Source organism: Acidovorax sp. SUPP3434, from assembly GCF_030159015.1.
GTDB lineage: Bacteria > Pseudomonadota > Gammaproteobacteria > Burkholderiales > Burkholderiaceae_C > Paracidovorax.
Map to the genome: position 1 here is coordinate 339011 of NZ_BQXL01000001.1, position 57671 is coordinate 396681.

At 67.3% G+C, this 57671-nt stretch carries 48 protein-coding genes and 1 other RNA gene (2 of these 49 running past the window's edge); 27 read left to right on the forward strand and 22 right to left on the reverse strand.

Going from position 1 to position 57671, the window contains the following annotated elements:
* From ftsH to glmM, 3 genes are all read left to right on the forward strand, one after another.
* Window positions 1-32: the 3' portion of an ATP-dependent zinc metalloprotease FtsH gene (gene ftsH, locus AVKW3434_RS01520; RefSeq protein WP_272568943.1), read on the forward strand. It extends 1888 nt beyond the left edge of the window; 32 of the gene's 1920 nt are visible here — the last part of the coding sequence; its start codon lies off the left edge, out of view; it ends in the stop codon at window positions 30-32.
* Between the two features lie 84 nt (window positions 33-116).
* Window positions 117-956, forward strand: a complete 840-nt coding sequence (gene folP, locus AVKW3434_RS01525) for a dihydropteroate synthase (protein WP_284404577.1) — start codon at window positions 117-119, stop codon at window positions 954-956.
* Between the two features lie 34 nt (window positions 957-990).
* On the forward strand, window positions 991-2325 hold the full coding sequence (gene glmM / locus AVKW3434_RS01530) for a phosphoglucosamine mutase (RefSeq protein WP_284403793.1): 1335 nt from the start codon (window positions 991-993) through the stop codon (window positions 2323-2325).
* Window positions 2326-2377: 52 nt separating this feature from the next.
* Here glmM and AVKW3434_RS01535 read toward each other — a convergent pair whose 3' ends face one another.
* Entirely contained in the window at window positions 2378-4597 is a 2220-nt protein-coding gene (locus tag AVKW3434_RS01535) for a sensor domain-containing protein (RefSeq protein WP_284403795.1), read from the reverse strand.
* Between the two features lie 259 nt (window positions 4598-4856).
* On the opposite strand from AVKW3434_RS01535, the gene AVKW3434_RS01540 reads away from it, so the two are divergent.
* The 3 genes from AVKW3434_RS01540 to AVKW3434_RS01550 all read left to right on the forward strand — a co-directional run bounded on the left by AVKW3434_RS01540 (window position 4857) and on the right by AVKW3434_RS01550 (window position 8459).
* Entirely contained in the window at window positions 4857-5693 is an 837-nt protein-coding gene (locus AVKW3434_RS01540; RefSeq protein WP_284400997.1) for a GNAT family N-acetyltransferase, read from the forward strand.
* 118 nt (window positions 5694-5811) lie between these two features.
* Entirely contained in the window at window positions 5812-7998 is a 2187-nt protein-coding gene (ppk1, locus tag AVKW3434_RS01545) for a polyphosphate kinase 1 (protein WP_502869027.1), read from the forward strand.
* On the forward strand, window positions 7995-8459 hold the full coding sequence (locus tag AVKW3434_RS01550; RefSeq protein WP_272568952.1) for a SixA phosphatase family protein: 465 nt from the start codon (window positions 7995-7997) through the stop codon (window positions 8457-8459). Before ppk1 ends, AVKW3434_RS01550 begins: the two co-directional genes overlap by 4 nt.
* A gap of 51 nt (window positions 8460-8510) precedes the next feature.
* On the opposite strand, the gene AVKW3434_RS01555 is transcribed toward AVKW3434_RS01550, so the two are convergent.
* The 3 genes from AVKW3434_RS01555 to AVKW3434_RS01565 all read right to left on the reverse strand — a co-directional run bounded on the left by AVKW3434_RS01555 (window position 8511) and on the right by AVKW3434_RS01565 (window position 11143).
* Complete coding sequence (locus AVKW3434_RS01555; RefSeq protein ID WP_284403797.1) at window positions 8511-8984, reverse strand: hypothetical protein; 474 nt, start codon at window positions 8982-8984, stop codon at window positions 8511-8513.
* 60 nt (window positions 8985-9044) lie between these two features.
* Window positions 9045-10523: a Ppx/GppA phosphatase family protein gene (locus tag AVKW3434_RS01560; RefSeq protein ID WP_284404581.1), complete on the reverse strand. Its 1479-nt coding sequence runs from the start codon at window positions 10521-10523 to the stop codon at window positions 9045-9047.
* A gap of 125 nt (window positions 10524-10648) precedes the next feature.
* The gene (locus tag AVKW3434_RS01565) at window positions 10649-11143 is read right to left on the reverse strand and encodes a fasciclin domain-containing protein (RefSeq protein WP_284403799.1); all 495 of its coding nucleotides are present in this window, start codon (window positions 11141-11143) and stop codon (window positions 10649-10651) included.
* A 192-nt stretch (window positions 11144-11335) separates the two neighbouring features.
* On the opposite strand from AVKW3434_RS01565, the gene pstS reads away from it, so the two are divergent.
* From pstS to phoR, 7 genes are all read left to right on the forward strand, one after another.
* Window positions 11336-12376, forward strand: a complete 1041-nt coding sequence (pstS, locus tag AVKW3434_RS01570) for a phosphate ABC transporter substrate-binding protein PstS (RefSeq protein ID WP_272568958.1) — start codon at window positions 11336-11338, stop codon at window positions 12374-12376.
* Window positions 12377-12448: 72 nt separating this feature from the next.
* Entirely contained in the window at window positions 12449-13462 is a 1014-nt protein-coding gene (gene pstC / locus AVKW3434_RS01575) for a phosphate ABC transporter permease PstC (protein ID WP_272569680.1), read from the forward strand.
* Complete coding sequence (pstA, locus tag AVKW3434_RS01580) at window positions 13459-14340, forward strand: phosphate ABC transporter permease PstA (protein WP_272568960.1); 882 nt, start codon at window positions 13459-13461, stop codon at window positions 14338-14340. The genes pstC and pstA overlap by 4 nt, the downstream gene beginning before the upstream one ends.
* A gap of 19 nt (window positions 14341-14359) precedes the next feature.
* The gene (pstB, locus tag AVKW3434_RS01585; RefSeq protein WP_272547864.1) at window positions 14360-15142 is read left to right on the forward strand and encodes a phosphate ABC transporter ATP-binding protein PstB; all 783 of its coding nucleotides are present in this window, start codon (window positions 14360-14362) and stop codon (window positions 15140-15142) included.
* Window positions 15143-15153: 11 nt separating this feature from the next.
* Window positions 15154-15855: a phosphate signaling complex protein PhoU gene (gene phoU / locus AVKW3434_RS01590; protein ID WP_272547863.1), complete on the forward strand. Its 702-nt coding sequence runs from the start codon at window positions 15154-15156 to the stop codon at window positions 15853-15855.
* 16 nt (window positions 15856-15871) lie between these two features.
* A complete protein-coding gene (phoB, locus tag AVKW3434_RS01595; RefSeq protein WP_272568962.1) occupies window positions 15872-16579 on the forward strand; it encodes a phosphate regulon transcriptional regulator PhoB in 708 nt (235 codons plus the stop codon).
* 53 nt (window positions 16580-16632) lie between these two features.
* On the forward strand, window positions 16633-18006 hold the full coding sequence (gene phoR / locus AVKW3434_RS01600; protein ID WP_284403800.1) for a phosphate regulon sensor histidine kinase PhoR: 1374 nt from the start codon (window positions 16633-16635) through the stop codon (window positions 18004-18006).
* On the opposite strand, the gene AVKW3434_RS01605 is transcribed toward phoR, so the two are convergent.
* From AVKW3434_RS01605 to AVKW3434_RS01615, 3 genes are all read right to left on the reverse strand, one after another.
* On the reverse strand, window positions 17969-19327 hold the full coding sequence (locus AVKW3434_RS01605) for an MATE family efflux transporter (protein WP_284403803.1): 1359 nt from the start codon (window positions 19325-19327) through the stop codon (window positions 17969-17971). The two genes, phoR and AVKW3434_RS01605, sit on opposite strands and share 38 nt — an antisense overlap.
* Complete coding sequence (locus AVKW3434_RS01610) at window positions 19327-21042, reverse strand: hypothetical protein (protein WP_284403805.1); 1716 nt, start codon at window positions 21040-21042, stop codon at window positions 19327-19329. The genes AVKW3434_RS01605 and AVKW3434_RS01610 overlap by 1 nt, the downstream gene beginning before the upstream one ends.
* A gap of 176 nt (window positions 21043-21218) precedes the next feature.
* Entirely contained in the window at window positions 21219-21479 is a 261-nt protein-coding gene (locus AVKW3434_RS01615; RefSeq protein WP_272568968.1) for a type B 50S ribosomal protein L31, read from the reverse strand.
* A 142-nt stretch (window positions 21480-21621) separates the two neighbouring features.
* Here AVKW3434_RS01615 and sbcD point away from each other — a divergent pair, with 142 nt between their 5' ends.
* A complete protein-coding gene (gene sbcD / locus AVKW3434_RS01620) occupies window positions 21622-22842 on the forward strand; it encodes an exonuclease subunit SbcD (RefSeq protein ID WP_284403807.1) in 1221 nt (406 codons plus the stop codon).
* Window positions 22839-26300: an AAA family ATPase gene (locus AVKW3434_RS01625; RefSeq protein ID WP_284403809.1), complete on the forward strand. Its 3462-nt coding sequence runs from the start codon at window positions 22839-22841 to the stop codon at window positions 26298-26300. Before sbcD ends, AVKW3434_RS01625 begins: the two co-directional genes overlap by 4 nt.
* Here the strand turns inward: AVKW3434_RS01625 and AVKW3434_RS01630 are convergent.
* On the reverse strand, window positions 26264-27478 hold the full coding sequence (locus tag AVKW3434_RS01630) for a citrate synthase family protein (protein WP_284404583.1): 1215 nt from the start codon (window positions 27476-27478) through the stop codon (window positions 26264-26266). The genes AVKW3434_RS01625 and AVKW3434_RS01630 overlap by 37 nt on opposite strands.
* 99 nt (window positions 27479-27577) lie before the next feature.
* Here AVKW3434_RS01630 and AVKW3434_RS01635 point away from each other — a divergent pair, with 99 nt between their 5' ends.
* Window positions 27578-28987, forward strand: a complete 1410-nt coding sequence (locus tag AVKW3434_RS01635; RefSeq protein ID WP_502869008.1) for a CoA transferase — start codon at window positions 27578-27580, stop codon at window positions 28985-28987.
* A 107-nt stretch (window positions 28988-29094) separates the two neighbouring features.
* Here the strand turns inward: AVKW3434_RS01635 and rho are convergent, their stop codons facing one another.
* Window positions 29095-30357, reverse strand: coding sequence for a transcription termination factor Rho (gene rho, locus AVKW3434_RS01640; RefSeq protein ID WP_272547856.1), 1263 nt, complete (start codon window positions 30355-30357; stop codon window positions 29095-29097).
* A 264-nt stretch (window positions 30358-30621) separates the two neighbouring features.
* Entirely contained in the window at window positions 30622-30954 is a 333-nt protein-coding gene (gene trxA, locus AVKW3434_RS01645; protein ID WP_272568977.1) for a thioredoxin TrxA, read from the reverse strand.
* A 109-nt stretch (window positions 30955-31063) separates the two neighbouring features.
* Between trxA and AVKW3434_RS01650 the strand changes: the two genes are divergently transcribed.
* The 3 genes from AVKW3434_RS01650 (at window position 31064) to AVKW3434_RS01660 (ending at window position 38450) form a co-directional block, all read left to right on the forward strand.
* On the forward strand, window positions 31064-33631 hold the full coding sequence (locus tag AVKW3434_RS01650) for a PD-(D/E)XK nuclease family protein (RefSeq protein ID WP_284403815.1): 2568 nt from the start codon (window positions 31064-31066) through the stop codon (window positions 33629-33631).
* A 10-nt stretch (window positions 33632-33641) separates the two neighbouring features.
* Window positions 33642-37013 (forward strand): UvrD-helicase domain-containing protein, encoded by a 3372-nt coding sequence (locus AVKW3434_RS01655; protein ID WP_284403816.1) that lies wholly within the window; start codon window positions 33642-33644, stop codon window positions 37011-37013.
* A gap of 69 nt (window positions 37014-37082) precedes the next feature.
* Entirely contained in the window at window positions 37083-38450 is a 1368-nt protein-coding gene (locus tag AVKW3434_RS01660; protein WP_284403818.1) for a TIGR03862 family flavoprotein, read from the forward strand.
* Here AVKW3434_RS01660 and AVKW3434_RS01665 read toward each other — a convergent pair whose 3' ends face one another.
* Both AVKW3434_RS01665 and ffs read right to left on the reverse strand, forming a co-directional pair.
* Entirely contained in the window at window positions 38451-39668 is a 1218-nt protein-coding gene (locus AVKW3434_RS01665) for a GGDEF domain-containing protein (protein ID WP_284403821.1), read from the reverse strand. It lies immediately after the preceding gene.
* Between the two features lie 285 nt (window positions 39669-39953).
* Window positions 39954-40050: signal recognition particle sRNA small type (ffs, locus tag AVKW3434_RS01670), an RNA gene on the reverse strand.
* A gap of 164 nt (window positions 40051-40214) precedes the next feature.
* Here ffs and dnaX point away from each other — a divergent pair.
* From dnaX to AVKW3434_RS01700, 6 genes are all read left to right on the forward strand, one after another.
* Window positions 40215-42239, forward strand: coding sequence for a DNA polymerase III subunit gamma/tau (gene dnaX / locus AVKW3434_RS01675; protein WP_284403823.1), 2025 nt, complete (start codon window positions 40215-40217; stop codon window positions 42237-42239).
* An 85-nt stretch (window positions 42240-42324) separates the two neighbouring features.
* Complete coding sequence (locus tag AVKW3434_RS01680; protein WP_272568985.1) at window positions 42325-42657, forward strand: YbaB/EbfC family nucleoid-associated protein; 333 nt, start codon at window positions 42325-42327, stop codon at window positions 42655-42657.
* Window positions 42658-42832: 175 nt separating this feature from the next.
* Complete coding sequence (gene recR / locus AVKW3434_RS01685; protein WP_284400952.1) at window positions 42833-43423, forward strand: recombination mediator RecR; 591 nt, start codon at window positions 42833-42835, stop codon at window positions 43421-43423.
* 65 nt (window positions 43424-43488) lie between these two features.
* A complete protein-coding gene (locus tag AVKW3434_RS01690) occupies window positions 43489-43893 on the forward strand; it encodes an MAPEG family protein (protein ID WP_284403825.1) in 405 nt (134 codons plus the stop codon).
* Between the two features lie 170 nt (window positions 43894-44063).
* Window positions 44064-45116, forward strand: coding sequence for an ABC transporter substrate-binding protein (locus AVKW3434_RS01695; RefSeq protein ID WP_284403827.1), 1053 nt, complete (start codon window positions 44064-44066; stop codon window positions 45114-45116).
* 177 nt (window positions 45117-45293) lie between these two features.
* Window positions 45294-45446 (forward strand): DUF3096 domain-containing protein, encoded by a 153-nt coding sequence (locus AVKW3434_RS01700; protein WP_272547845.1) that lies wholly within the window; start codon window positions 45294-45296, stop codon window positions 45444-45446.
* Between the two features lie 84 nt (window positions 45447-45530).
* Here AVKW3434_RS01700 and AVKW3434_RS01705 read toward each other — a convergent pair whose 3' ends face one another.
* Both AVKW3434_RS01705 and gloB read right to left on the reverse strand, forming a co-directional pair.
* Complete coding sequence (locus AVKW3434_RS01705; protein WP_284403829.1) at window positions 45531-47060, reverse strand: transglycosylase SLT domain-containing protein; 1530 nt, start codon at window positions 47058-47060, stop codon at window positions 45531-45533.
* Entirely contained in the window at window positions 47057-47833 is a 777-nt protein-coding gene (gloB, locus tag AVKW3434_RS01710; protein ID WP_284403831.1) for a hydroxyacylglutathione hydrolase, read from the reverse strand. Before gloB ends, AVKW3434_RS01705 begins: the two co-directional genes overlap by 4 nt.
* On the opposite strand from gloB, the gene AVKW3434_RS01715 reads away from it, so the two are divergent.
* Complete coding sequence (locus tag AVKW3434_RS01715) at window positions 47832-48686, forward strand: class I SAM-dependent methyltransferase (protein WP_284403833.1); 855 nt, start codon at window positions 47832-47834, stop codon at window positions 48684-48686. The genes gloB and AVKW3434_RS01715 overlap by 2 nt on opposite strands.
* Window positions 48687-48691: 5 nt before the next feature.
* Complete coding sequence (rnhA, locus tag AVKW3434_RS01720; protein WP_284400891.1) at window positions 48692-49141, forward strand: ribonuclease HI; 450 nt, start codon at window positions 48692-48694, stop codon at window positions 49139-49141.
* Between the two features lie 39 nt (window positions 49142-49180).
* On the opposite strand, the gene AVKW3434_RS01725 is transcribed toward rnhA, so the two are convergent.
* From AVKW3434_RS01725 to AVKW3434_RS01760, 8 genes are all read right to left on the reverse strand, one after another.
* Window positions 49181-49513 (reverse strand): thioredoxin family protein, encoded by a 333-nt coding sequence (locus tag AVKW3434_RS01725; protein ID WP_284403835.1) that lies wholly within the window; start codon window positions 49511-49513, stop codon window positions 49181-49183.
* A 153-nt stretch (window positions 49514-49666) separates the two neighbouring features.
* The gene (gene moeA / locus AVKW3434_RS01730; protein WP_284403837.1) at window positions 49667-51031 is read right to left on the reverse strand and encodes a molybdopterin molybdotransferase MoeA; all 1365 of its coding nucleotides are present in this window, start codon (window positions 51029-51031) and stop codon (window positions 49667-49669) included.
* Window positions 51028-51576 carry a GNAT family N-acetyltransferase gene (locus AVKW3434_RS01735; protein ID WP_284403839.1) on the reverse strand — a complete coding sequence of 183 codons (549 nt, stop codon included), beginning with the start codon at window positions 51574-51576 and terminating at the stop codon, window positions 51028-51030. Before AVKW3434_RS01735 ends, moeA begins: the two co-directional genes overlap by 4 nt.
* Window positions 51573-52241, reverse strand: coding sequence for a molybdenum cofactor guanylyltransferase MobA (mobA, locus tag AVKW3434_RS01740; protein WP_284403841.1), 669 nt, complete (start codon window positions 52239-52241; stop codon window positions 51573-51575). The genes AVKW3434_RS01735 and mobA overlap by 4 nt, the downstream gene beginning before the upstream one ends.
* A 3-nt stretch (window positions 52242-52244) precedes the next feature.
* Window positions 52245-53384 (reverse strand): GTP 3',8-cyclase MoaA, encoded by a 1140-nt coding sequence (moaA, locus tag AVKW3434_RS01745; protein WP_284403843.1) that lies wholly within the window; start codon window positions 53382-53384, stop codon window positions 52245-52247.
* A 73-nt stretch (window positions 53385-53457) separates the two neighbouring features.
* Window positions 53458-54228, reverse strand: coding sequence for an SDR family oxidoreductase (locus tag AVKW3434_RS01750; RefSeq protein ID WP_284400872.1), 771 nt, complete (start codon window positions 54226-54228; stop codon window positions 53458-53460).
* 46 nt (window positions 54229-54274) lie between these two features.
* Window positions 54275-55579, reverse strand: a complete 1305-nt coding sequence (locus tag AVKW3434_RS01755; protein WP_284403845.1) for an FAD-dependent monooxygenase — start codon at window positions 55577-55579, stop codon at window positions 54275-54277.
* 4 nt (window positions 55580-55583) lie between these two features.
* Window positions 55584-57671: the 3' portion of a LodA/GoxA family CTQ-dependent oxidase gene (locus AVKW3434_RS01760; protein ID WP_284403847.1), read on the reverse strand. 1011 nt of this gene lie beyond the right edge of the window; 2088 of the gene's 3099 nt are visible here — the last part of the coding sequence; the start codon falls outside the window, past its right edge; its stop codon occupies window positions 55584-55586.

A 57671-nucleotide genomic window follows, 5' to 3' on the forward strand; every position in this document is an offset into this window, starting at 1 on the left:
TGACGACCGAACCTGCTCCTTCGGCCGCTTGAGCCTGCGGCGGAACGCTGCAATCAACAACGGGGCCTGTGTGCCCCGTTTTTGTGTTCTTCTCGTTTAAATCATTCCACGTGTCGATTCACTGGCAGACCAGCCGATTCCAGATCGATCTCTCACGGCCTCGGGTCATGGGTATCGTGAATGCCACTCCGGATTCGTTTTCCGATGGCGGGCGGCACGCCACCACCACGGACGCGATGCGCCACTGCGAAAGCCTGCTGGCGCAGGGGGCTGACATTCTGGACATCGGGGGGGAATCCACCCGCCCAGGCAGTCCCGCCGTCTCGCTGGACGAGGAGTTGGCTCGGGTGTTGCCGCTGGTTCGGTCGGCGGTGGGCCTGGGCGTACCGTTGTCCATCGACACCTACAAGCCCGAGGTGATGCGTGCGGTGCTGGACTTGGGTGCTGACATCATCAACGACATCTGGGCCCTTCGGCAACCCGGAGCCATGGCCGTGGTGGCCGGCCATCCTGCATGCGGGGTGTGCCTGATGCACATGCACCGCGACCCCCAAACCATGCAGGCGGCTCCGATGGAGGGAGACGTGGTCTCTCAGGTGCTATCTTTTTTAGAGCAATGTGCCCTAGATTTACATGCGCTGGGGGTCGAAAAGAGTCGCATCGTGCTGGACTGCGGCATTGGCTTTGGCAAGACGGTGGAGCAGAACTTCGCGCTCCTTGCCTGCCAGCCTTTGCTGTCCCGCGCGGGCTACCCCTGGCTGGCTGGCTGGTCGCGCAAATCGTCGCTCGGTGCGGTCACGCAGTGGCCGGTTTCAGAGCGCATGGTCCCGAGCGTGGCAGCGGCGTTGTTGGCCGTGGAGCGTGGCGCGCGCATCGTGCGTGTGCACGACGTGCGCGAAACCGTCGCCGCATTGCAAGTCTGGCAGGCCTCTCAAATTCCCCCACCCTCACTCTAGCCTGCGGATATCCTTCAGGCGGAGGCAAAAAATCATGACACGTCGATATTTCGGTACGGATGGCATCCGCGGCACCGTAGGGCAGGCGCCCATCACTCCCGACTTTGTGCTGCGGCTCGCGCATGCGGTGGGCCGGGTTTTGCGCCGCAAGGAGGAGCGGCCCACGGTGTTGATTGGGAAGGACACGCGCATTTCCGGCTACATGCTGGAGAGCGCGCTGGAGTCCGGCTTCAACTCTGCAGGGGTGGATGTGGTGCTGCTGGGCCCTTTGCCCACACCCGGCGTGGCGTACCTGACCCGTGCCCAGCGCGCAAGCCTCGGTGTCGTGATCAGCGCCAGCCACAATGCCTATCCGGACAATGGCATCAAGTTCTTCAGCGCGCAAGGCACGAAGCTCTCCGACGAGTGGGAGATGGCGGTGGAGGCGGCGCTGGATGAAGCCCCCGTCTGGGCGGACTCTGCCTCTTTGGGCAAAGCGAGGCGCCTGGAGGACGCGGCAGGCCGCTACATCGAATTTTGCAAGAGCACGTTCCCGCAGGATCTGACCCTCAAGGGGGTGAAGATCGTGGTGGATGCGGCCCACGGCGCGGCGTATCACATTGCGCCCAAGGTGTTCCATGAGTTGGGTGCGGAAGTGCTGGCCATCGGCTGCTCGCCCGATGGCCTGAACATCAACCACCAGGTCGGAGCGACCCACCCCGAAGCCTTGGTGCGGGCGGTCCGCGCCAACCATGCGCACTTCGGCGTGGCGCTGGACGGGGATGCGGACCGGCTGCAGATGGTAGACGCAGCAGGGCGGCTCTATAACGGTGACGAATTGCTGTATCTCATGGCTTCGGACCGTTTGGGCCGGGGCGAGCCGGTGCCGGGCGTGGTCGGCACGCTCATGACCAACATGGCGGTGGAGCTCGCGCTCAAGGCGCAGGGCGTGCAGTTCGTGCGTGCCAAAGTCGGCGACCGGTACGTGCTGGAAGAGCTTGCTCGCCATCGCTGGCTTTTGGGCGGAGAGGGTTCGGGACACCTGCTGGCCCTGGACCGCCACACGACGGGCGATGGCCTCATCAGCGCCCTCCAGGTGCTTCAGGCGTGTGTACGCAACGCCTGCGGTTTGCCGGACATGCTGGCGAATGTGCAACTCTTTCCGCAGGTGCTTCTCAATGTCCGGCTCTCACCGGGGCAGGATTGGAAGAGCAACACCACTTTGTCAGACACCTTGCGCTCCGTCGAGGCGGCGTTGGGCGAAACCGGGCGGGTATTGATTCGCGCCAGCGGAACCGAACCTCTGCTGCGCGTGATGGTGGAGGCCAGCAATGCCGACCATGCCAATCACTTCGCGCAGCAGCTGGCCGACGCGGCGCGTGCGGGGTGAGTCCACCTGCAGCGGGCTCCGGGGCTGAGTCGGCGCAGGATCTGATCCGGCCCTATTGCGTCGCATGCTGCCGCTGCAGCAGGGCGGTGATCTGGTGGGCGGGCAAAGGCTTGCTGAAGTAATAGCCCTGTGCTTCATCGCACCCTTGCTCGCGAAGGTATGACAGCTGCTCGCTCGTTTCCACGCCCTCGGCCGTGGTCCGGATGCCCAGTGCCTGGGCCATGCGAATGATGGCGCTGACGATGGCCCGGTCGTTGCTGTCGTTGCCCAGGTCCCGCACGAACGACTGGTCGATCTTGAGCTTGTAGATTTGGAAGCGCTTGAGTTGGCTCAGCGAAGAATATCCCGTTCCGAAATCGTCCATGGACATGCGCACGCCCCGGGCATGGAGCTGGTCCATGGTGGCAATGGCGGAACGGGGGTCGTCCACCGCGACGCCTTCGGTCAGTTCGAGCTCCAGCCGGTTGGCCCGCAGCGAGGTGCTGTCCAGGAGTCGGCTGACCAGTTCGGGTAACTGCGGCTGCCTGAACTGCAGTGCCGATAGATTGACCGCCATGGCCAGCCAGTCCATGCCCATGGTGTGCCAGTGCTGCAACTGGTCCAGGGCTGTCTGCATGACCCACTCGCCGATCTGCAGGATCTGGCCGCTGTCTTCTGCGATGGGGATGAACTCCGCAGGGGAGATGCTGCCCAGGTCGGGGTGCTCCCAGCGGAGCAGTGCTTCCACGCTGCGGATCTCCCCTGTCGCGATGGTGATCTGCGGTTGGTAGTGCAGGTGCAGCTGGTTTCGCTCCAAAGCGCGGCGCAGGGCATTCTCCAGCAGGAGGGCGCGCACCGACTGGGCCTGCATTTCCGGGGTGAAGAAGCGGTAGGTGTTGCGGCCGTCCAGCTTCGCCCGGTACATGGCCACATCGGCGGACTGGGTCAGGGTGTCGAAATCTGCGCCGTCCTGTGGAAACAGCGCGATGCCCATCGAAGGTGCCATCGTGAGTTCGTGGTGCCCGATTTGGTAGTGCTGGCGCGACGCCTCCTGCAGCTTGCCTGCGACCCGTGCCGCCCCATGCGCGTTCGCCCCGGGCAGCAGCAGGATGAATTCGTCGCCCCCTAAGCGCGACACGGTGTCCTTGTCGCGGACGACGGCCCGCAGCCTTTTGGCGATTTCCACCAGCAACGCGTCACCCACCCGATGGCCCAGCGAGTCGTTCACGTGCTTGAAGTGATCGAGGTCGAGGAAGATGACAGCCAGCGGCGTGCCCCCTTCGCTGGCGGCGCGGATCGCGTGGTGGCTGCGCTCAGCCAGGAGCGTGCGGTTCGGCAGGCCGGTCAAGGGGTCGTAGTGGGCCAGCCAATAGATACGTTCCTGGTCGTGCTTGCGATCGTTGATCTCGCGGTGCAGGTTTTCCACGGTCTCGCTGAGTTGCCGGGTGCGCTGGTGCACCTGAAGCTCCAGGTCGGCGTGCATCCGGGCCAGCTCTGCCTGTGCCTGCCGCTGCTCGCTGACGTCCATGGCAATGCAAACCGATCCATTGGCCGGGCGGGCGGGGTCGATGGCCTTGACACGCACCTCGCACACCACGGCGCGGCCATCCTTGCCGCGCAAGGTCATCTCGCCCACGAAGATCTTGCCGTCCAGCAGCGGTTCATAGCAGCGCTTTTTCGCGTCTTCCCAGTCCGCGTCGCTGAAATGCCACTGCCGCGTCGCTGCGTTGGCCAGCTCTCCAGGACCATAGCCCAGCATCTGTTCGAAGTGCTGGTTGCAGCGCGTCATGCGCTGGTTGGAGATGAAGGCGATGCCCACCATGGCCTGGTCGAAAAGGGCTTGCTTTTCCTGCACCACGGCATGGAGCTGGGTTTGCGCATGCCGCTGCTCATCGATGTCGTCGATGATCCAGATGGATCCTTCCGCCGTGTCGTCTGGGTTGATCAGCCGACCGGCCAAGCTGCTCCAGAACAACCGGCCGTTGCAGCGCCGCATCTGGCATTCCGTGCGATAGGTCTCCCCGCGCGCGAGAACCGGATAGGCATTGCGCCCCAGTTCCCGGAACGCGTCGAGGGTGGGATACAGGGCTTGACTGCTCAGCCCGATGGTTTCTTCGACCGTTTCATAGCCAAAGATATCGGCATAGCGCTGGTTGCAGCGAACGATCTGCCGTTGGCGGATGAACACGATGCCCACGCCGGCGCTGTCCAACAAAGTCTGCTGCTCGCGAAGGATGCGTTGCAAAGTCGGCCCGGACTGAGAAAGCACGGGCGCATCAAGCGTGGGGCACATGGAAATGAGTGAAGCCCTGGCGGGCGGCAAGTTGTACGAAAGTGTAGCAGTCGCCCCTGAAATCCTGAGTTCGGGATTGTCTCGATCAAAAGCGCGATGGATGCTTTTTCCTGGGAGGGCTGGCGTCCTTCTTTCCACGTCATGAAGCTGTCATGGCCTGGACATGGCGGCGTCACTGCCATTTGCCACAGTCTCGTCCAAGCGGGAAGGGCAACGCTCCTTCAAGCTGTGATCCAACCACCCTTGCAGGGAGAGACGAGTGAACGAACTACCCATCCCGACGATGCCCTTGTGTCCAGACTCATTGCCCAGGGGGTCACTTCATCGCCCTGGCCATTCGGGCGATGTGGCAAGCCGTTTGTCCACCGAGGGCGGCGTGGAAGTGGCTTGGGCGCGGCACCTCGACGAAGTCCGGGAAGCCCAGCGCCTGAGGTTCGAGGTGTTTGCGTCGGAGATGGGCGCGCGCCTCAATACCTCGGTGGCCGGCCATGACGTGGACCTTTTTGACGAATATTGCGAGCATCTGCTGGTTCGGGACACGGTCACGCGTCAGGTCATTGGCACCTACCGCGTACTCACTCCCGCTCAAGCGCGCCGGGTCGGCGGTACCTACAGCGATACCGAATTCGACCTGACGCGGCTGCGCACGCTCCGCTCTCGCATGGTCGAACTGGGACGCAGCTGTGTCCATCCGGACTACCGGCACGGGGGCGTGATTCTGGCGCTTTGGAGCGCCCTGGCGGACTTCATGGTGCGCAATCAACTCGACACCATGATCGGTTGCGCCAGCATTCCCATGCTGCACAACGGGGTGGTGAGCGGCGATGCGGCTGCAAGCATCTGGAGCCAAGTGCAGAAGTCGCATCTAGCGCCCATCGAGTTCCATGTGCGCCCGCGGCTGCCGCTGCCTGTGGACCAACTGGACGGGTCGCTGGCTATCGAGCCGCCCGCCCTCATCAAGGGCTATTTGCGCTTGGGTGCGCGCGTTCTCGGTGCGCCGGCCTGGGACCCCGATTTCAACTCAGCCGATTTGCCGATGCTCATGCGCATTGCGGATTTGCCTTCGCGATACCGAAAGCACTTCCTCGGAGTGTGACGGCGCTTTATCTGTCATGAACCTCAGCAAACCTTCCGTGACACCTCCACCGGATTGTCATGAAAATGTCATGGTGACTGCCAATACTGGGGTGGAACCCATCCCTTTCAAAGCAGTCATGCCGTCGCCTTCAGAGCCCCTCCCCGAATCGCCTCTTCAATCTGCTGTGCCTACCGGGGAAGTCGAGGAGGCCAATGCGCCCCCTTTGCCAGAGAAATCGTTGAACTCCGATCCTGATTTTCTCAACCGCGACCACAGCATCCTTGCTTTCAACGAGCGGGTATTCGACTGGGCCGCGCGGACCGATGTGCCGCTGCTCGAGCGCCTGCGATACCTCTGCATCGTTTCTTCCAATCTCGATGAATTTTTCGAGGTGCGTGCCGCGGCCCATCTGACCGCCGCCCAGAACGGCGATACCAAAGGTCCGTATACCGTCGCTTCGTTCGAGGAGTTGGCCGCCAAGGCCCATGACCTCGTCGCGCGGCAATATGCGCTGTACAACGAATCGCTCACCCCGGCCTTCGCGGCCCAGAACATCCACATCGTGTCCCACGGCGACCGTACCGGGGCACAGAGACGCTGGGTGAACGAATACTTTGATCGGGAAGTCAGGCCTTTGCTGATTCCGGTCGGCCTGGACCCTTCGCATCCGTTTCCACAGGTCGCCAACAAGTCACTGAACTTCATCGTGCGTTTGAAAGGCAACGATGCCTTCGGACGCGAGAACGAGATTGCCATCGTCAAGGTGCCTCGCGTCTTGCCGCGCCTGATACGCATGCCCGCCAAAGTGGCTGTGACGGGAGCGCAATTTGTCAGTCTGTCCAGCATTGTGCGGGCACACCTGGCGGAGCTCTTCACCGGGCGCGAAGTGACGGAGTTTTCCCAGTTCCGTGTCACGCGCCATTCCGATCTGGCCGTGGATGAAGACGATGTGCGCAACCTGCGCACGGCCCTTCGCCAGGGTCTGGAGCATCGCCACTATGGTCAAGCGGTGCGTCTGGAAGTGTCATCGAGCTGCTCGCGGTTCTTGTCCGATTTCCTGCAATTGCAGTTTGCCCTTCCCGATGCGGCGCTGTACCGCGTGCACGGCCCTGTGAATCTGGTGAGGCTTTCGCAGTTGGTGGACCTGGTGAACGATCCAGAACTGCTGTTTCCTCCATGGCGTTCGGTCTGGCCGCGTCAAATCCAGTCGGGAAGCTCGCTTATCGAACAGATCGGGCGGCGCGATGTGCTGGCCCACCAGCCTTTCGAGAGTTTCGACGCGGTGCTGGCCTTTCTGCGCGAGGCGGTGAACGACCCGCAGGTGCTTGCCATCAAGCAAACCATTTACCGCACGGGGGCCGATTCGGAGTTGATGGAGTTGCTGCGGGAGGCCGTTCGGCGCGGCAAGGAAGTCATGGCGGTGGTGGAACTGAAGGCGCGCTTCGACGAAGAGGCCAACATCAATTGGGCGGAAGCCCTGGAGTCTATCGGGGCGCAGGTCGTGTACGGTGTGGTGGGCCTGAAGACACACGCCAAGATGCTGCTGGTCACGCGCCGCGAAGGGCGGCACCTGCGCCGTTATGGCCATCTTTCCACGGGCAACTACAACCCGCGGACCGCCCGCCTGTATACCGATCTGAGCTATTTCACGGCCGATGCCGAAGTCACCGCAGACATGGATGCGGTGTTCAATCATCTGGCGAGCCAGAACAAGCTGCCCAAATTGCGCAAGCTGGTGCTCGCGCCCTTCCATTTGCAGCAGCACATGCTGGACATGATCGAGCGGGTGGGGGAGGCTGCGGCCAAGGGCGAAGATGCCCGCATCGTGGCCAAGATGAATGCCCTGACGGACGATGTGCTGATGCGAGCGCTCATCAAGGCGGGGCAGCAAGGTGCGCGCATCGATCTCATCGTCCGGGGTGCCTGCATGCTGCCGGCGCAACGCAAGGGCACCACGGACAACATTCGGGTGCGCTCGGTCATCGGACGTTTTCTGGAGCACACCCGGGTGTTCTATTTCCGGGCGGGCAAGGCAGAGGATCTGTATCTGTCCAGCGCGGACTGGATGAACCGCAACATGCTGCGGCGTGTCGAACTGGCCTGGCCCATCACGGACAAGGAACTGCGGCAGCGCATCATCGATGAATGTCTGGTGGCTTACCTGCAGGACGATCGGGATGCCTGGACTCTGCAGCCCGATGGTACGTATGAGCGCGCGCCGCATCCCGTGTCTGGCAAAGGTGCGCAAAAAGCACTGATGGACCGCTATGCTGCGGCGGCCGGCCGAACAATGGCCCACGGCGGCGGCAGCTCCAAGGCATGATGGATCTGATCCTCTGGCGCCATGCGGAGGCTGAAGAGCTTCGTGAGGGAGAAGACGATCTGGATCGTCCTTTGACCGCGCGCGGAGAGAAACAAGCTGCGCGCATGGCGGCTTGGCTGGATCGGCAACTGCCCGATGGGTTGCGCGTGCTGTCCAGCCCCGCACGTCGAACCGAGGCCACCGCGAAGGCCCTGGGGCGCAAGTACAAACTGCGCGCCGAACTGCTGCCTGGCGGCACCCCGCAGGAACTGCTTGAACTGGCGCAATGGCCGAAGTCCCGCGGTGCAGTGCTGGTGGTGGGGCATCAGCCAGTGTTGGGCCAAGCCGTGGCAAGCCTTTTGGCCTTGCAGGCGCCGGAATGCGCCATCCGCAAAGGGGCGGTGTGGTGGCTGCGTCAGCGGCAACGGCCGGAAACCACGGAAACCATCCTGCTGGCGGTGCAGTCCCCGGATTTTCTCTGAGACCAGCAACAGCATGAGCGCCAGGGCCAACCGGCGCTCGATGCCCTTGGCTTACTTGCGCGCCGTTTTCGCCGGCTTGGCAGCCTTCTTGGCGACGGGCGCAGGTTGCGCAGGCGTTTGCGCCTTAGGCCGGCCGGTCTTGATGGACGGAACAGCCTGCAGTGCCTTCGCCAAGGCATCGTCACCCAACGCCGAGAGCAGCTTGAGGCCCGCACGCAGCAATTCGCTCTTCTTGGCTGTTGTGCCCAATTGTCCTGTGCGCAGCTTCAATGCTTCGATGGCGGCGTACTCGTCTTTGGGAATGGTGAAGCTGTCACGCACGAGCTTGGGCTTCTTGGCCTTGGTGTCGCGGGCCGGGCTGGCCACAGCGGGCTTGGCCGCCGCCTTGCGGGCCGGGGCTTTCTTCGGAGCAGCTGCCTTACTGCGTGCGGCGGGTTTGGCCGAAGGGGTGGCACTCGCTGCGGGAGCAGGGGTTGCTGCGGTGTTCGAGACAGAAGTGGTGGAGACGTCTGACGTATTGGGCATATGAGTCGAATGAAAAAACGGTATATACAGTTTATACCGTTTCATCCGACGATTGGTCCATCACTGCAGTTCTGCTGCGAACTCCCAAGGCGTTTTGATCCATGCCGTGCTCTCTTCGCGGAGAAGATGAGCGGACTGTGGATACGCGGCCGACCATCCGGGGCGTGTGGACAAAGCGAATCGATTGCCTTGCTGGGAAAGCGACAACCCTTGCATGTCGGGTGTGCGGCGGGCGTGGCAAAGCGCCACGGCGATCCGCAGGCAGACCAGCTGCAGCGCCAGGTCGGGATCGTCAAGGTCGGCTTCGAGCTTGCGGACCTTCCCCCGATGGCCTTTCACCAGCAGGCCCAGCCGGTGCAGTTCCCATACCGCAAAGCCGGCAGCGTCGGTATGGTCCAGGATGTACGCGCCATGGTGGTGGTACTCGCTGTGCGAAATGCGGCAGCCCACTTCGTGCAACTGCGCGGCCCACGCCAGTTTTCGCTCGGCGCGCTCGCAGTTTTTGCGGCACGCCTGCGTGAACAACGAACAGGCCGTCCTTGCGACCCGCTCCGCGTGCTCGATGTCCACCGCGAACCGGTGCATCAATCCCCGCACCGTGGAAGAGCGCAAGTCGGTTTCCGGCAGTTCACGGTCGAGCAGGTCGTACAGGGCCCCTTGGCGCAATGCCCCTTGAGCCACCTGCATCTGATCGATCTGCAACAACTCGAAAATGGCACGCAGCACACTGAGTCCGCCGCCGATCACGCTGCGGCGTTCTTCCTTGAGCCCTTCCATGCGCAGGCGGTCTGCCGATCGGACACGCAGCAACTGCTCCTGCAGCCAATCCAGCCCTTGGCGTGTGACGAGTCCACTGGGATGGCCTGCTGCGGCCAGCACATCCCCCACTGCCCCGACCGTGCCGGAGGACCCGTAAGCCACGTCCCAGGTGTCCGGCCGGTAGACGTTGAGCGCTTCGTCCAGCACGGCCTGGGCTGCGATCTCGGCCGTTCGGAATGCCTGGGGCGTGAAGATGCCTTCTGGAAAATACCGGCTGGACCAGGCCACGCTGCCCACCCGATAGGACGCGACGGCACGCGCCGAAAATTGCTGTCCCAGGATCAGTTCGGTGGATCTTCCGCCAATGTCCACGACCAGCCGACGCTCGTCGGATTGTGGAAGCAGCCGCGCAACCCCTTGATAGATCAGGCGGGCTTCTTCGGGGCCCGAGACCACTTCGATCCGGTGACCCAGGATGTCGCTGCCGCGTTGGAGAAACACCTCGCGATTGCGCGCTTCCCGCAGGGTCTGCGTGGCGACGGCACGGACGTGATGGGGTTCGAAGGCGGTCAGGCGTTCGGCAAAGCGGGCAAGGCAGTCCCAACCGCGCTGCATGGCCTCGGGGGTCAGGTTGCGGTCTTCATCCAGGCCATTGCCCTGGCGAACCGTTTCCTTGAGGTATTCCACACGCTGGATATGGCCGTGTTCGAAACGCCCGATTTCCAGGCGAAAGCTGTTGGATCCGAGATCCACAGCGGCAAGCAGTGTTCCGTCGTGCATGTTGTTGCGCAAGGCGCGCTGGTTTTCAGGCGGGGCAGCATAGCACCTGCCTCTCCAGTCGATGGCGCATCGGAGCTGTGCCAGGAAGGGCGGGGGATGCCGCCCCTCCTGCAATGTCGATTCAGTTACTTCTTGGCCGGTGGCATCAGCACGCGGTCGACCACGTGCACCACCCCGTTGCTGGCGGGAATGTCGGCTTGAACGACCATCGCATCTTCCACGGTCACGAAGGTGCCGGCGCGCGACAGGGTGATTTCACTGCCTTGCAGGGTTTTCGCCGAGCCAGGCTGGATGTCGGCCGCAGTCAGTCGCTTGGGAACGATGTGGTAGTTCAAGACGGCCTGGAGCTTGGATTTATCGGCCTGGAGTTCTGCCATCGTCTTGGCTGGCACAGCCTTGAATGCTTCATCGGAAGGGGCGAAGACCGTGTAAGGGCCGTTGGCAGCCAGCGTATCCGCCAGACCGGCTTGCGTGGCCAGTGTGCGGAATGTGCTGATGGAGGGGGTTGCCGCCAGCGTGGCGGGAATGGAGCCGGAGGCGCTGGGGCCCGTGGCACAAGCGCTCAGCGTCGCGGCAGTCAGGGCAGCGAGCAAAAAAGGAAAGACGTAGCGGCGGTACATGTTGGTTCTCCGAAGGGTTGCCGACGGGGTCGGTGCGCCGGAGGCTACGCAGCAATGATGACGATTGCGTGACAAATGCGGGCAGCTGTCCCTCTGAAAATCGTGAATGACAGCTTGCAGGAGATGTCACGATGGTGTCATAAAGCGCTTCTAGAGTCGCCTCACTGATTCTTTCAACCAAGAGGTTCCTACATGAAACTGTCTGTGATTCGGATTCTGGTGTCTGGTGTGGTCGCGGCCGGCGCTTTTTCCAGCGCCTGGGCCCAGCAGGAAGCCACGGGTGCTGGCGCGAGTTTCCCCGCACCGCTGTATTCCAAGTGGGCTGCCGACTACAACAAGGCCACCGGCGTCAAGATCAACTACCAGTCGGTGGGCTCGGGTGCCGGCCTGCGCCAGATCGAAGCCAAGACGGTGGACTTCGGTGCGTCCGACGCTCCCCTCAAGGATGACGAACTGGCCAAGAAGGGCTTGCTGCAGTTCCCCACCGTGATCGGTGGCGTGGTTCCCGTGGTGAACATCAAGGGCATCTCGCCCGGCCAGATCAAGCTGAGCGGGCAGGTGCTGGGCGATATCTACCTGGGCAAGGTCACGAACTGGAACGATGCGGCCATCAAGGCGCTGAACCCCGGTGTGAACCTTCCGGACGCCGCCATCGCTCCCGTCCGCCGTGCGGACGGCTCGGGCACCAGCTTCATTTTCACGAACTACCTGTCCAAGGTGAATGCCGAGTGGAAGTCCAAGGTGGGTGAGGGCACCGCCGTGAACTGGCCCACCGGCGCCGGCGGCAAGGGCAACGAAGGCGTTGCTGCTTTCGTGGGTCGTCTGCCGAACTCCATCGGCTACGTGGAATACGCCTATGTGAAGCAGAACAAGCTGAACTACGTACAGCTGCAGAATGCGGACGGCGCTTTCGTGTCGCCGGAAGACAGCGCCTTCAAGGCCGCCGCTGCCGGCGCCGACTGGGCCAAGAGCTTCTATCAGATCCTCACCAACCAGCCAGGCAAGGATGCATGGCCGATCACGGGTGCCACCTTCATCCTGATGCACAAGACGCAGGACAAGCCCACGCAGGCAACCACCTCGCTCAAGTTCTTCGAGTGGGCCTACAAGTCGGGTGACAAGACGGCAGCGGACCTGGACTACGTGCCCATGCCCGACTCCGTGAAGAACGTCATCATCAAGTCCTGGGGTGACATCAAGGACACTTCCGGCAAAGCCGTTTCGCTGAAGTGATCCCATGGTGGCCCGCCGACGCGGGCCACCAGTTCGTTTTTTCTTATGGAAGGCACAGCAGTGTCCAGCACCATGCCAGTACGTCAGTCGTCCTCGATGCCGGTTCGCGCCGAGGCTCCCCGTACCACGCCGCCCCCGCGGTCGCCGCTCCTGTCGGGCGTGATGGCCGATCGGGTTTTCGGCTTTCTCGCCCGCGGTGCGGCCCTGCTCACGCTGGCGCTTCTCGTGGGTATTTTGTTGTCGCTCGTGGTCGGTGCCTGGCCTTCGATCGAGAAGTACGGCCTGACCTTCCTCACGCGCAGCGTGTGGGACCCCGTGCAGAACGACTACGGCGGCCTGGTGATGATCTATGGCACGCTCGCTACATCGTTCATCGCGTTGCTCATCGCCGTTCCCGTGAGCTTCGGCATTGCGCTGTTCCTGACGGAACTCTCGCCCGCCTGGCTCAAGCGTCCCTTGGGCACGGCCATCGAGTTGCTGGCGGCGGTTCCTTCCATCGTGTATGGCATGTGGGGCCTGATGGTGTTCGGCCCCATTCTGGCCACCTGGGTCCAGCAGCCGCTGCAGTCGCTGTTCAGCGGTATTCCTTATCTGGGCGCCCTGGTGTCCGGCCCCCCGGTCGGCATCGGCATCCTTTCGGCCGGGATCATCCTGGCCATCATGATCATTCCGTTCATCGCCGCAGTGATGCGGGATGTTTTTGAAGTCACCCCCGCGCTGCTCAAGGAGTCGGCCTACGGCCTCGGCTCCACCACCTGGGAGGTGGTCTGGAAGGTCGTGCTGCCCTATACCAAGACGGGTGTTTTGGGAGGGGTGATGCTGGGCCTCGGCCGCGCTCTGGGTGAGACCATGGCCGTGACCTTCGTGATCGGCAATATGAACCAACTCAATTCGCTGTCGGTCTTCGAAGCCGCCAACAGCATCACCTCCGCGCTGGCCAACGAGTTCGCCGAAGCCGGCGAAGGCCTGCATCAGGCCTCGCTCATCTACCTGGGCCTGGTGCTGTTTTTCATCACCTTCGTGGTATTGGCCCTGTCCAAGGTGCTGCTGTCCCGACTGCAAAAGAACGAAGGAACCCGCGCATGAGCACGTCGCAAACCCTCATCACGGCCGCTGAAATGGCGCAGGTGCGCCAGCGCCGCTACGACAGCCGCAAGCGTGTGAACAACATCGCCCTGACGCTCTCGCTCGCCGCGATGGTGTTCGGGGTGTTCTGGCTGGTGTGGATTCTCTGGGAGACCATCCGCCTGGGCATCGGCGGACTCAGCCTGGCGCTCTTCACCCAGATGACACCCCCTCCCAACGAGGTCGGCGGCATCTCCAACGCCATCTTCGGCTCGCTCGTGATGGTGTCGCTCGCCACGTTCGTTGGCACCCCCATCGGCATCATGGCCGGTGTGTACCTGGCCGAATACGACACGCGCGGCTGGCTCGCCTCCACGACCCGCTTCGTGAACGACATCCTGCTCTCGGCGCCCAGCATCGTCATCGGCCTGTTCGTGTACGCGGTGGTCGTGGCACGGTTCAAGAGCTTTTCCGCCTATGCCGGTATCCTGGCGCTGGCGCTCATCGTGATTCCGGTGGTCATCCGCACCACCGAGAACATGCTGGTGCTGGTGCCTGCCAGCCTGCGCGAAGCGGCCTATGCGCTCGGAACGCCGAAGTGGAAGGTGATCACCATGGTGACGTTGCGGGCTGCCCGGGCCGGCGTGATCACCGGGGTGCTGCTGGCGGTGGCCCGCATCGCTGGGGAGACCGCACCGCTGCTGTTCACGGCGCTCAACAACCAGTTCTGGAATGCCGACCTGGGCAAGCCCATGGCCAGCCTGCCGGTCACCATCTTCAAGTTCGCCATGAGCCCTTACGAGAACTGGCAGCAGCTCGCCTGGGCAGGGGTGTTCCTGATCACCGTCGCCGTCCTCGGCCTCAATATCCTGGCCCGCGTGCTCACGCGCCAGAAGTAAGCAATACAAGGAAGACACCATGCCCTCCCCAACGCCCGCTGTGTCCGAAACGCCGAAGATCACGGTCCGCGACCTGAATTTCTACTACGGCAAGTTCCACGCCCTCAAGGGCATCAACCTCGATATTCCGGAGAAGAAGGTCACTGCCTTCATCGGTCCGTCGGGCTGCGGCAAGTCCACCTTGCTGCGCACCTTCAACCGCATGTTCGAGCTGTATCCCGAGCAGCGCGCCGAAGGCCAGATCGTGCTGGACGGCGAGAACCTGCTTACCAGCAAGCAGGACGTGGCGCTGATCCGCGCCAAGGTCGGCATGGTGTTCCAGAAGCCCACGCCGTTTCCCATGTCGATCTACGACAACATCGCGTTCGGCGTGAAGCTCTTCGAGAGCCTGAACGCCACCGACATGGACGATCGGGTGGAATGGGCGCTGCGCAAGGCGGCCCTGTGGAATGAAGTGAAAGACAAGCTGCACCAGAGCGGCTCCGGCCTGTCCGGCGGGCAGCAGCAGCGGCTGTGCATCGCGCGTGGCATCGCCATCAAGCCCGAAGTGCTGCTGCTGGACGAGCCATGCTCGGCACTGGACCCCATTTCCACCGCCAAGGTGGAAGAGCTGATTGCAGAGCTCAAGAACGATTACACCGTGGTGATCGTGACGCACAACATGCAACAAGCTGCGCGCTGCAGCGACTACACGGCCTACATGTACCTCGGCGACTTGATGGAGTTCGGCGAAACCGAACAGATGTTCTTCAAGCCGCAGCGCAAGGAAACCGAGGACTACATCACCGGCCGGTTCGGCTGAGGAGCAACAACATGCCCGACAAGCACCTTTCTTCGCAGTTCGACAGCGAACTCAACAGCATTTCCGCCCGCGTCATGGAACTGGGCGGGTTGGTGGAATCGCAGATCCGCCAGGCCATCTACGCACTTTCGCAATTCAGCGTGGAAGCCGCCGACCAAGTGGCTGCCACCGAGCACCGCGTGAACGCGATGGAAGTGGAGATCGACCACGAGCTGTCGTCCATCATCGCGCGCCGCCAGCCAACCGCGCGTGACCTGCGCCTGCTGATCGCCTTCTCCAAGGCCACCGCCAATCTTGAGCGCATGGGCGACGAGGCCAACAAGATGGCGCGCATGGTGAAGTCCATCATCGAAAGCGGCTCTGCCCGGCTGCTGCCCACCAGCGATCTGCGGGTGGCGGCAGATCTGGCCTCCGGCCTGCTGCGCAAGACGCTGGATGCCTTTGCCCGCCTGGACACCAAGGCGGCCGTGGCGATCCTCAAGGAGGATGACCTCATCGACAAGGAGTTCGATGGTTTCGTGCGCAAGCTCATCACCTACATGATGGAAGACCCGCGCACCATTTCGGCCAGTCTGGACCTGCTCTTCCTCGCCAAGGCGATCGAACGCATCGGTGACCATTCCAAGAACGTTGCCGAACTGATCATCTACCTCGTCAAAGGCAAGGACGTACGCCATACTGCACTGGACCAGATCGAGTCCGCGGTGCTTTGAAGGGCGGTGCATAGCCATGAAGAGACTTCCCCGTGTACTCATCGTCGAGGACGAGCCCGCGATCGCCGAACTGATTGCGGTCAACCTGCGGCACAACGGCTTTCAGCCCATCTGGTCGGAAGACGGCGAATCCGCCCAGCGCGAGCTGGACGCGGTGCTGCCCGACGTGATCCTGCTGGACTGGATGCTTCCCGGCCAAAGCGGTCTCACGCTCGCCCGCAAGTGGCGCGCCGATGCGCGCACCAAGCCCATCCCCATCCTCATGCTGACGGCGCGCGGCGATGAGCCGGACAAGGTCGCTGGCCTGGATGCCGGTGCCGACGACTACATCACCAAGCCGTTTTCCACTCAGGAGCTGCTGGCGCGCATCCGCGCCGTGCTGCGCCGCCGTGCGCCCGAACAGGTCAGCGACAGCGTGACCATCGGCGAGTTGACGCTGGACGCCGCCACTTACCGCGTGACCTTCCAGGGGCAGCAACTCAAGATCGGCCCGACCGAGTTCAAGCTGCTGCACTACCTGATGAAGCACCCCGAGCGCGTTCACAGCCGCGCCCAGTTGCTGGACAAGGTGTGGGGCGACCACGTCTTCATTGAAGAGCGTACCGTCGATGTGCACGTCAAGCGCCTGCGGGAGGCCCTGGGCGTGGCCGGTGCCATGGTGGAAACGGTGCGCGGCGCGGGGTATCGCCTCACGGCACAGCCTCCGGCACTGATGCGGGCTTGACGTTCGCTTTGCGGCGCCGGGTGCGCCGCGCCCTTTGACCCGTACTGCACGACATGGCTTGGCGCTTTTTCTTCTTTTTCTCCTTTCAGTTGGCGGGTCTGGCTGTGGGATGGTGGCAGGGCGGACCGTGGGGGGCGATGCTGGCGGCGGCGTTGGCGGCCTGGGTGTGGTTCATCTGGGATTTGTTGCGCGGCGCGCGCGTTGTGGCGTGGCTGCGTGAGGGCGATCTGGCCCGGGCGCCCAACCTGCGTGGCCTGTGGGGCGAGGCGGCCGATCGCGCGCGGCGGCTGCTGCGCCAAAGCCAGGCGGAAGTGGCCGCGAGCGACGCACGGCTGCAGGAAATTCTGGCGGCGCTCCAGGCCACGCCCAACGGCGTGGTGCTGCTGGACGGTGAGGGGCGCATCGAATGGTGCAATCACATTGCCGCCAGCCAGTTCGGGTTCGACGCGCAGCGCGACGTCATGCAATCCATCGGCAACCTGGTGCGCGATCCGGACTTCAGCGCCTACTACTCCAGCCAGGATTTCTCACACGATGTCGTGCTGCAGGGCCGCGACAGCACGGCCTCCCGGCCGGTGCGCATTTCGGTGCACCTCCACCCCTATGGCGACGGGCGCAAGCTGCTGCTGTCGCGCGACGTGACGGCGCTCGAGCAAGCGGAAGCCATGCGCCGGGATTTCGTCGCCAACGTGTCGCATGAGATCCGAACCCCGCTCACCGTCTTGACCGGCTTTGTCGAGACGCTGCAAACGCTGCCGCTCTCCACCGAAGAGCGCTCGCGCTACCTGGGCATGATGTCTCAGCAGGCAGCACGCATGCAAAGCGTGGTGCAGGACCTGCTGACCCTGTCGCGGCTGGAAGGGAGCCCGTTGCCCGGCATCACCGAATGGACACCGGTGGAGGTGCTGCTGCGGCGTTGCGAGGACGAGGCCCGCGGCCTGTCCGCCTTGCTCACCCAGAACCAGCCCCGGCCGCACACGATCCAGTTCCCTTCGCTGGAAACCATGCGCGCGGCAGGCCAGCTGGGTGGGGTGCCGGCCGAGTTGCAGAGCGCTTTGTCCAACCTCATCGGCAACGCGGTCCGGTACACCCCTGCCGGCGGCTCCATCACCGTCGAATGGCTGACGCTGGAGGATGGCAGCGCACGCTTTACGGTGCGCGACACCGGCCCGGGGATCGAGGCGGTGCATCTGCCCCGTTTGACGGAGCGCTTTTACCGCGTGGACCGCAGCCGCTCGCGCGAGACCGGGGGCACGGGCCTGGGGCTGGCCATCGTCAAGCATGTCCTGCAGCGCCATTCGGCATCGCTCGACATTTCGAGCACGGTAGGGAAGGGCTCGGTTTTTTCCGTCACCTTTCCTGCGGGCCGGGTGCAGAGCCGTCGCCCGGTCACTGTGCTGGAGGCGGGAGCGGTTGCCCAGGCCTGAGCGCCCTGGCCAGCATCGTGACGAACACCATGGCGGTCGTGATGAGGGCCGCGGCACTGGCCCCCCAGAATGCCGACGGTGATCGAAGGGCCTCCCATCCCAGGGCACCTTCGTAGGCCAGCAGGTAACCGCCGGTCAGTCCGCCGCCCCACAGCAGCACGCAATAGACGACCAGCGGCGCGAGCGTGATGCGGTAGCAGCGAAGGATGAAAACGCAGACCGTTTGCAGCGCATCGGCGACGTGATAGATCGATACCCAGACCAGCAGCGAGGCTGTGAGCCAGGCGACTTGGGCCGAAGACGTGTAGAACGGTGCGATATGCCCTTTTGCTATGAAAAGAATAGCGGCCAAGGCAATACTTATCCCGGCAGAGAGGCGAAAACCCATCCAGGCTGCCGCACGGGCGCGGGATTCGTCGCCCGACCCGCGCCAGAAGCTCACCCGTGCGCTGGTGGCAATGGACAACGACAACGGCACCATGTACAGCACGGCGGTGAGGTTGGACGCGATCTGGTGCGCTGCTGCCGCAATGTTGCCTTGACGGGCGATAAAGAGTGCCATCAGCGTGAATGACGTAACCTCCACCAGAATGGCCAGCCCCGCCGGGACGCCCAATTGGGCGAAGCGGCCGATCTGCGCCCAGTCCGGTTTTTCCAGCCGTCGCCACAGGGCGAGCGGCGCGTACAGCGGCTGGGTGTTCAGCAGCCAGGCCGCCACAACGAGCAACGCGTAGTTGACCACCAGGGTGGCCCAGGCGCAGCCCACTGCGCCCTGCGCGGGAAGCCCGGCACCGCCGAAGGTGAACCAGATCGACAAGGGAATCTTGACCAGCAGCGAACCCACCTGCAGCCAGGTGACCAGCTGGGGGCGCCCCAGCGCCTGGTTGAGCGTGCTGTAGATCCGGAAAAGAAGGGCCGGGGGGAGTGCCAGTGCCAGCACGCCCAGGTAGCTGCCCACCACGGCGCGCAGCGCTTCGGGCACTTGGGTCCACCGCAGGATGGCGCCGGGCGACACCAGCACCACGATGCCCATCGCGCAGGCGATGGCGCACAGGTACAGCGCCTGCCGCACCGTTCGGCCGATGCCTTCCCGTTCTCCCGCTCCGCGCTGCTCGGCCCAGACCGGCAGGAGGGCCTGCAGCGCGCCCATGAGCGCCACATAGATGCTGACGTAGATCGCCGACCCGATCGACAGGGCCGCCAGGGCGGCGGCGGAATGCCGGCCGGCCACGATGGTGTCCGTGACGCCGAACGCCATGACCGCCAGCTGCCCGGCCAGCACGGTGCCGGCATGCCGCGCGATGGTGGCGCGTTCGGACATTACCGCAGCGTGGCCGCGCGCCGCAGCACCAACAGTTGGTCGTTCTTGTCGGTGGGCCGGGGAAGCTGAGTCACTCGCGACCACTCTGGCGGCGAGGCGATATCGCCGCCGGGTGGCTGGGCTTCGCTGTCGGCCACCAGCCACTGGCAATCGGACGCGGCCGGCAGCCGGCGGCCGTCGGTCGGCTGCAGCGAAAGGCCGCCGTGGTACTGGAGCGCCGCCACCTGGGCACGGCTCAGGCCATGGGTGATGATGCAGCCCGGCTGCGGACCCAGCACGGCCATCAGGTTGTTGATCTGCGGGCGGTAGCTGCGGCCGTAGTCGAGCAGCGGCAGCCACAGCGTCATGAGCAGCAGCCAGCCCAGCGTGGCACCGCTGGCAGGCAGCACTAGGCTCTTCCAGATCACGGCCCGGTCGCGCGAGGCGCGCCACCACACGAGAGCGCACCATGCAGCGGTGGCGATCAGCGCGAGGGTGAAAGCAATCGCCGAAAAGTGCGGCACGAACGCGGGAGCCAAACGGGCCACGTTGGCCGCCGGTTTGGACGGCACGCCCGTCTGCAGCGACAGCCAGATCACCCAGATCGTGATGGCGGAGGCACTGAAGAAAAGCAAAGTGAACCAGTCGATCAGCGACGCGATGGCGCGGCGCAGCGTGGGCAGCGCGAACGCCGCCAACGCCGCGAGGGCCGGCAGCCCCAGCAGCAAGGCGCGGTCGGCGGGCTGGGTGGTGATGGTGGCGCCCAGCGTGACCACCGTGAACCACAAAGGCAGCAACAGATGGCGGTGCATGGCGCGGCTGGTGATCTGGTGGCGCCAGCGCCACAGGGTCCACAACGCCAACGGCCAGGCCGGCCACGCGAACCAGGTCAGCAGGCGCAGCAGGCTTTGCCAGTCCTTCGCGCCCTCTGCGCTGCCCACGATGCGCCAGCGCCAGAGGTTCAGCTTCCAGGCCAGCAAGGCGGCCACCACCGTCAGGCCCAGCAAGGCCAGCGCCCAGGTGCGGCTCGAACGCGGTTCGTGGTCGGCTGTGCGCAGCACCAGCAAGGCGCTGCCCGCGCCGAGCAGGGCGGCCATGGTGGGCGCCCCGCTCAACACCAGTCCGATCAGCCCGAGCGCGGCGGCCGCCGTGGGCATTGCGGTCCGATAGGGCAGGGCGGATGCCGCAAAGAACAGCAGGGCGGTGCATGCCAGCTGGGTGAGATAGCTGGTGATCTCGTGCGACAGCTGCGCCAGTCCCAGGCACGCCAGCAGGGCCAGCAATCCACCGTCGGCCATGGCGCGGGCGTAGTCGGCGGGCAGGGCCTCGCCGCCGAATGCAAAAGCCACCGGCTGGGCACCCGGACTTTTTGCCAGGTAGTAAACGCCGTACCAAGTGGCCACGAGGGTGGCTGCCAGCAGGGCAATGAAGGGCAGCCGCGCTGCCATTTCCTGGGAGAGCCAGGAGGGCGCGATCTGCAGGGCCAGCGCCCCCAGCCAATAGGGCAGCAGGCCTTCCGTTTCTGGGGGCATTCCGGCCAGCGAAGGGGACAGCCACGCCGTTGTGCCGTGCGCCAGCTCGAGCATGTAGCCGAAGGCGGTGACGTCGGCGTTCTTCCAGGGGTCTCGCATGACGAACCCAGGCACCACATACGCCAGGCACAGCAGCAAGAGCGCCCAGCGCGGCAGCGGGCGGACTGCGCCTTGGGTGACGATGGCAGGGGTGGGGTGGATCACTCGGCTCGTTCTGGTGACGGAAAAGGACGCCCGAGAATACGGGCAAAAAGACAAAGAAAAAGGCAGCGCGGTCGAGCCGGGCTGCCTTTCTTCAAACGGTGTTGTCGGCCTGCGGTAGCAGGCCGGCTGCCTTGCGGCACCGCAGGCCAGGGCCTGCACACATCGTTGTCCGCCGATTACTTCGCTGCGGTCGTCTTGCCGAAGCGGTTGCGGAACTTCTCCACGCGGCCGCCCATGTTGTCCACGGACTTTTGCGTACCGGTGTAGAAGGGATGCGATTCGCTGGAGGTGTCCAGCTTGAACAGAGGCAGTTCGCGTCCGTCATCGGTCTTGCCCATTTCCTTCGTGTTCACGCAGGAGCGGGTCACGAACTTGAAACCGTTGGACAGGTCCACGAACAACACTTCGCGGTAATTGGGGTGAATGCCTTCTTTCATGGCATGGTCCTTTCAGGGGCTGCTGCGGTAGCCACGCCGCACCCATTGCGTCGCACTTTCCGCGGAAATTAGCCTTGGATTATTGCATAGGCCTGCCAAAGTGAGACCATTGCCATTCCAGAACTTCTCCAAAAGCCACGAATTGCGCCTCCTGCATACCTCCGACTGGCATCTGGGCCAACACTTCATGGGCCAGACACGACAAGCCGAACACCTGGCTTTCATCGACTGGCTGGCGCAGCAGGTTCGCGCACAAGCAGTGGACGCCGTGATCGTGGCAGGCGACGTCTTCGATACCGGCGCCCCCCCAAGCTATGCGCGCGAACTGTACAACCGCTGCGTGCTGGCGTTGCGCGACGCCGGGGCGCAATTCGTCGTGCTGGGCGGCAACCATGACTCCGTTTCCGTGCTCGGCGAAAGCCGCAGCTTGCTCGCGCATCTCAATACCCGGGTGGTGCCGGGCATGGCGGAGCGGCCCGAAGACCAGGTGCTGGTGCTTCATACCCGCGCTGGCGTGCCGGGAGCCGTGCTGTGCGCCGTGCCTTTCTTGCGTCCGCGGGACCTGTTGCTGAGCCAACCTGGGCAAAGCGCGGCCGACAAGCAATTGGCGTTGCAGGCATCCATCCGTGCCCATTACCAGGCCTTGCATGCCCTGGCCGTCGAGCGCAGCGCCGCACTGGGCGGCTTGCCCATCGTGGCGACGGGGCACCTCACCACCGTTGGCGCCAGCGCCAGCGAATCGGTGCGCGAAATCTATGTGGGCACGCTGGAAGCCTTTCCCACCAACGCGTTTCCACCGGCCGACTACATCGCCCTGGGCCACATTCACCAGCCGCAAAAGGTCGGAGGGCTGGAGCATGTGCGCTATAGCGGATCGCCGATACCGCTGAGCTTCGACGAGGCACGCCAGCGCAAGGAGGTGCTGCTGGTCGATTTCGACCTGGCGGGCCTGAAGTCCGTGACGCCGCTGCCGGTCCCCTGCTTTCAGCCGCTGGCCAGTGTGCGCGGCCGCCTGGGGGAACTGCCGACGGCATTTGCCGAAGCTGCCAGCCGTGGAAGCGATTCGTTGCCGGTGTGGGTCGAAGTGGAAGTGGCCCATGACGACTACCTTGCCGATCTGCAGGTGCGCGTGGCCCAGATGGCGGAAGGCCTGCCGATCCAGATCCTGCGTGTGCGCAGGGCCCGCAATGTGCTTCCCACCGTGCTGGATGCCGCTGCGGGAGAAACCCTCGATGAACTGGGCCCCGCAGAGGTCTTTGCCCGCCGACTGGCGGCCCAATCGCTAGAACCGACACTGGAGGAGCGGCTTTCGGCGCTGTACCGGACCGTCCTGGCCGACCTGCAGGAAAGGCCCGCGCCATGAGAATCTTGAGCCTGCGCCTGAAGAACCTGAATTCGCTCAAAGGCGAATGGCGCATCGACTTCACCGCGGCACCCTTTGCGGGCAACGGCCTGTTCGCCATCACGGGCCCCACCGGGGCGGGCAAGACCACCCTCCTCGATGCGATCTGCCTGGCGCTTTACCACCAGACGCCGCGGATCGCTGGCGTGTCCCAAGGGGGCAACGAGGTCATGACCCGGCACACCGCGGAATGCCTGGCGGAAGTGGAGTTTGAAGTTCGCGGCGCCCGCTACCGGTCGTTTTGGAGCCAGCGCAGGGCACACGGCAAGCCCGACGGGGCCTTGCAGCAAGTGCAGGTGGAATTGGTGGCCCAGGTCCGCGGCGAACGCGAAGGCGATATCTTGACCACCAGGGTGCAGGACAAGCTGCGCCAGACGGAAGTGCTCACCGGGCTCAATTTCGAGCGTTTCACCCGGTCCATGCTGCTCGCGCAGGGCGGCTTTGCGGCCTTCCTCGAAGCCAGCGCTGGCAAGCGTGCGGAGTTGCTGGAGGAGTTGACGGGGACCGATATCTACGGGCAGATTTCGCAGCGGGTGTTCGAGAGTGCGCGGGACGCGCGCACAGTGCTGGAGCAACTGCGGGCCCGTGCCGGCGGCGTGGAGTTGCTGGACGAGGCCACGCGCGCCACGCTGGTGGATGAAGCTGGCCGCCTTGCCTTGCATGCGCGGGCACTGCAGGCGCAGCGAGAGGCCGCCGCCCGCGAGCGCCAGTGGCTGGCGGACAAGGACCGTGCCCGGATGCGGCGTGACGAGTCGGTGCGACATCGGGAGCAAGCCCAGGCCGAATGGGATGCCGGTGCCGAAGAACGCCTGCGCCTTGCCGCCAGCGAGCCCGCTGCGCGGCTGCAGCCGGTCCACGCCGCATGGCAGGCCGCGTTGCATGAGACGGTGGCTGTGGTTCTGCAACGGGATGACGCGCAGGTGCGGCATGGTCAGGCGGTGGATCGCTGCGCCCGAGCGCTTCGCCAGGTGCAACGCGACAGCCAGCGCCTGGCCCGGTTGCGCGAAAACGAATGGCAGGATGTCGTGCAGGCCCGCGAGACGCTGTCCCAAGAACTCGCGGCAGTGCCCCAGCACGCCCAACTGGGGGAATGGTTGAGCGGATGGCGCGAGCAATTCGGCGCCCGTGCGCACCGCGTGCAGGCGATGGCCGAAGCCCGGGCGCGCCAAGAAAAACAAGGCAGTGGGTGTCAGGCCCTGGAGGCACAACGCGCCGGCCATGAACAGGCCTGCCAACGTGCTGCTGCGGCCTTGAACCAGGCGCAACAGGAGGCCGAAGCAGCGCGCCAGATCCATGAGCGCCTGACGATGGGGCGTGAAGAATCCGCATGGCGCGATGCCCCGTTGCAACTGCTGGAGCGCAGCCATGCCTGGGAGCGCCTGGGCCAGAGCCTGAGCGCATGGCAGCAAGCCCAATCGCGCCAGTCGCAATGGCTGGCGGCCCAAACGGAGCGGCAGCGGCAGGAGGCGGACGAGGCGCAGGCTGTGCAGTCGCTGCGCGATCGCTATGCCAGCCTGCACCGGCAAGTGCAGGACCAGGAAAAGCTCCTGGCGCAAGAGCAACGCATTCAGGCCCTGGAGTCGCATCGCAGCCATTTGCAGCCGGGCGAGGCCTGTCCGCTGTGCGGATCGACCACCCATCCCGCTATCGAAGCCTACGAGGCGCTGGACGTTTCCGCGACCCAATCCGCATTGGAGACGCTGCGCGCGCAGCGCGACGAGGTGACCGAGCAAGGGCAGGCGCGGCGCTCCCGCCTGGCCGCGCTGCAGGCGCAGAGCGATCAGGCGGCGCAGCAGATCGCCGAGGGAGAGCAGGCCTTGGCACAGTGGCTGGCGCAGTGGCAGGCGTGCTGCGCGGCCAGCGACTGGCCGGTGGATGCCGTGGACGCCCAGGCCATCGCCGATGCCCAGGCCCAGCACGCGGCAGCGCTGGAAGCCGCGCAACAGCAATGGGCGGAGATCGTCCAGGCACGAACGCGGCTCGATGAGACGCTGTCCGCACTGCAACAGGCCGAACAGGCCGAACGCGCGGCCCTGCAGCAGCGGGCCCTGTCGGACAAGGATCTGCAGGCGGCCCGAGAGCGGGCGGATGAGTTGGCGCGGCACCTCCAACAACAGCAGAGCCAGCACGCCGAGGCCGAAGCGGCGCTGGCGGACCAATTGCAAACGTTGGGCTACACGCTGCCCAGCGATGGGGCGGACTGGCTGCAACAGCGTGCGCAAGAACATCGCGCGTGGCAGGCGGCGCAGGCGCGCCTTCAGGCATTGACGGCCAGTGAATCGGCATTGAAACAGGTGGCCGACATGACGTGGGAGGCCGCCCAGCGCTGGGCGGCCGTGGGAGCGCCTGGCACGCAGGCCGAAGTCGATGCCCTGCTGCGGGAAGATGCCGAATCCGGGCCCGAAGACTTGGCACAGGCGGTCGAACAAGCCGAAGCGCTCTGGCGTGCGGCAGAGAACGAGCTGGCCACGCTGCAAGGCATGCTGGAGTCCTTGCAGCGCCGGCATGCCGAGGTGCATGCGGCCCAAGTCCGGGCCGAGCAGGATTGGGTGCAGGCGCTGTTGCTCAGCCCCTTCGCCGATGAAACCGCTTTTCGCGCGGCAGGCATGGGCGAGCCAGAGCGCGAAGCGCTGCGCGCACAGCTGGCGCAGCGGCAGCAGGCGCTGGCCGAGGCGAACGCCCTGCAGGCCGCCGCCAATGCGGCCTTGGCGGAGTTGCAATCCCAGCCGCTCACCGAACGGAGTGCAGAGGATCTGGCCGCGCTGATGGCGCAGTGGGAGGCCGAGCTCACCTTGGCGCAGCAGCAGCAGGGCGCCATCGCGAGCCGGCTGCAAGACGACGCGCAGCGCCGCGATGGCCTGCAGGCGCTGTTGGCACAGATCCAGGCCCAGGAGGCCGACCACGATCTGTGGCAGCACCTCAATGGCCTGATCGGCTCTGCAGACGGCGCTAAATACCGGAAGTTCGCGCAGGGCCTCACCCTGGACCACCTGGTGCATCTGGCGAATCGCCAACTGGGACGGCTGCACGGGCGCTACCGGCTGGGCCGCCGCTCGGTGGGCGAACTGGAGCTGGAGGTGATCGACACCTGGCAGGCCGATGTGGCGCGCGACACCCGTACCCTGTCGGGCGGCGAGAGCTTTCTGGTGAGCCTGGCGTTGGCGTTGGCGCTTTCCGACCTGGTGAGCCACAAGGCCAGCATCGACTCGCTCTTTCTCGACGAGGGATTCGGCACGCTGGATGGCGAAACGTTGGAAACCGCCCTGGATGCGCTCGACACCCTCAACGCCAGCGGAAAGACCATCGGCATCATTAGCCATGTGGAGGCCCTCAAGGAACGCATCCCCGTGCAGATTCGGGTGCACAAGGGCGTGGGCCTGGGCTACAGCGCGTTGGAGCGGCGATTCTCCGTGGGCTGAGCGGGCCGCGGTCCGTTGTACGCAGCGCGCGGCCGGATGAGCTGTCCGCTGTCGCGCTGCTCCAGCGCATGGGCCACCCAGCCGATGGACCGCCCGAGGGCGAACAGGCCGAAGGCCGCTCCTTCCGGAAGCGCCAGATGGCGTCGAAGGGCGACCAGCGCAAAATCGATCGAAGGCCGTTGGCCCGTCAAGGCCTGGGCCTCCGCGATCCAGCGCTGCAAGCATTCGTTGTGCGGCAGCAGTGGGCGCAGCAGGCATTCGGCGCGCACATCCCCCTGCGGATAGAGGTGGTGGCCGAAGCCTGGCAGGTCCTCTCCCCGTGCCAGGCGCTGGCGCAGGCGTTGCTCCGGCGCGGCGTTGTCCAACTCGTCCCAGAGGGCTTCCACGCGTGCGGTGGTGCCGCCGTGCTTGCCACCCGTGAGCGCGGCCAGACCGCCGATCACCGCGGCCCGCAGGCTCGCGCCGGTGGAGGCCACACACCGGGCGGTGAAACTGGAAGCGTTGAGTTCGTGGTCGGCGCAAAGCACGAGCGCCTGGCGCACGAGGTCCGCCCCGTGGTGGTCCAGCCCCCATGCCGCGCCGCATTGTCGATGGATGGCGGCAGGCTGGGGCGCCGTGCCCAGCAGGCACGCGGCCAGCAGCCGCACCAGCGCACCGCATCCTTGCGCCAGCCGCTCTGGCGACGTCTGCCACACAGCGGTGCTGGCGTCCTCGCTGGCCGCGGTAAAGAGCGGTAGCAGCGTTTCTTCGGGCCGGAGCCCGGCCAGGCAGGGCTGCAATGCCGCCATGGCCCGGGGCAACGCAGGCGTGTCGGAGCCGAAAGCCGATTCGGTGGGGCAGCGCCACAGTCGGCCTGCGAGATCTTCCACAGTACAGGCGGCGGCCAGAAGGATGGCGTTTTCTCCACGGTAGTAAAGCTGCCCATCCTCGATCAATGTGATGGAGGACTCCAGCACCGGCAGGCCCCAGTCCAGCGCCGCCTTGACCACCTCCTTCGGCTTGCGGCCTCGCGTGCGCTGGCCTGCGAGCCGTTCCACGTCCTGCTTCAGGTATCGGCTTTCGCGGGTGCTGTCGCCCGCGTGGGCTGGCAGCAGGCCCCGGCTCACATAGGCGTAGAGCGTCTGTCGGGAAACACCAAGGCGGGCGGCAGCGTCAGGGGCGGACAGATAGACGGGCATCATGGCTCCCGGGTAGAAATAGGTTGATGTGAAAATATAAATCAATATTGACAATTTAATGGGTTGATCTAGTCTGATGCATCGTTTTTGAGGCCTGCCATGTCCACCCATTCCTCCGCTCCTTTGCCCCCTTCCGCGTCACTCACCCATTTCGCGCGCACGCTGTGGAAGGGCTTGGGCGGCACAACGGATCCGATGGATGCGCTGTCTTTCACGGGCGCTGGGCAATTGCCATCGGTCTTTCCCGTGACCGACCTGGCCAGTGCCTCGATGGCGGTGGCCGGTCTCGCATTGGCGGAGGTCGCGGCACCTTCCCGCGCACTGGTGCCGCAGGTTCGGGTGGATCGGCGGCTGGCGTCCTTCTGGTTCGGTGGATCGTTGCGTCCGATCGGCTGGGCCCTGGCACCGCTGTGGGATGCCATCGCAGGCGACTACCCAGCTGCGGATGGATGGATCCGCTTGCACACCAATGCGCCGCATCACCGTGCCGCGGCGCTGGCGGTGCTCGGCGGGGTGACGGACCGGGAGTCGGCGGCCCAGGCGGTCGCTGGCTGGTGTGCAAGCGATCTGGAGTCCGCCATCGTGGAGCAGGGCGGTTGTGCCGCGGCCATGCGAAGCCTGGACGAATGGTCGTCTCATCCGCAGGGGCGCGCCGTCCAGGCGGAGCCTTTGCTCCACATGGCCTTTGGCGCGGAGGGGCCTGAGCGCGCCTGGGTGGGAACGGCGCAGCGCCCGCTGCATGGCGTGCGTGTGCTGGACCTAACCCGCATCCTGGCGGGGCCGGTGGCGACGCGTTTCCTCGCCGGCTTTGGCGCCGAGGTCCTGCGCATCGACCCGCCGGGCTGGGAAGAGCCCGGCACCGTGCCCGAGGTGGTTCTGGGCAAGCGCTGCGCGCGCCTGGACCTTCGGCAGGCCGCCGACCGCGCGGTGTTCGAGCATTTGCTGCGCCAGGCCGACGTGTTGGTACACGGGCTGCGGCCAGAGGCCCTGGAGCGGCTGGGACTGGGCGTTTCATGGCGGCGCACGGTCCATCCCGGATTGATCGACGTCTCGCTCGACGCCTACGGGTGGAGCGGTCCGTGGCGCGGACGCCGGGGCTTCGACAGCCTCATTCAGATGAGCACCGGCATTGCCGAGGAAGGCATGCGCCGGACCGGGCGGCAGGTGCCGGTGCCACTGCCCGTGCAGGCCATCGACCATGCCACCGGCTACCTGATGGCGGCTGCGGCCCTGAAGGCGCTGGCGCACCGCCGGCAGACCGGCCGGGGCTGCGAGGTGCGGGCGTCGCTGGCGCGAACCGCCCACTGGCTGGCACAGGCGCCGTCGTCGCTGGACCGGAAGCCGCTGTTGCCCGAGTTTTTGCAAGACCAGTCTCCGGAGATCGAAGCCACTGCCTGGGGGCCGGCCAGGCGCTTGCTGGCGCCGCTGTCCATCGAAGGCATGCCGATGCGCTGGGAGCTGCCTGCACCTGCGCTGGGATCGTCCGCCGCCGCGTGGTCCTGTACTTGAGCGGGGAGGTTGCGGCCTGCAGCAAAAAGCCCCGCAGACCGGATGGCCTGCGGGGCTTTGGGGTGTACACGGGAGCGGCGCAAGCCACCCCATGCGAACGGCAAAAATCAGCCGCCGCGGCGCATCATGTCGAAGAAGTCCACATTGGTCTTCGTCGCCTTCATGTTCTTGATCATGAGTTCCATCGACTCGATCTCGTCCATGTTGTACATGAACTGGCGCAGGATGCGGGTCTTTTGCAGGATCTCGGGCGGCAGCAGCAGCTCTTCGCGGCGGGTGCCGCTCTTGTTGAGCTCGATGGCCGGGAACACGCGCTTTTCGTACAGGCGGCGGTTCAGGTGGATTTCGCTGTTGCCCGTGCCTTTGAATTCTTCGAAGATCACTTCGTCCATGCGGCTGCCGGTATCGACCAGCGCCGTGGCGATGATGGTCAGCGAACCGCCTTCTTCCACCTTGCGCGCCGCGCCGAAGAAGCGCTTGGGGCGCTGCAGCGCAGCGGCATCCACACCGCCCGACAGCACCTTGCCGGAGGAGGGCACGACGTTGTTGTAGGCACGGGCCAGGCGCGTGATGGAGTCCAGCAGGATCACCACGTCCTTCTTCAATTCGACCAGGCGCTTGGCCCGCTCGATCACCATCTCGGCCACGTGCACGTGGCGTGCGGCAGGCTCGTCGAAGGTGGAGGCTATGATTTCGCCCTTCACGGTGCGCTGCATTTCGGTCACTTCCTCGGGGCGCTCGTCAACGAGCAGGACCATGAGGTGAACGTCGGGGTTGTTGGCGGTGATGGCGTGCGCGATGTGCTGCATCATCATCGTCTTGCCGCTCTTGGGCGGTGCGACGATCAGTGCGCGCTGCCCGCGGCCGATGGGGGCGATGATGTCGATGATGCGGCCGGTGATGTTCTCTTCGCCCTTCATGTCCCGCTCGAGCTTCATTTGCTCCTTGGGGAACAGCGGCGTCAGGTTCTCGAACATGACCTTGTGCTTGTTCTGCTCCGGCGGGCCGCCGTTGACGGCATCGAGCTTGGTCAGCGCAAAGTAGCGCTCCCCGTCCTTGGGGGTGCGCACTTCGCCTTCGATCATGTCGCCGGTGTGCAGGTTGAAGCGCCGGACCTGGCTGGGCGAGATGTAGATGTCGTCGGTGCTGGCGGTGTAGCTCGTGTCGGGGCTGCGCAGGAAGCCGAAGCCATCCGGCAGGATTTCCAGCACACCGTCGGCGAAGACCTGCTCACCGGCCTTTGCGCGCTTCTTGATGATCGCGAACATCAGCTCCTGCTTGCGCATGCGCCCGGTGTTCTCGATCTCCAGCTCTTCGGCCTGCTTGAGCACTTCGGACACGTGCAGTGCCTTGAGTTCGTTTAAATGCATGGGGTGACTCCTGAACGGAGCGGATTTGAATCAGGGGGGAGGCCGGGAGCCGGGCTGCCGCTGTTTGCGGACCTCGGATGGCCTGGGGATCTGGAACCGGCCGCTAGTGCATGCGGACGCGATGATCTGCGGCGATTATGACAGGAAAAAAAACCGGTTTGCCAAGGCACGTGCAGCAAGATCGCTGCCATCGAACAATGCGTGCACGCGGGATGGCGCGCTGCGGACCAGGCCGCCGCCCGCGCCAGCCCCGAACGTCACCAATCAGGCCAGTTGCTGGTCGATGAACGCGGTGAGCTGCGTCTTGCTCATCGCGCCGACCTTGGTGGCGGCCAACTGGCCGTCCTTGAACAGCATGAGGGTCGGGATGCCGCGGATGCCGAACTTGGCAGGCACTTCGCGGTTCTCGTCCACATTCATCTTGGCGACGGTCAGCTTGTCTTTGTAGGTGTTGGCGACTTCGTCCAGGATGGGCGCGATCATTTTGCAGGGGCCGCACCATTCGGCCCAGTAATCCACCAGCACCGTGGTGCCCGGTTGCAGCACATCGGTTTCAAAACTGGCGTCGGAAAGGTGTTTGATGAGTTCGCTTGCCATGGCACATTCCTTTGTGGAGCAAGTTGAGGTGGGCGGGTCCGGATAAAGTCAGGGGATTGTGACAGAAAGATATTTCCCGCCCCACGGTGTGGCCGCGGCCTCCACCGCTATGACAGTCATAGCGAAAAACGATGCGCCCGGCAGCGTTTGGGGCCCGGTGCTGGACCGGGTGCAGGCCCACATCCGGCGCACCGGCGCGCACCCCGCGGCCACCGTGGTGCTGGTGCCGTACGCCCAGCTCATGGCCGAGGCGCAGCGCGAATGGGCGCGCCGCGTGCCCGACGGCTTCGCGCCGCGTTTCGAGACCACCCGGAACTGGGCCTCCCGCATCGCCCCGTTCGTACCGGAAGGCGACGACCTCTCGCACGACATGGGGCGCGACACCCTCACGGCGCGCGCGTTGCTCGACCGGGTCGGCCTGACCGAGCAGCGCGACGTGCTGGCCGCGCCGCTGCTGGAGGCGGCGGCCCAATTGGTCAGCGTCGTCTGCGCCGTGCCGCCGTCCGAGCGCGACGCTTGGGCGGTGGGCGCGCGCGAATCGATGCCACCCGCAGGTGACGGCGCGGCACTGCGCTACGAGGTGGCGGTGGCGCGCATCGCTCTCGAATGGGTGCTGGCGTCTCGCCACGCAACGGACGTGCTGTTCGAGTCGGGCACGCAATCGGCCGTGGATGCGCTGGTGGTGCTTGGCGGCTTCCAGGCCGATCCGCTGGCCAAGACGCTCTGCACGCGGTGGGGCGACCGCGCACTGTCCCTGCCGCTTGGTGAGCCGCCTGAAACGGCGCTGCCCGCGCTCGGCGAGGTGTTCCTGCACGAGGCCACCGATGCCGAGGACGAAGCCCAGCGCGCGGCGGCGTGCGTGCTGCACCGCTTGGCGCAGGGCCACGCGCCGCTGGCCCTGGCCGCGATCGACCGGGCGTTGACGCGCCGCATCAGCGCGCTGCTGCAGGGCCGCGGAGTGGCCGTGCATGACGAGAACGGCTGGACCTTGTCCACCACGCGCGCGGCGTCCCATGCCATGGTGGCGCTGCGGGCCTGTGCCTGGAACGCCTCCGCCGACGCGGTGCTGGACTGGCTCAAGCACGTGCCGGCCGCCAGCCCGCAGGCGGTGGGCGCGGCCGAGAAATGGCTGCGCAGGGCCGGCACCGGCCACTGGACGGCCATCGAGGAACGCAGCGATGCCATGCCGCCTGCAGCGGCTGCAGTGCAAGCGCTCATCGCCCAGGTACAGGCCTGGCGCACGCCCTGGCAGGCCGCGAGGCCGGTGGCGGCATGGCTGGACGCACTGCGCGAGCTGCTGCAGGCAACGGGGCAATGGGAGGCGCTGCAGGCCGACGCGGCAGGCGAGCGCGTGCTGGCGGAGCTGCGCCTGCAGGACGGGTTGCCCTCTGATCTGGAGGGGCTGGCGAGCGCCGGGCGGCCCATGGCGCTGGCCGAGTTCACCCGCTGGGTGAACGAGGTGCTGGAAGCCGCACGCTACCGGCCCGGCCACGACGGCAGCGCCTCGGTGTTCGTCGTGCCGCTGCCGCAGATCCTGGCGCGCCCGTTCGCCACGCTGGTGGTGCCCGGCTGCGACGAAAAGCGCCTGCCGCCTGCTCCGGAGCCCCCCGGCGCCTGGACCCGGGCGCAGCGCGAAGGCCTGGGACTGCCCACCCGCGAGGCGCTGGAAGCCGCCCAGCGCGGGGCCTGGCGCAATGCCTTGTGCACCGCCCACGTGGATGTGCTGTGGCGCAGCGGCGATGACGGGGGAGAGCCGTTGCTGGCCAGTCCGCTGGTGCTGGCCCTGCAGTTGGACGGCCAGGCCCGCGCCGGCACCGATCCGCGAAGTGCGCGCGAAGTGCCGCTCGCACCCGTGCCCCGGCCGATGCCGACGGGCGAGGCCCTGCCCGTGCTGCAGTTGTCCTCCACCGCCTATTCCGATCTGCGCCACTGCCCCTACCGCTTCTTCGCGCTGCGCCAGTTGGGCCTGCAGGAATCCGACGAGCTGGGCGCCGAAGTGGGCAAGCGGGATTTCGGCAACTGGCTGCATGCCGTGCTCCAGCACTTCCACGAGGCGCTGCAGGCGGCGCCCACCGAAGCGCTGCCGGCGCGCCGCGCGCTCATGGATGCCGCGGCCGAGGCCGTCACCCGGGCGCAGCGGCTGGCGTCGGGCGAGTTCCTGCCGTTCGCCTCCGGCTGGCCGGCCCTGCGCGACGGCTACCTTCGCTGGCTGCAGGACCACGAAGGTCAGGGCGCCGCCTTCCGGCAGGCCGAGGTGCGCTCGACGCAGTCGCTCGGTCCGCTCCAACTGGTGGGCCTGCTCGATCGCATCGATGCTGTCCGCTCCGGCGTGCCGGGCGAAGCGCCGACGGTGCTGGTGATCGACTACAAGACCGAGAACGAAGCCGTCACCCGCAAGCGCCTGGCCGCCGGCACCGAGGACACACAGCTGGCGTTCTATGCCGCGCTGTTGCACGACGACCACCTGCGCGCGGCCTACGTGAACGTGGGCGAGCGCGGCGACACACGGACCTTCGAGCAGCCCGACATCGTGGCCCTGCGCGACCAACTGGTGGAGGGCATCCTGCACGACTTCGAACGCATCGCTGCCGGTGCCGCCATGCCGGCGCTGGGCGAGGGGGCCGTGTGCGACTACTGCGCCGCGCGCGGCCTGTGCCGCAAGGATTTCTGGGCATGAAGAACGCACCATGACGCTGGCCGCCTACGAACACAACGGCCGCCCGGTCACGCGCGAGGCGTTCTATGCGATCGCCTGTGATCCGGACCGCAGCGTGGCGGTGGAGGCCTGCGCGGGCGCGGGCAAGACCTGGATGCTGGTCTCCCGCATGCTGCGTGCCTTGCTGGACGGGTGCGCGCCGCACGAAATCCTGGCCATCACGTTCACGCGCAAGGCCGCGGGCGAGATGCGCCAGCGCCTGCAGGAATGGCTGGAAGAGTTTGCCCAGGCCGAGCCCGAGCGCCTGGCCCGGGAACTGGTCGCCCGCGGCATCCCGCCCGATCGGGCGCTGGAAAAGCGCGCGCTGCTGCAGACGCTGTACCGCTCGATGCTCGAATCCGGGCGGCCGGTGCAGATCCGCACCTTCCACAGCTGGTTCGCCGCGCTGCTGGGCACCGCGCCGCTGGCCGTGCTGCACGCGCGCGGGCTGCCCGGCAACTACGAACTGCTGGAGGACGATGCCGAGGCCGTGCGCCAGGTCTGGCCGCCGTTCCTGCAGCAGGTGGCCGACGATGCGGCGCTGCATGCCGACTACCTTGCGGCGGTGGCCTCGCACGGGCGGTCGCAGACGCACAAGGCCTTGGGCGCGGCGCTGTCCAAGCGCATCGAGTTCGAGCTGGCGGACGCGGCCGGCGTGATCGACGCCTCGGTCCCTCCGTTCCATGCGCAATTCCCCGACCTGCAGGGGCTGGACAGCCCGGCCCACGCGCTGGAGGGCGATGCGGCGCGCGCCCGCTGGCTGGCCCACGCGAGCGCCCTGGGCACCGAATCCAACAAGACGCCGCAGAAGGCGGCCGACGCGGTGGTCGATGCCTTCGCATGCGAGGACCCGCACGAGCGCCTGGAGCGCTTGCGCCGCGCCTTCTTCGTGGCCAAGGAAGACCGGCTCAGCAAGAACCTGGAGAAGTTTGCCGTGGCGCAGGAGGCCGAGGCCGAGCTGCAGCGCCTGTGCCTGGCGCGCCGCCAGCACGAGGCTTGGGGCCACCACCACCGCATGGCCCGGCTCACGCGCGCCCTGGTGGCTGCGTTCGCTGCGCTCAAGCGCGATCGCGGCTGGGTGGACATGAATGATGTGGAGCGCACGGCGCTGGTCATGCTGTCCGACCCGGTGCTGAGCGGGTGGGTGCAGGAGCGGCTGGATGCGCGGGTGCGGCATCTGCTCGTGGACGAGTTCCAGGACACCAACCCGCTGCAGTGGCAGGCGCTGCACGCCTGGCTGTCGGGCTATGTGGGCGCGGGCGGGGGGCGTGCGCCCAGCGTGTTCATCGTGGGCGATCCCAAGCAGAGCATCTACCGCTTTCGGCGTGCCGAGCCGCATGTGTTCCTGGCCGCGCAGGCCTTCGTGCGCCAAGGCCTGGGCGGAGACCTGCTGAGCTGCGACCACACGCGCCGCAATGCCACGGGCGTGATCGACGCGGTCAACCACGTCATGCAGGCCGCGCAGGGCCAGGGGGAATACGCCGGCTTTCGCGACCACACCACCGAGTCCACCGACCCGGGAATGCGGCTGCGTCTGCCCGCCATCACCGCGCCCGACGATGGCGCGGGCCCTGCCTTCGACCCCATGGCGTGGCGCGACAGCCTCACGCAGCCGCGGCACGAGGCCGAGGAAACCCTGCGCATGCGCGAATGCACTCAGGCCGCCCGCTGGGTGGCCGGGCGCATCGCCGACGGCGTGCCGCCGCGCGAGGTGATGGTGCTCGCCCGCAAGCGCGACCGGCTGGCCGCCATGCAAGACGCGCTGCGCGACCTGCACCTGCCCTGCGTGCAGCCCGAAAAAGCCGAGCTGGCCGAGGCGCCCGAAGTGCAGGACGTGGTGGCGCTGCTGGATGCGCTGGTCTCGCCGGGCCACGACCTGTCGCTGGCCCGCGCGCTGCGCTCGCCGCTGTTCGGGGTGGGCGACGACACGCTCGTGCGGCTGGCGCTGTGGCGGCGCCAGCCGGAGAACCTCGAATGCAGTTGGCTCGATTTGCTATTAAAAAGTGAGCATGATGCCCTAGAATTTATTGTGCTGGGAGCCGATTTGGCTCTGTACAAGGGTTGGTTCGACGCATTGCCGCCCCACGACGCGCTGCAGGCCTTCTACACCCACCGCGACGTGCTGGCCCGCTATGCTGCCGCCGCGCCTGCCACCCAGCGCGCCAGCGTGCTCGCCAATCTGCGCGCGCTGCTGTCGGCCGCGCTGCAGATCGACGGCGGGCGCTATCTCACGCCCTACGCCTTCGTCCGGGCGATGAAGCGCGCCGGCCAGCGCGCGCCGGGCCGGGTGGACGCGCAGGCGGTGCGCCTGCTCACCGTGCACGGCGCCAAGGGCCTGGAAGCGCACAGCGTGCTGCTGCTGGACACCGACACCCGCCCGCAAAAGGCCGAGACCATGGGCGTGCTGGTGGACTGGCCGGGCGAAGAGCCGCTGCCGCGCCGCTTCGTGTTCCTCGCCAGCGAAAGCACGCCGCCGCCCAGCGCGGTGGACATGCTGGCCGCCGAACAGGCCGAGCGACAGCGCGAAGAACTCAACACCCTGTACGTGGCCATGACGCGGGCCAAGCACTGCCTGGCGGTCTCGTCGGTGCAACCCTCGTCCTCGGCGCCCGGCAGCTGGTGGAACCGGCTGGCGCCCCTGCTGCAGGATGAGGACGAGAACGTTTTGGCTGAACCTGCCGGCGAAGCCTTGCCGCAAAACGATAGGCGGGCGCAGGACCATGCCTTGCTGGCCGAACTGCCGGCCTGGTCGCCGCCGCCGAAGCCGGAGCCCGATGGCCCGGCCGTCCTTGCGGTGGCCGTGTCCACCCCGGCATCGCGCCAGGGCGAGGCCATGCACCAGTTGCTGGAACAGGCCGCCATGGCAACCGCCGGCGGGCCGGCCCCGTCCGGGGGCGGATGGCCCGCCACGCGGCTGGCACGGTTGGCGGCAGACTTCGACCTGGCGCCGGAGTCCGCCGCCCTGGCCGCCGAGATGGCCCAGCGCATCCTGGGCGGCCAGGGCGCCTGGGCATGGCAGGCCGACGCGGTTGATCGGGCGGTGAACGAGGCCACCATCGTCCACGCCGGGCAGACCTTGCGCATCGACCGTCTGGTGCGGCGCACCGATTCCGGCGGCGCGTCGGTGTGGTGGGTGCTCGACTACAAAAGCGCGGCGGACCCCGAGCGCCGCCCCCATCTGATGGCCCAATTGGCGCGCTACCGCGAAGCCGTTCAGGCCCAGATGCCGAGCCACGTGGTGCGCGCGGCGTTCCTCACCGGCGACGGGCGGATGGTGGAGGTGGGTAGCGAGACTGCGCCACCGCCACCGCCACCGCCACCGCCACCGCCACCGCCGGCTCCGGTGCAAGGCGCCCTGTTTTGATGGCGCGGCGCGCTGCAGGCTCCCGGCCTGCGGCGCCGCGCCCCGATGTTTCAAAAGCAAAGGTTGAAGATGACTGTTTCCGAATCGATCGCCCCCGTGCTGGCCTGTGATGTCGCCGTGATCGGCGGCGGCCCCGCCGGCCTGATGGCGGCCGAAGTGCTGGCCCGTGGCGGCCTGGCCGTGCATTTGTTCGACGCCATGCCTTCCGTGGGGCGCAAGTTTCTGCTGGCGGGCAAGGGGGGGCTCAACCTCACGCACTCCGAGGCGTTCGAGCCGTTCGCGGCCCGCTTCGGCGAGCGCCGTGGCGCCATCGAGCCCCTGCTGCAGGCCTTCGGCGCCGATGCGGTGCGCGCTTGGGCGCAGGGCTTGGGGGTGGAGACCTTCGTCGGCACCTCGGGCCGGGTGTTCCCCTCCGACATGAAGGCCGCGCCGCTGCTGCGCGCGTGGCTGCACCGCCTGCGCAGCCTGGGGGTGGTGTTTCACATGCGCCACCGCTGGCTGGGCTGGAGCGACGCGGCCGCCGCGCAGGACGGCGATGCGGCCCCCATGACACTGGGTTTCACCAGCCCTGCGGGCCTGGTGCTGGTGCAGGCCCGGGCCGTGGTGCTGTCGCTGGGTGGCGGCAGTTGGGCCCGGCTGGGCTCCGACGGCGCGTGGGTGCCGCTGCTGGTCGAAAAGGGCGTGCCCGTGGCCCCGCTGCGCCCGGCCAACTGCGGCTTCGACACGGTGCGCGCCGGTGGCGCGCCGGCAGGCGAGACGCGGCGGGAATTCCTGCGCGAGCTGATCGGGCGGGCACCCGATCCGGCCGGCTGGACGCCGCATTTCACCGAGCGCTTTGCCGGGCAGCCTTTCAAGTCGGTCGCGCTGCATTTCTCCGACCACCAGGGGCGCACGTTCAGCCGCCGGGGCGAGTTCGTGGCCACGGCCACCGGCGTGGAGGGCAGCCTGATCTACGCGGTCTCCAGCCTGCTGCGCGACGAGATCGAGGCGCATGGCCATGCCACGTTCACCCTGGATCTGCTGCCCGACCACACGCCCGAGCGCGTGCTCAAGGAAGTGCGCCATCCGCGCGGTGCCCGCAGCCTCAGCAGCCACCTAAAGAGCCGCCTGGGGCTGGACGGCATCAAGATGGGCATCCTGTACGAGCAACTGGGCAAGGAGGGCATGAACGATGCCGCCGCCCTGGCCCAGGCCATCAAGGCGCTGCCCATCACCGTGGGCGCGACCCGACCGCTGGACGAAGCCATCAGCACCGCGGGCGGGGTGCCGTTCGAGGCGATGGATGGCAGTCTCATGCTGACGGCCCTGCCCGGCGTTTTCTGCGCGGGCGAAATGCTGGACTGGGAGGCCCCCACGGGCGGTTACCTGATGACGGCCTGCATGGCCAGTGGCATGGCCGCTGCCGAAGGGGCGAAGGCCTGGCTGCAGCGTGCCTGATCAGGCGCTTTGAGGCTGGGGCTGAGGCTGTGCCGTTGCTGCCGGGGACGCCTCACCGTCGGGGCCGAAGTGCATGCAGAAACGGTTCTTGCCTTCGCGCTTGGCCCGGTAAAGGCCCAGGTCCGCGCGCCGGATCAGTTCGGAGGTGGTGCAGTCCGCCTCCCCGCGGGTCAGGCCTGCGCTGATGGACAGCCGGCGGCCCTGGAAGGCAGGGTGGTCCACCGGCACCGCGTACAACGTGTTCACGGTGTTGACCAGCGCCTGGGCGAGTTCACAGGCCTCGGGCAACGTGGCGGCGTCCACCACCACGCCGAACTCCTCGCCGCCCAGGCGGCCGCACAGGTGCCGGCCGGCCTGCCGCTTCAATGCCGACGCGACGTCCTTCAACACCACATCGCCCTGGTCGTGCCCGAACTGGTCGTTGATCGATTTGAAGTCATCGATGTCGATCATCATGAAATACAGGCCTTCGATGTGCCCGGCGTCCTGCAGCGACTGCATGTGCTTGAGCAGGCTGCGGCGGTTGGCCAGGCCGGTCAATGCATCCTGGTAGGCCAGGGTTTCCAATTCCAGTTGCTGCCGGTGGCTGTCTTCCCGCAGGCGAAAGAGGGCCATGTTCAGCAGCATCCCGCACAGCGATGACAGGGTGACGATCAGCATGCTCCAGACCGGATCGTGCGCGGAGCGCATCTGCTGGAAATCGCCGTGCCCGAACGCGAGCCAGATGACGGCCACGGACGCCAGGTACTGCCATGTCGTGATGAACATGAAGGCGATCAGCAGCGTGAAGGCCACCCCCAGGGCCAGGCAGAAGTAGACCCCGACCGGACTCGGCACCGACAGCAGCCAGAACCCGTGGGCCAGCAGGCCACAGGCCGGCAGGGCGGCCAGCACCACCCTGCCGGGGGTGCTGGCGAACATCGATGCGATGATGCAGCAGTAGAAGGCGATCGCCAGCAGGGCGAACAGGATGTTGTCGTAGTGATAGGTGGGCGCGGCCGTCCACCAAGCCGCCAGCCAGCCCAGGGAGCCGAACGCAAGGAGAGAGCCGTTGACGCGCCGCATCTTTTCGAACGTGAACTGGTCCAGTGGCTTGGGAGTGGACTCTTCCTCGATCGCTGACGGGCTCGCACTGGCAACACGCGCGGGTTCGGCCGCGGACGGCACACCCGCCGCGCCGCGCAGGGCGGCAGTTCCTTGCGCTGGACCTTCTGCCATAAGGGCTCCTCAAAAGAAACAAATAGTAACTTGAAATTGCTAAATGTGAATATTTTGATAGGTTGGCCGTGGCTTTTGAGCCGTGCAAAGACGCGCGGGTGATGTCTGCCAGAGCGCGGACAGGTCCGAATGCCGGCCACGGAATCGACCGTGGCGAATGCTACGAAGGCTTTGGAAGGGGAAAACCCTGCAGAAGGGGGGGAGCCCTGAAGTGCGTGGACCGCTGGGGTGGCGCATGCCCTGCGCCAGGGGCCGTGATGGCATGGCAGGGATGGCTGAAAGATAGTTGACGAGCCTTACCCCCGGCACTGACTCTACAGTTAGGGCTGCTTGGTTCCCCACCTGACCCGGTTGGCTGCTTCACCATGCGGGGAGGCCCGTCACCGCCGATTGTAGGCGATAAAGCAGGCCGTTCCGGCCGGGACGACCCTGCACGCCGTGCAGGTGTTGGCCATGGTGGCCTGACAGCGGGGCGCACCGGGGCCCGGCGTGGAATCGGTACCCCGGCGATCCGGGAGGGCGCGCCCGGCCACATAGAATCCCCCCATGTCTTACCTCGTGCTCGCCCGCAAATACCGTCCCAAGACCTTCTCGGAGATGGTGGGCCAGGAGCATGTGGTGCAGGCGCTGTCCAATGCGCTCACGCAGCAGCGGCTGCACCACGCCTATCTTTTCACCGGCACGCGCGGCGTGGGCAAGACCACGGTGTCGCGCATTCTGGCCAAGTCGCTCAATTGCCAGGGCCCGGACGGGCAGGGCGGCATCACGGCCACCCCTTGCGGCGTGTGCCAGGCCTGCGCCGACATCGACAGCGGCCGTTTCGTGGACTACACCGAGCTCGATGCCGCCTCCAACCGCGGCGTGGACGAAGTGCAGGGCCTGCTGGAGCAGGCGGTCTACAAGCCAGTGCAGGGGCGCTTCAAGGTCTTCATGATCGACGAAGTGCACATGCTCACCAACACGGCGTTCAACGCCATGCTGAAGACGCTGGAAGAGCCGCCGGAATACCTCAAGTTCGTGCTGGCCACGACCGATCCGCAGAAGGTGCCGGTCACGGTGCTCTCGCGCTGCCTGCAGTTCAACCTGCGCCCGATGGCGCCCGAGACGGTGCTCGAGCACCTGGGGCGCGTTCTGGCGCAGGAGAACGTGCCGGCCGAACCCCAGGCGCTTCGCCTGCTGTCGCGTGCGGCGCGGGGCTCGATGCGCGATGCGCTTTCGCTCACCGACCAGGCCATCGCGTTCGGCAGCGGCCAGTTGCAGGAAGCGGGAGTGCGCCAGATGCTGGGCAGCGTGGACCGGTCGTACGTGTTCCGCCTGATCGAAGCCCTGGCCCAGGGCGATGGCCGCACGGTGGTGGAAACCTCCGATGTCCTGCGCCTGAACGGCTTGTCTGCCGCCTCCACGCTGGAGGAGATGAGCGCGGTGCTCCAGCGCATGGCCGTCATGCAGGCCGTGCCGAACATGGCCCAGGCGCTGGATGCCAACGACCCCGAGGCCGTGGAAATCGCCCGTCTGGCCGCGCAGATGCCCGCGGACGAAACCCAATTGCTCTACAGCATCTGCCTGCACGGCCGTGCCGAACTGGGGCTGGCCCCGGACGAATACGCGGCGCTGACCATGGCGCTGCTGCGGCTGCTGGCCTTCAAGCCGGCGGATGGCTCGGCAGCCCCGGCCCCTTCGGCTGAAAAAAAAACTCTGACGCCGGTTGAGCCGGCACCCGCGCAGGCTGCGACCCGGGTGGCTGCGGCAGCCGATGCGTCGCCAGGGCAGCGGCCCGCGGCCGAACCGGCGCGCGATGCGGGTGCGCCAGCAGTGATCGTGCCTGCCGAGCCGATGCCCGCGCAGACCACCAGCGCCCCCGTTGCCGAGCCGGAACCATCCGTCGCAGCCCTGCCGGTGCCTGCGCCCGATTCCACGCCTGCGTGGGAAGACGCCGGCACGCCGGTGCAGCCCCCTCCCGGCGAGCCCCAGCCGGCAGCCTCGCCGGTGCGGCTACCCGTCCATTCGCCCGATGATTTCCGCCGCGCGGCCTCTCCAGCCCCTGTGCCAGCGCAACGACCAGTGGCGTCGGCGCCGTCGGCGCCCGAATACATGGCGATCCCCGTGCGCACCGCTCCCGAGCCGGGCGCGCGCCTGCAGCCGCTCGCGCCGACGGGCTCCCTTCCCGCATCCGCCCGCTACACGGCCACGGAAGAGGGCGATGTCTGGCACGCCACCGTGCAGCAACTCGTGGCTGCCGAGGCCATTGCGGCGCTGGTGCGGGAGTTGGCCCTGCAGTCCCAGTTGGTGGCGCGTGACGCCGGGCACTGGTTGCTGCGCGTGGAGCGCGAATCGCTCAACCAGCCCGTGGCGCGCGAGCGCCTGCGGGCGGCGCTGGAGGCCGCAGGCCATGCGACCCAGATCAGCGTCGAACTGGGCGTGGTCATCGACAGCCCGGCGCGGCGCAATGCGGCCGCGGCGGCAGAGCGCCAGCGCGTGGCCGAGGAAATCGTGCACAACGACCCGTACGTGCAGACGCTGGTGCGGGACTTCGGCGCCAAGATCGTGCCGGGCAGCATCAAGCCGGCGTGACCGAAGGCGTTGCCATCTTCCACACGGTTCATTCGCTTATTCATTCAAGCCTCCCCTTCATTCCCATCAGAAAAGGAAAACTCACATGTTCAACAAGGGACAACTCGCCGGCCTCATGAAGCAGGCCCAGGCCATGCAGGACAACCTGAAGAAGGCCCAGGACGAACTCGGCAACATCGAAGTGGAAGGTGAATCCGGCGCGGGCCTGGTGAAGGTGCTCATGACCTGCAAGCACGACGTCAAGCGCGTGACCATCGACCCCAGCCTGTTGGCCGATGACAAGGACATGCTCGAAGACCTGGTGGCCGCCGCCTTCAATGCGGCCGTGCGCAAGGCCGAGGAAACCTCGCAGGAAAAGATGGGCAAGCTGACCGCGGGCATGCCGGGACTGCCTCCCGGAATGAAATTCCCTTTCTGACCTTCTGAGACAGGCGGCCGTCCCAGTCCGTGCGACTGCAGCGGCTGGAGCGCCGGTGGATGACTTGGACAGGGGCCAGATCGTTCGCTTGCCTTCCGTTTGCGGCCGCCGGCCTCGCCGCACCCTTTGTATGCCCTTCACGGGCATGTTTCTTGATTCTTGAACGGCGCCTTGCATGTCCGACACCAATTCCCTCGATGCCCTGGTCCAGGCGCTGCGCCGCCTGCCAGGCGTGGGCGTGAAGTCGGCACAGCGCATGGCCTTCCATCTGCTGCAGCACGACCGCGAAGGCGCCGAGGTGCTGTCGCGGGCGCTCCATGAAGCGACGGTGTCGGTGCACCACTGCGAACGCTGCCACACCTTCACCGAAGCCGCGGTGTGCGACACCTGCCTGGACCCGGAACGCGATGCCAGCCGGCTGGCCGTGGTGGAAACCCCGGCCGATCAGGCCGCGCTGGAGCGTACGGCGGCGTTTCGCGGGCTGTATTTCGTGCTCATGGGGCGGCTGTCGCCACTGGACGGGGTGGGTCCGAAGGACATCGGGCTGCAAAAGCTCATGGAGCGGGCCACCGATGGCGTGGTGCAGGAGGTGATCCTGGCCACCAATTTCACGGCCGAGGGCGAGGCCACGGCCTATGTCATCAGCGAGGCACTCAAGAGCCGGGGGCTGCACGTCACCCGGTTGGCTCGTGGCGTTCCGGTGGGCAGCGAACTGGAATACGTGGACCTGGGCACCATCGCGCATGCGCTGGTCGATCGCCGCTGACACTATAAAATTGATAGCTGCCAGCGCAATATTCAGTTGCGCTGAAGCATGAAAAGGCTTGAACCATGAACTCCCTGCATGTCGCGCATTTCACCGTCGCCTACTGGTGCGTGCTCCTGATGGCGCTGCTGCCCACGGTGTGCGCCCTGATCGCCAAGCGCGGCAGCTTCCAGGTGTCCGACAACCGCGATCCGCGTGGATGGGCCTCCCGGCAGACCGACTGGCGCGCCCGCGCGCTGGCCGCGCAGTCCAACACCTTCGAGGCGCTGCCGTTCTTCATCGGTGCGGTGGTGATCGCGCACCAGTTGGGGGCCGGGCAGACGCTGCTCGATATCCTGGCGTTCCTCTTCGTGATGCTGCGCGTCTTCTACGTGATGATGTACGTGTCCGACCTGCCCACCGCCCGCAGCGCCGTGTGGCTGGGGGCGCTGGTGGTCAACATCGCCATTCTCTTCATCGGCTACCGCTGAGGCGGCACCGCGGTCATGTCGCGGCGATCCACCGGCCTGGATCGCCCTGGCACCCATCCCACTAACCCGACTTTTCGTTCATGTCCCTCAGGGATTGCCCTGACGGGGCGGCTGCGCGCAGGTGGCACGATTGCTGCACTGCAGCAATTTCTTGAATTCGCTTTTTCCCCATGGATTTTCCTCGCATCCGCCGCCGCCACTTCGGTACCTTGTCCGCCCTCTCGATGGCGGGCTGGGCGGGAGCGGATGCCTTGGCGGTGCCGTCGCCGTTCACGGCCGGGACCGGTCCGCTGCGGGTGGCGGTCGGGGGCTCGGGGCTGCTGTACCACCTGCCGCTGACCATCGCTCAGGAGCTGGGTTTCTTCCGGGCCGAGGGGCTGCACGTGGTGGTTCAGGACTACCCGGGCGGTGCCCTGGCCCTGCAGGCACTGCAGGACGGCGAGGCTGACGTGTGCTCGGGCGCCTACGACCACGTGCTGCGCCAGCAGTTGCTGGGCCGCAGCTATTGCACCATCGTGCTGCAGGGGCGGGCGCCGCAGCTGGCCCTGGCGGCATCGGCGCGCGCATGGCCCGTCAAGAGCGTGAGCCGCTTCAAGGGCATGCGCGTGGGCGTGTCGGCCCTGGGGTCTTCTACCCACCATGTGGCGCAATTGATGCTGTCGCGGGACGGCGCGCCGCTGGACGAGGTGTCCTTCGTCGGCGTGGGCTCCGCCCTCGGGGCGGTGGCCGCGCTGCGACAGGGGAGGGTGCATGCGCTGTGCCATGCCGATCCGATCGTCAGCGCGCTGGAGCAGCGCGCCGAGGTGCGGGTGCTGTGCGACACGCGCTCGCTCAAAGGGTCACAGGAACTGTTCGGCGGCACCATGCCGGCCGCCAGCCTCTATGCGCCGCAGTCGTTCGTGCAAAAGCAGCCGGCCCGCTCGCAGGCCCTGGCCAATGCCATCGTCCATGCCCTCAAATGGCTGCAGACGGCCAGCCCGGCCGACCTGGTGCGGGCCGTGCCGTCCGGCTACCTGCTGGGCGAACGGGGTGCCTATCTGGCGGCATTCCACAAGGTGCGCGACACCTTCTCGCCCGACGGCCTCATGCCCGATGACGGCCCGGCCAACGCGGCGCGGGTGGTGGCCCGCCTGCGATCCGAACTGGCGCCGCTCAAGATCGATCTCGGGCGCACGTTCACGAACGAATTCGCGCGCAAGGCCAAGCAGAAGTTCAATGCCTGAGGGGCGGGGGGCGCAAGGTGCCGTGCCGGGGGCGGCCGGCACTTTGGCTGAACTGTCCGACACACGGCGGCAAGGGTGTGGCGCTAGAGTCAACGGGGCGCCAGCGGCGGTCTTGCCTCGGCGCTGCAACGCACCGATTGCGCTCCTTCATTCCATCATTCCAACAAGGATCTTTCCATGTCGCTGAACCTCAGTATCGGCCCCCTCGTTTCCCTGATCGCAGGCATCCTGATCCTGGTCATGCCCCGCCTGCTGAACTACATCGTGGCCCTGTACCTCATCGTGATGGGCGTGCTGGGACTGGTCGGCATGCACAACCTGCGCCTCTGACGCGCAAGCTTGCCGGGCCGCCCCGCGCAAGCGCTGGACGGCCAGCCTCTCCGGGGCAATGACTTGATTAGGCCCAGCTGCCGCTCAGCGCTTTTTGCGCGAGGGCGTTCCACCCTTGCGGGTGGGGGCCGCAGGGGCCTTGGCGCCGCGCGTGGAGGTCTGCTTGATGGCCGGGCGCGCGGACGAGGTGGCGGCCAGCTTCACCGGCAGGTACATCACGACCTGCTGGCCGGCCTTGAAGGCGGCGTTGGCCTTGACGTCGTTCCATTCGGCCACATTGGCGGCGCTCACCTTGTAGCGGTTGGCGATGCTGGCGACCGAGTCGCGCTTGCCGGCGCGCACCGTGGTGCGCCGCGTGACGATTTCCGGCGTGAAAGCGACCTGCCCGTTGTCTGCCACTTGGCTGGACACGTCCTGGCGCGTGGTGGTGGCGCGGGGCACCATCAGAGCAGAGCCCGCCTTGATCATCATGCGTGGCGGAATGCGGTTCACGCTGCGCAGGTCGTTCTCGCTCATGCCGACGCGTTGGGCTGCGGTCGCCACCGTCATGGTGGTGGGCACGCTCCAGACCGTCCAGCTGGCGTACTGGCCTTCGCGGTGGGCTTCCAGGTTCTTGAGGAACACCTTGGCGTTGTCCCAGGGCAGCAGGATCTGCGGCATGCCCGCGGCCAGGATCACGGGGCGGTGCAGCGAGGGGTTGAGCGCGCGAAAGTCCTCTTCGCGCACCCCGGCCAGGCTGGCCACCAGCGAGACATCGATGTCGTGCGTGATGTCCACCGTCTGGAAGTAGGGGTGGTTTTCGATCAGCGGCAATTCGGTGCGAAACGCCTGCGGGTTGGCGACGATGTTCTTCACCGCCTGCAGCTTGGGCACGTACATGCGGGTTTCGGCCGGCATGGTGAGTTCGGTGTAGCTGGTGCCCAGGCCCAGCTTCTGGTTGCGTGCGATGGCCCGGCTCACGCTGCCTTCGCCCCAGTTGTAGGCGGCCAATGCCAGGTGCCAGTCGCCGAACATGCCGTACAGGCGCTGCAGGTAATCGAGCGCGGCGCGCGTGGAGGCCAGCACGTCGCGGCGGTCGTCGCGGAAGGCGTTCTGCTTGAGCTGGTAGTCGCTGCCGGTGGCCGGCATGAACTGCCACATGCCGGCGGCCTTGGCGCTGGAGACGGCCTGCGGATTGAAGGCGCTCTCGATGTAGGGCAGCAGGGCCAGCTCGGTGGGCATCCCCCGCAGTTCGAGCTCTTCGACGATGTGGAACAGGTATTTGCTCGAGCGCTCGGTCATGCGCTGCATGTAGTCGGGGCGCGTGGCGTACCACTGCTCGCGGTCGCGCACGAGGTCCTGGTCCAGGTCGGGCATGGCGAAACCGCGGCGGATGCGGTCCCACAGGTCGGAGGGCGCGTAGAGCGATGCCACCTCGCCATTGCTGGCCTGCACGGCCGAGATCGGCTGCAGCGGCCCGGAGGGGATCAGGGGGGTGTGGGAAGAAGACGAGGTGTCGGTGGTGGCCGGCGCAGAACCGTCCTTGTTCGCGGCGCTTCCGGGCGGGGTGCCTTGCGTGGCGCAGCCGGTGAGCCAGACCACGCTTGCCAGGCCCAGGATGTGCAAAATTTTCATTGAAACTCGTTTTTCCATTGGCGCAGCGCCGCCAGAACGGCCACTGCATCTTGGGGATCGACCTGCGCATCGAAGGCCCGGGCGGCCTGGGCCACCGTGGGTTGCCGCGTGCGCAGGAAAGGGTTGATGTCGCGCTCGGTGGCCAGGCGCGAGGGCAGCGTGGGCCGGCCCTGCTGCCGCAGCGCCTCGCAGTCGCGGGTGTACTGCCGCAACGCCCCGTTGCCGGGCTCCACCGCCCGGGCGAACTTCAGGTTGGACAGCGTGTACTCGTGTGCGCAGCACACACGGGTGTCGCCTGGCAGCGCGGCCAGGGTGTCGAGCGACGCCTGCATCTGCGCGGGCGTGCCTTCGAACAGCCGGCCGCAGCCGCCGGAAAAGAGGGTGTCCCCGCAGAACAGCACGGGGGCGCCGTTCACATCGGGAGCGTAATAGGCGATGTGCCCCGCCGTGTGGCCGGGCACGTCGAAAACCTGAAAGCGCAGGTCCAGCACCTCGGCCGTGTCGCCCTGCACCAGGCGGGTAATGGGCTCAGGCACGGTTTCGTGCGCGGGGCCGAAGACGCGGGCGCCGGTGGCCTCGCGCAGCGCCGGCACGCCGCCGACATGATCGGCGTGGTGATGCGTGACTAGAATCGCCTGCAATGGCAGGTCCAGGGTTTGCAATGCCTGCAACACCGGGCCCGCTTCTCCCGGATCGACCACGACCGCAGCCTGCGCGTCGTGCAGCATCCAGATGTAGTTGTCGGTAAAGGCGGGCAGCGGCAGCAAGTTCATGAGCGATGAAATTATAGGTTTGCACCACTGGTTCGACTCTTCCCCCGGCCGATACCTGCTGGCGTGGGAGCAGGAACGCTATGACGAGCTGGTGGCCGACATCTTCGGCTACCACGCCCTGCAGCTCGGAATGCCGGGTTTGCAGGGGCTGCGCGCCAACCGCATGCCCCACCGCTGGCTGGCGTTGGGCGCCGAAGAAACCCTGCTGTGGACCGACGAGGCGGCCGGCTGGCACGCGGCCGGGGCACTGGGGGGCGGAGAACCGGGCGAGCCTGCCCTGCTGGCCGATCCGGTGGCCCTGCCTTTCTCGGAGAACAGCCTCGATCTGGTGCTGCTGCCGCATGCGCTGGAACTCAGCATCGACCCCCATGCCGCGCTGCGCGAGGTGCAGCGCGTGCTGGTGCCCGAGGGGCGGGTGGTCATCAGCGGGCTGAACCCCGTGAGCCTGTGGGGTCTGCGCCAGCGCCGGGCGCGGCTGTACCAGCGTTTGGGTGCGGGCGGGCGGCTGTATCTGCCCGACGTGGGTGAGTTCATCGGCCACTGGCGGCTGCGCGACTGGCTGCGGCTGCTCAATTTCGAGGTCGAGTCGGTCAGCTTCGGCTGCTACCGGCCGGCGGTGCGCAGCGCGCCCTGGCTGGAGCGTTTCGACTGGATGGACGGACTGGGGGCCCGCTGGTGGCCGATACTCGGGGCCGCCTATGTGGTGGTGGCGGTCAAGCGCGTGCACGGCGTGCGGCTGCTGGGCGCGCCCTGGCGCCGCGCGCCCAAGGGCGCTGCGGCGCCGGTGCCGGTGGCCAATCGCGGCACGGTCCGCGATGGCGGGCCGGCCTTTCATGTGGATGGACGGGAGTAACGTTTTTGAATCAGGTTGTGATCTATACCGACGGGGCTTGCAAAGGCAATCCGGGCCCTGGCGGCTGGGGGGTGGTGCTGCGTTCGGGCGCGCTGGAAAAGGAATTGTTCGGCGGGGAGCTGGGCACGACGAACAACCGCATGGAGCTGCTCGCGGTGATCGAGGCCCTGGGTGCGCTCAAGCGGCCGTGCGAGGTGACGCTGTTCCTGGACAGCCAGTACGTGCGCAAGGGCATCACCGAATGGATCCAGGGCTGGAAGAAAAAGGGCTGGCGCACGGCCGCCGGCCAGCCGGTCAAGAACGTGGAGCTGTGGAAGCGGCTGGACGATCTGGTGGCCCAGGGCGGCCATGTGATCGACTGGCGCTGGGTGAAGGGCCATGCGGGCGACCCGGGCAACGAGCGTGCCGATGCACTGGCCAACAAAGGGGTGGACAAGGCGCTCGGGCGCGGCTGAAGCCGCCGTCGAGGCCCGCGTCCGCCAGGTCTGCGTCCGTCAGGTCCCGGGCGCGATCGCCTGCAGGCCGGCCTGCAGCGGCTCCGGTCCCTGGGGCCGCACCACGCGGTCCACCTCCTTGCCGTCGCGCAGGAAGACGAGGGTCGGCCAGAGCTTCACGCCGAAGCTGCGGCCCAGTCGCTGGCCCGGTCCGTCCTCGACCTTGACGTGGGCCACATCGTCCCGGCCCTCCAGCGCGGCCTGGATGAGCGGCTGCGCCCCCTGGCAGTGGCCGCACCAGGGCGTTCCGAACTCCAGCACCGTGGCGCCGGTCAGGCGGTCCACGTCTTCGCGGGCGGGGGGCTGTTCGAGGTGGCGGGCGCAATAGGTCATGGCGATGGGGTCCTTGTCATGTTGTTATGGGCAGGGCTTGGGTTGGGCTAGCGGGGTTGGCGGGAGAGCCTGTTTTTCAGCATAGGCCTGTGCCCGCAGGCACGGCATCCGGCGCATGCGCCGCCAGGCTGTGGGACCGGACTGGCAGGCGTTTCACAGCGCGCCATCGAACATCATCACGTCCACGGTCTCCCCCGCGGCCACCGGCCCCCGGGGCGGGTGCAGCACGATGAGGCCGTTGGCCTGCACCATCGAATGGAGCAGGCCCGAGCCCTGGTGGCCGGTGGTGCGGACCTGCAGCGATCCATCCGGCGCGGTGCTGACGATGCCGCGCTGGTATTCGGTGCGGCCGGCCTTCTTGCGCAGGGGCTCGGTGCTGACCGCACGCAGCAGCGGCGGGGCCGCGCGGGTGCAGCCCATGGCGCGCAGCAGCGCAGGCCGCACGAACGCCAGGAAGGCCACCATCACGGCGACGGGATTGCCGGGCAGGCCGAACCAGAGGGTCCCGTTGGTTGAAACGGGTTTGCTATTATTTTCATAGCTATATGCCCTAGTACTGATTGTGCTGAAGGCCATTTCGGCATCTGCTCCTGAGGCGTGCTCGCTGCGCAGCCGCCCCACCGCCATCGGCCGGCCGGGCCGCATGGCGACTTGCCAGAACGCCACGTCGCCCAGCCGCTGCACCGCAGAGCGCAGGTGGTCCGCATCGCCTTCGCTCACGCCCCCGCTGGTGATGACGGCATCCGCCTGCTGCCCTGCCTGGCGCAGCGCGGCTTCGAGTTGAGCGGGCGAATCGGGCACCACGCCCAGGTCGATCGGCTCCACGCCCAGCCGGGCGAGCAGGCCGATGAGGGCGTAGCGGTTGCTGTCGTACACCGCGCCCTCGCGCGGAGCGTCGCCCGGGCCCAGCAACTCGTCGCCGGTCGAAAAGCACGCCACGCGCAGGCGGCGGAACACGGTGACCGTGGGCAGCCCCAGGCTGGCCACCAGGCCGAGCGCGGCGGGGGTGAGCCGCTCGCCACGGGCCAGCGCCACGCCGCCCCGCACCAGGTCTTCGCCCGCGCGGCGCCGGTGGTCGCCGGGCCGCACCGCGCCGGCAGCGAGGTGCACGGTGTCGCCCTGCAGGGTGGCCAGCTCTTGCGGCACCACCGTGTCCAGCCCTGGCGGCATGACGGCGCCCGTCATGATGCGAACGCATTCCCCGGGTGCGGCATGGCCCGCCCAGGGCCGGCCGGCCAGGGCGGTGCCTGCCACCCGCAGCGACAGCGGCTGGCCGGCGCGCAATGCCGAGCCGTCGAACGCATAGCCGTCCATGGCCGAGTTGTCGTGCGGCGGCACGCTGATGGGCGAGACAAGGTCGCAGGCCAGCACCCGGTCGAGCGCCGCGGACAGCGCCACGGTTTCGGTGCCGGCCACCGGCTGCACCAGTTGTTCGAGGAAGGCGGTGACGGCCTCGGCACCCAGGGCGTGGGCGTCGTAGCCGGGCAGGCCGGCGGCGATCTGTGCAAGGGTCTTCATGCGGCAGAAAAAAGAGGGGAGGCCGGCAGCCACCGCACCATGTGCAGCTTGTCGTGCCCGATGCCCTGGATGACCACCGCGCGCGGCAGCAGGCCCCAGGCGCGAAAGCCCGCGCGCTCGTACAGGCGCACGACGTGGGTGTTGGCGGCGGTGACGGTGAGCACCAGCTGTTCCAGCCCGGCCACCTGTTCGGCGAGCTGCACGCAGGCCTGCACCAGTGCGCGCCCGACGCCGCCACGCTGCGCGTGCGGCGCCACCATCATGCCGACCACGCTGGCGCAGTGGCGCTGCTGAAGGCGAGCCTCGCGCTCGCAGCCGATGCTGCCCAGCAACTGGCCGTCCGCGGCGAACGCCCCGAGGAAGAAGGTGCCCGTGGCGGGCGCGCCGAAGCGCTCGGCATACGACTGGGCCGGGCGCAGCACCGCGCTGGCGTGGTCGGAAGTGAAGGCCTCGGGCGCGCAGCGCAGCGCCTCGTCGCGCAAGGCCTTGTAGGCGTGCAGGTGCGCGGGGCCGAGCACGTCGATCCGGAAGGGGTCAGGGGTCATTGGGCGAGCGCGCGTTCGAGCGCGTGCAGTTCGGCCAGGGTGTTGGCGTTGCAAAAGCCGAGCGGGTCGTCGCCGGGCTGATCGAAGGCGGCCACCGCGCACCGGTGCTGGGCGATCCAGGCGCCGATCTTGCGGCCGCCGCCCGCCATGAATTGCGCGAGCGACTCCTGCAGCGAGGCCCGCAGGAGACAGAACACCGGCTGCGTGCGCAGGGGCGCGGCTGTATGGTGGGCATCGGCTGCTGTCGGCCCATCGGCTTGCGGCGCGGCGGCGATGGCTAGATCCGCAGGACTGCCCGCCGTGTCCATGGCCCAGGCCGCGGCCATCAGGCGCCGGGCCAGATCGGGCGGAAACAGCGGCGTGTCGCAGGGCACGGTGAGCAGCCAGGGGGTTTCGCAGCGCGACAGGCCGGCCAGAAAACCCGCCAGCGGCCCGGCGTGGCCGGGCTCGGCATCGGTCACGACCGGGACGCCGAAGGTGGCGTAGCGGTCGAGGTGGCGGTTGGCGCTGACCAGCCGCGGGCCGACCTGGGACTGCAGCCGCTGCAGCGCATGCAGCGCCAGCGGAACGCCCTGGAAGGGTTGCAGGCCCTTGTCCTGCCCGCCCATGCGCGTGCCCTGGCCGCCGGCCAGCACCAGCCCGGTGATGCGGGTGGCGTCATCCATGCGTCAGCCGCCGATGTAGCTCATTTCCACCCGCCGCGCGCCCTGGCCGGTGTCCGCAGGCAGGCTGCTGCGCAGTTCGGAATAGCGGTCGCCGCGGCCGTTCCAGATGCCGGCGATGGCGGCGGCGATGTCGGCATCGGTGGCGCCGCCGCGCAGCAGGCTGCGCAGGTCCCAGCCCTGGGTGGCGAACAGGCACAGGTAGAGGCTGCCTTCCATCGACAGGCGGGCGCGGTTGCAGTCGCCGCAAAACGCTTGCGTGACGCTGCCGATCACGCCCACCTCGCCCAGCGCCGGGTCGTGGCGCCCGGTGGCATCCGCGTAGCCCCAGCGGCGCGCGGTTTCCCCGGGGGCCTGTTCGGGCAGGGGCACCAGGGGCAGGTGGGCCTGCAGCCGCTCGATCACGTCGGCGGATGGCAGCACCTCGTCCATTCGCCAGCCGTTGGTGGCGCCCACGTCCATGTATTCGATGAAGCGCAGCGTCACGCCCGTGCCGCGAAAGTGCCGCGCCATGGGCACGATCTCGTGGTCGTTGGTGCCGCGCTTGACCACCATGTTGACCTTGATGCGCGCGAACCCCGCGGCCTGTGCCGCGTCGATGCCGGCCAGCACCTCGGCCACCGGAAAGTCCACATCGTTCATGTGCCGGAACACCGCGTCCTGCAGGCTGTCCAGGCTCACCGTGAGGCGGTTCAGCCCGGCGTCCTTCAGCGCCTGGGCCTTGCGCGCGAGCAGCGAGCCGTTGGTGGTCAGCGTGAGGTCGGGCGCCGTGCCGTCCGGCATGCGCAGCTGCGCCAGCATGCCGACGAGGTTTTCGAGGTGCTTGCGCAGCAGCGGCTCGCCGCCGGTGAGCCGGATCTTGCGCACGCCGTGGTCGACGAAGCTGCGGGCCAGGCGGGTGATTTCCTCGAAGCTGAGCAGCGCGCTGTGCGGCAGGTAGGGGTAGTCCTTGTCGAACACCTCCTTGGGCATGCAGTACGCGCAGCGGAAGTTGCAGCGGTCGGTCACGCTGATGCGCAGGTCCCGCAGCGGGCGACCGAGCGTGTCGGTCAGCCATCCCGATGCAATCCCGGCCAGGCCCTGCGGCACGGCGGGGCGCAGCGCAGCGATGCGCTGGTCCACCAGGGGGATGACACGTTCAGCCATGGGCGGATTTTGCCGCATGGGGTGCGGTAGGGTTATCGGCGCAATGGGCCGCGCCGCTGTCGGCCGGCAGCGATCAGACGCAGCGGGCGCCATCCACCTCAATGCACACGCCGCTCACGAAGGCCGCTTCGTCGCTGGCCAGGTACAGCGCCGCGTTGGCCACGTCGAGCGCGGTGGAAAAACGCCCCAGCGGAATCGAGGCGAGGAATTTGGCGCGGCGCGCGTCGTCCACCGGCCCGCCGGCGAACTCGGCGGCCAGGCCCGTGTCGGGGTTGAACACCGGGTTGATGCAGTTCACGCGGATGTTGTCGGGACCCAGTTCGGCCGCCATCGACTTGCTGGTGGTGATGACCGCGCCCTTCGACCCGTTGTACCAGGTGAGGCCCGGGCGGGGCCGCAGGCCGGCGGTGGAGGCGATGTTGATGAAGCTGCCGCCCGCCGTGCCCGGGTTGGCGCGCATGGCCGGCACGGCGTGGATGGCCGAGAGGTAGAGGCTTTTGACGTTGATGGCATACACCTTGTCGAACTCTTCCTCGCTCACCTCCAGCATGGGGCGGTTGCGGTGCGTCCAGCCGGCGTTGTTTACGACCACGTCGAGCCGGCCATGAAGGCGCACGGCCTCGTCCACCAGGGCTTTCATGTCGCTAGAGCGGGTGACGTCGGCGGCGAAGAAGTCCGCCGTGCCGCCCGCCGCGCGGATCTCGGCCGCCACGCGCTGGCCCCCGGTGGCCTGGATGTCGTTGACGATGACCCGGCCGCCCTCGGCCGCGAGCCGCTTGGCGATGCCTTCGCCGATGCCGTTGCCGGCGCCGGTGACGATGATGGATTTGCCTTGCACGCGCATGAAGCCTCCGATGGCGCTATGTTCTCGATAGCTGCCTGCGCAATTTTCACCAGGGCGGTGGCGGGATTCCGTTGGATGGACTCTCGCGGCCGGTGGCCGTTGGCTGCGCGGGCGGCCAAGGCAGTGTAGCCACCGCTTTCCCGCCCGGCGTGCCCGGCACTGCCCCCTGCGCGACAGGGTGGCTCGCCTGCCGGCGCGCCCAGAAGGCGGCACCGGGCCAGCGCGTTTCCATCGCGTAGAAGCCCTGCAACTGCTTGCGGTACACCCGGTGGATGTCCCGCAGGTGGTCGGCATAGCGCTGCGGCGCCAGCAGGTCGCCCGCCCCGTACGCCAGCACCGCCTGTGCCGCGCGCATGCCGGTGTAGAGCGCGTTGCCGATGCCCTTGGACGACAGCGGGTCGAAGGCGAGGGCGGCGTCGCCCACTGCCAGCCAGCGCTCGCCGGCCGCACGGTCGAGTTCGGCGCTGCAGGCATCGGCGCCCTGCACCGCGCCGTGGGGGCGATAGCCGTGCTCGGCGCACAGCGCGCCCAGGTGGGTGGTGTGCTGCAGGTGCTGCCACAGGCCGTCGTCGTCCAGCAGGGTGCGGCGGTCCAGCAGGTCGGCATCGCCCAGGAAGGCCACCACGCGTTCGCCACTGGGCAGCAGCACGCTGTACCACCAGCCGTCTTCGACCGCCTCGACCCAGGTGCGGCCGTCCAGGTCGGTGCGGCTGTCGGTGCGCAGGCGCTGGTAGAAGGCCAGCAGCCGGTCGTAGTGGCGGCGGCGCGCGCCGAGCCGACAGGCCTGGGTCGCCATGCGGCCGCTGGCGTCGATCAGCCAGCGTGCCGTCACGTGCGACAGGGATTCGCCCGCGCGGCGCAGCTGCAGCCGGTGCAGGGGGCCGGATACCTCCTGTGGGTCCGCCGAGGCGGTGCCGGTGCTGCCGGCGGGGTCGGCGCCTTGCGCATCGTCGCACTGCAGGTGGGTGGAAAGCGCGACCGTGCAGCCCGCCTCGCTGGCGGCCGCCCGCAGCGTGGCGTCGAAGCGCACGCGGTCCAGTTGCAAACCATTGCCATGCAGCTGGCGCAGGGTGTCGTTGGCGTGGCCGGCCAGCCCGCCCCAGTAGGCCAGCGTGCCGTAGCTGGGGCGGTGGCCGTCCGCCAGCACGCGGTCGAGCACGCCGAGTTCCCCCAGCAGGCTGCGCACGGGCGGCGGCAGGCCCTCGCCGATGCGAAAGGCCCGCTCGCCGCCGCCATCGGCCAGCAGCACGCGCAGCCCGGCGCGGGCCAGGAGAATGGCGCAGGCCGCGCCGGCGGGGCCGCCGCCGGCGATGGCCACGTCGAACGCCTGCCCGGTTTCCAGGCGGGGCACGCGCTCAGCCGCCCGGCGGCCGGCGGCGCACCGGCAGCGGCGCGTTCTGCGCTTCGGCGTGCGAGCCGAAATTGGCGCCGTGCGGCAGCGGGCGTGCCTTCGGGTGGATGGGGGCGGTGGCATCGGCCGCGTCGCCCTCAATGGCGGCGGCGCCCAGCAGTCGGGTCTGCGCGGCCAGCGCGGCGTCGCTGAGGCTGGCGGCATCGGCGGCCGCAACATCGGGGCCGTACGACGCCACCATCATCTGCGCCGGGAAGGCCGGGTCGTCCGGCACACCAGGGCGCACCTCCACGAGGCCCATCGATCCGAAGATGCGCACCATTTCTTCCATCTGCCCCGCCGTGGTGCCGTGCAGCGGCTTGTTCCAACTGGTGCGGTTGGAGAACGCCTCGATGCGCCGGGCCATGGGCTGCTGCGGGTCCACGACGATGGCGTAGTCCTCGGCTGTCAGCACGTGGTTGGGCACGCGGGCCGGCCAGAAGGTGGGCGCGAACGGGTCGTAGGCGGTGTCGTACCCTGCACGGCAGTAGGCCGTGTCGGCCTGCCAGGGCAGGCCCATCCAGCGGTTGATGTCGCCGGGCCCCTGGGCATACAGCGGTCCCTGGGCCGACAGCGCGGTGGCCTGGTCGAGCGTGGGGCCGTAGCTCGGCCCGGCCGTGCCCGCCGGGCGCTCGCGGATGCGGAACGGGCGGCGGTACAGCGTCAGGTGGCGCATGGGCCAGGTCATCTCGCAGCCGGGGTGGAAGGCGTCGGCCAGGCAGAACTCCAGCGCCGCCTGGTCCAGCGTGGCGGGCTGCTGCGCGAGCGGCACCGCGTCGATGCTGGCCGGCAGCTGGCGGCCGGCATCCCAGTCGGAGACGAAGTCGCCCTGCACCCAGCGCGCCAGCACATTGCTCTGCGTCTGGCTGATGCTGGCGTTCTGGCGCGGGCTCTGGCCTGCGGGCACCGTCATCGCATCGCCGTACAGCCAGGGCCAGGGCATCTGGTTGCCGTCCGGTGGGCTGGGGGGGCGGAAGCTGTTGAACACCTGCCGGCGCAGTTCGGCGTTGGGGTCGTAGCCGCCTGCAGGGGGCAGGGCGGAGAGCCGCTCGATCAGCGCGGCGTTCTCGAAATCGTACTGCCCCTGGTGGCCGAACAGGGTGGCGAAGCCCTGGTTCACCCATTGCAGGCCCGATAGGCGCTGCAGGATGGGGTACACGTCGTCGGCGAACGAGATCGTGGCCGGCGCGGGCAGCCAGCCGGCCTGCACGTACAGGTCCTGCAGCAGGTCGTACAGCGTTCGCTGGGTCTTGACCTGCGGTGCGTAGTTGGGCGGGGCGGTCACCACCCAGGCGGATTCCACCGGGATGTCCTGGCCCTCGATGCGCACCGTGGCCGAGACCGGGCCGTCGCAGGTGTCGTCGTACCAGCCGTCGGCGTTGATGAACGAGTCGCCGTCCGCGGGGTTGAAGATCGGGCTGCCCGTGGGCGAGGCCGAGACGCCGTGGCCGGGCAGGAACACCAGCCGGCCGCTGGCGTCGGTCTGCAGCTCGCCGATCTTGACCGGCACGCCGGTGAACTGCCCGGTGCAGGGCACCGGCGCCGCGTTGCGGCCGGCGATGCGCTGCACGCCCGCGTCGATGACCAGCGTGTCGCGCGCGGCGTTCTTGGCATTGCGCAGCGGTAACTGGGTTTTGGCCGCCTCCGGAATGTCGAGCGCGATCTGCCACTGGTACCAGGCCGCCTTGCTGTTGGCGACGTGCACGGACCATTCGATGTCGGCCCAGTCGGCGGTCAGCTCGCGCACCACGTCGCCCGCGGCGTTGTAGCCGTAGATGCGGAACTGCGCGGCCTCGCGCTTGAGCGCGCCGGTGGCATCGCGGTAAAAACCCTGGGGCTGCGGCGGCGGGTTCACCACCTGCGGGCCCAGGTAGAACGCTGTCTCGCTGTTGCCCACCCGGGCGATGCCGATGGCCGGGTGGATGGCGGCGCGCACGATGCGCGTGTCCTTCGCGGCGGGGTAGTCCACGCCGGGCGCGTACTGCGCCGGACGGGGCACCACGGGCTCGCCCAGCGGCACGCCGTTCACGTTGCGGCGGTTTTCGGACGAGGC

Coding starts and splice junctions, on each gene's coding strand:
- glmM (WP_284403793.1), top strand. CDS start 991: ATGACACGTCGATATTTCGGTACGGATGGCATCCGCGGCACCGTAGGG.
- AVKW3434_RS01535 (WP_284403795.1), bottom strand. CDS start 4,597: ATGTGCCCCACGCTTGATGCGCCCGTGCTTTCTCAGTCCGGGCCGACT.
- ppk1 (WP_502869027.1), top strand. CDS start 5,812: ATGCCGTCGCCTTCAGAGCCCCTCCCCGAATCGCCTCTTCAATCTGCT.
- AVKW3434_RS01550 (WP_272568952.1), top strand. CDS start 7,995: ATGATGGATCTGATCCTCTGGCGCCATGCGGAGGCTGAAGAGCTTCGT.
- AVKW3434_RS01555 (WP_284403797.1), bottom strand. CDS start 8,984: ATGCCCAATACGTCAGACGTCTCCACCACTTCTGTCTCGAACACCGCA.
- AVKW3434_RS01560 (WP_284404581.1), bottom strand. CDS start 10,523: ATGCACGACGGAACACTGCTTGCCGCTGTGGATCTCGGATCCAACAGC.
- AVKW3434_RS01565 (WP_284403799.1), bottom strand. CDS start 11,143: ATGTACCGCCGCTACGTCTTTCCTTTTTTGCTCGCTGCCCTGACTGCC.
- pstS (WP_272568958.1), top strand. CDS start 11,336: ATGAAACTGTCTGTGATTCGGATTCTGGTGTCTGGTGTGGTCGCGGCC.
- pstC (WP_272569680.1), top strand. CDS start 12,449: ATGCCAGTACGTCAGTCGTCCTCGATGCCGGTTCGCGCCGAGGCTCCC.
- pstA (WP_272568960.1), top strand. CDS start 13,459: ATGAGCACGTCGCAAACCCTCATCACGGCCGCTGAAATGGCGCAGGTG.
- pstB (WP_272547864.1), top strand. CDS start 14,360: ATGCCCTCCCCAACGCCCGCTGTGTCCGAAACGCCGAAGATCACGGTC.
- phoU (WP_272547863.1), top strand. CDS start 15,154: ATGCCCGACAAGCACCTTTCTTCGCAGTTCGACAGCGAACTCAACAGC.
- phoB (WP_272568962.1), top strand. CDS start 15,872: ATGAAGAGACTTCCCCGTGTACTCATCGTCGAGGACGAGCCCGCGATC.
- phoR (WP_284403800.1), top strand. CDS start 16,633: ATGGCTTGGCGCTTTTTCTTCTTTTTCTCCTTTCAGTTGGCGGGTCTG.
- AVKW3434_RS01605 (WP_284403803.1), bottom strand. CDS start 19,327: ATGTCCGAACGCGCCACCATCGCGCGGCATGCCGGCACCGTGCTGGCC.
- AVKW3434_RS01615 (WP_272568968.1), bottom strand. CDS start 21,479: ATGAAAGAAGGCATTCACCCCAATTACCGCGAAGTGTTGTTCGTGGAC.
- AVKW3434_RS01625 (WP_284403809.1), top strand. CDS start 22,839: ATGAGAATCTTGAGCCTGCGCCTGAAGAACCTGAATTCGCTCAAAGGC.
- AVKW3434_RS01630 (WP_284404583.1), bottom strand. CDS start 27,478: ATGCCCGTCTATCTGTCCGCCCCTGACGCTGCCGCCCGCCTTGGTGTT.
- AVKW3434_RS01635 (WP_502869008.1), top strand. CDS start 27,578: ATGTCCACCCATTCCTCCGCTCCTTTGCCCCCTTCCGCGTCACTCACC.
- rho (WP_272547856.1), bottom strand. CDS start 30,357: ATGCATTTAAACGAACTCAAGGCACTGCACGTGTCCGAAGTGCTCAAG.
- trxA (WP_272568977.1), bottom strand. CDS start 30,954: ATGGCAAGCGAACTCATCAAACACCTTTCCGACGCCAGTTTTGAAACC.
- AVKW3434_RS01650 (WP_284403815.1), top strand. CDS start 31,064: ATGACAGTCATAGCGAAAAACGATGCGCCCGGCAGCGTTTGGGGCCCG.
- AVKW3434_RS01655 (WP_284403816.1), top strand. CDS start 33,642: ATGACGCTGGCCGCCTACGAACACAACGGCCGCCCGGTCACGCGCGAG.
- AVKW3434_RS01660 (WP_284403818.1), top strand. CDS start 37,083: ATGACTGTTTCCGAATCGATCGCCCCCGTGCTGGCCTGTGATGTCGCC.
- AVKW3434_RS01665 (WP_284403821.1), bottom strand. CDS start 39,668: ATGGCAGAAGGTCCAGCGCAAGGAACTGCCGCCCTGCGCGGCGCGGCG.
- dnaX (WP_284403823.1), top strand. CDS start 40,215: ATGTCTTACCTCGTGCTCGCCCGCAAATACCGTCCCAAGACCTTCTCG.
- AVKW3434_RS01680 (WP_272568985.1), top strand. CDS start 42,325: ATGTTCAACAAGGGACAACTCGCCGGCCTCATGAAGCAGGCCCAGGCC.
- recR (WP_284400952.1), top strand. CDS start 42,833: ATGTCCGACACCAATTCCCTCGATGCCCTGGTCCAGGCGCTGCGCCGC.
- AVKW3434_RS01690 (WP_284403825.1), top strand. CDS start 43,489: ATGAACTCCCTGCATGTCGCGCATTTCACCGTCGCCTACTGGTGCGTG.
- AVKW3434_RS01695 (WP_284403827.1), top strand. CDS start 44,064: ATGGATTTTCCTCGCATCCGCCGCCGCCACTTCGGTACCTTGTCCGCC.
- AVKW3434_RS01700 (WP_272547845.1), top strand. CDS start 45,294: ATGTCGCTGAACCTCAGTATCGGCCCCCTCGTTTCCCTGATCGCAGGC.
- AVKW3434_RS01705 (WP_284403829.1), bottom strand. CDS start 47,060: ATGAAAATTTTGCACATCCTGGGCCTGGCAAGCGTGGTCTGGCTCACC.
- AVKW3434_RS01715 (WP_284403833.1), top strand. CDS start 47,832: ATGAGCGATGAAATTATAGGTTTGCACCACTGGTTCGACTCTTCCCCC.
- gloB (WP_284403831.1), bottom strand. CDS start 47,833: ATGAACTTGCTGCCGCTGCCCGCCTTTACCGACAACTACATCTGGATG.
- AVKW3434_RS01725 (WP_284403835.1), bottom strand. CDS start 49,513: ATGACCTATTGCGCCCGCCACCTCGAACAGCCCCCCGCCCGCGAAGAC.
- moeA (WP_284403837.1), bottom strand. CDS start 51,031: ATGAAGACCCTTGCACAGATCGCCGCCGGCCTGCCCGGCTACGACGCC.
- AVKW3434_RS01735 (WP_284403839.1), bottom strand. CDS start 51,576: ATGACCCCTGACCCCTTCCGGATCGACGTGCTCGGCCCCGCGCACCTG.
- mobA (WP_284403841.1), bottom strand. CDS start 52,241: ATGGATGACGCCACCCGCATCACCGGGCTGGTGCTGGCCGGCGGCCAG.
- moaA (WP_284403843.1), bottom strand. CDS start 53,384: ATGGCTGAACGTGTCATCCCCCTGGTGGACCAGCGCATCGCTGCGCTG.
- AVKW3434_RS01750 (WP_284400872.1), bottom strand. CDS start 54,228: ATGCGCGTGCAAGGCAAATCCATCATCGTCACCGGCGCCGGCAACGGC.